The 55,045-nt window shown below is 61.6% G+C and carries 58 protein-coding genes (2 of these 58 only partly in view); 29 read left to right on the forward strand and 29 right to left on the reverse strand.

The window, feature by feature from the left end; genetic code table 11:
- Positions 1 to 1,243, forward strand: the 3' portion of a protein-coding gene (locus tag ACMGF7_RS00515; protein ID WP_049241241.1) for a sensor histidine kinase. The gene continues 266 nt to the left of window position 1, outside the view; the window shows 1,243 of its 1,509 coding nt (coding positions 267-1,509); its start codon lies beyond the left edge, outside the window; it ends in the stop codon at positions 1,241 to 1,243.
- On the opposite strand, the gene ACMGF7_RS00520 is transcribed toward ACMGF7_RS00515, so the two are convergent.
- Both ACMGF7_RS00520 and ACMGF7_RS00525 read right to left on the reverse strand, forming a co-directional pair.
- The gene (locus tag ACMGF7_RS00520; protein WP_197763641.1) at positions 1,215 to 2,633 is read right to left on the reverse strand and encodes a heavy metal sensor histidine kinase; all 1,419 of its coding nucleotides are present in this window, start codon (positions 2,631 to 2,633) and stop codon (positions 1,215 to 1,217) included. The genes ACMGF7_RS00515 and ACMGF7_RS00520 overlap by 29 nt on opposite strands.
- Positions 2,630 to 3,301, reverse strand: coding sequence for a heavy metal response regulator transcription factor (locus tag ACMGF7_RS00525; RefSeq protein WP_021504273.1), 672 nt, complete (start codon positions 3,299 to 3,301; stop codon positions 2,630 to 2,632). Before ACMGF7_RS00525 ends, ACMGF7_RS00520 begins: the two co-directional genes overlap by 4 nt.
- 140 nt (positions 3,302 to 3,441) lie before the next feature.
- On the opposite strand from ACMGF7_RS00525, the gene ACMGF7_RS00530 reads away from it, so the two are divergent.
- The 4 genes from ACMGF7_RS00530 to ACMGF7_RS00545 all read left to right on the forward strand — a co-directional run bounded on the left by ACMGF7_RS00530 (position 3,442) and on the right by ACMGF7_RS00545 (position 6,145).
- Positions 3,442 to 4,068: a hypothetical protein gene (locus ACMGF7_RS00530; protein ID WP_033633745.1), complete on the forward strand. Its 627-nt coding sequence runs from the start codon at positions 3,442 to 3,444 to the stop codon at positions 4,066 to 4,068.
- Between the two features lie 13 nt (positions 4,069 to 4,081).
- Positions 4,082 to 4,687 (forward strand): cytochrome b/b6 domain-containing protein, encoded by a 606-nt coding sequence (locus tag ACMGF7_RS00535; RefSeq protein ID WP_033633746.1) that lies wholly within the window; start codon positions 4,082 to 4,084, stop codon positions 4,685 to 4,687.
- Positions 4,680 to 5,447: a molybdopterin-dependent oxidoreductase gene (locus tag ACMGF7_RS00540; RefSeq protein ID WP_004939173.1), complete on the forward strand. Its 768-nt coding sequence runs from the start codon at positions 4,680 to 4,682 to the stop codon at positions 5,445 to 5,447. The genes ACMGF7_RS00535 and ACMGF7_RS00540 overlap by 8 nt, the downstream gene beginning before the upstream one ends.
- Positions 5,448 to 5,569: 122 nt before the next feature.
- On the forward strand, positions 5,570 to 6,145 hold the full coding sequence (locus ACMGF7_RS00545) for a hypothetical protein (protein WP_420286330.1): 576 nt from the start codon (positions 5,570 to 5,572) through the stop codon (positions 6,143 to 6,145).
- 101 nt (positions 6,146 to 6,246) lie between these two features.
- Here the strand turns inward: ACMGF7_RS00545 and ygbI are convergent, their stop codons facing one another.
- A complete protein-coding gene (gene ygbI / locus ACMGF7_RS00550; RefSeq protein ID WP_049241232.1) occupies positions 6,247 to 7,017 on the reverse strand; it encodes a DNA-binding transcriptional repressor YgbI in 771 nt (256 codons plus the stop codon).
- A gap of 283 nt (positions 7,018 to 7,300) precedes the next feature.
- On the opposite strand from ygbI, the gene ltnD reads away from it, so the two are divergent.
- From ltnD to ACMGF7_RS00580, 6 genes are all read left to right on the forward strand, one after another.
- Entirely contained in the window at positions 7,301 to 8,215 is a 915-nt protein-coding gene (gene ltnD, locus ACMGF7_RS00555; protein WP_164095316.1) for an L-threonate dehydrogenase, read from the forward strand.
- Positions 8,215 to 9,474, forward strand: a complete 1,260-nt coding sequence (gene otnK, locus ACMGF7_RS00560) for a 3-oxo-tetronate kinase (RefSeq protein ID WP_420286331.1) — start codon at positions 8,215 to 8,217, stop codon at positions 9,472 to 9,474. Before ltnD ends, otnK begins: the two co-directional genes overlap by 1 nt.
- Positions 9,471 to 10,103, forward strand: coding sequence for an aldolase (locus ACMGF7_RS00565; protein WP_015377162.1), 633 nt, complete (start codon positions 9,471 to 9,473; stop codon positions 10,101 to 10,103). The genes otnK and ACMGF7_RS00565 overlap by 4 nt, the downstream gene beginning before the upstream one ends.
- Positions 10,104 to 10,106: 3 nt before the next feature.
- Positions 10,107 to 10,883: a 2-oxo-tetronate isomerase gene (gene otnI, locus ACMGF7_RS00570; protein ID WP_197800347.1), complete on the forward strand. Its 777-nt coding sequence runs from the start codon at positions 10,107 to 10,109 to the stop codon at positions 10,881 to 10,883.
- A 106-nt stretch (positions 10,884 to 10,989) separates the two neighbouring features.
- Positions 10,990 to 12,360 carry a GntP family transporter gene (locus ACMGF7_RS00575; protein ID WP_049241225.1) on the forward strand — a complete coding sequence of 457 codons (1,371 nt, stop codon included), beginning with the start codon at positions 10,990 to 10,992 and terminating at the stop codon, positions 12,358 to 12,360.
- Positions 12,361 to 12,423: 63 nt separating this feature from the next.
- A complete protein-coding gene (locus ACMGF7_RS00580) occupies positions 12,424 to 12,954 on the forward strand; it encodes a GNAT family N-acetyltransferase (protein WP_004939196.1) in 531 nt (176 codons plus the stop codon).
- A 4-nt stretch (positions 12,955 to 12,958) separates the two neighbouring features.
- Here ACMGF7_RS00580 and ACMGF7_RS00585 read toward each other — a convergent pair whose 3' ends face one another.
- The gene (locus ACMGF7_RS00585; RefSeq protein ID WP_164095314.1) at positions 12,959 to 13,831 is read right to left on the reverse strand and encodes a LysR family transcriptional regulator; all 873 of its coding nucleotides are present in this window, start codon (positions 13,829 to 13,831) and stop codon (positions 12,959 to 12,961) included.
- A gap of 91 nt (positions 13,832 to 13,922) precedes the next feature.
- Between ACMGF7_RS00585 and ACMGF7_RS00590 the strand changes: the two genes are divergently transcribed.
- Entirely contained in the window at positions 13,923 to 14,903 is a 981-nt protein-coding gene (locus ACMGF7_RS00590) for a nitrilase family protein (RefSeq protein WP_164095313.1), read from the forward strand.
- A 90-nt stretch (positions 14,904 to 14,993) separates the two neighbouring features.
- On the opposite strand, the gene ompX is transcribed toward ACMGF7_RS00590, so the two are convergent.
- Entirely contained in the window at positions 14,994 to 15,512 is a 519-nt protein-coding gene (ompX, locus tag ACMGF7_RS00595) for an outer membrane protein OmpX (protein WP_004939201.1), read from the reverse strand.
- Positions 15,513 to 15,912: 400 nt separating this feature from the next.
- Here ompX and rhtA point away from each other — a divergent pair, with 400 nt between their 5' ends.
- Both rhtA and nanQ read left to right on the forward strand, forming a co-directional pair.
- Positions 15,913 to 16,800, forward strand: coding sequence for a threonine/homoserine exporter RhtA (gene rhtA / locus ACMGF7_RS00600; protein ID WP_004939202.1), 888 nt, complete (start codon positions 15,913 to 15,915; stop codon positions 16,798 to 16,800).
- Positions 16,801 to 16,932: 132 nt separating this feature from the next.
- Entirely contained in the window at positions 16,933 to 17,400 is a 468-nt protein-coding gene (nanQ, locus tag ACMGF7_RS00605; protein ID WP_049241221.1) for an N-acetylneuraminate anomerase, read from the forward strand.
- Here the strand turns inward: nanQ and ACMGF7_RS00610 are convergent.
- A complete protein-coding gene (locus ACMGF7_RS00610) occupies positions 17,382 to 17,933 on the reverse strand; it encodes a shikimate kinase (RefSeq protein WP_160125253.1) in 552 nt (183 codons plus the stop codon). The two genes, nanQ and ACMGF7_RS00610, sit on opposite strands and share 19 nt — an antisense overlap.
- 355 nt (positions 17,934 to 18,288) lie before the next feature.
- Between ACMGF7_RS00610 and dps the strand changes: the two genes are divergently transcribed.
- The 6 genes from dps to ybiO all read left to right on the forward strand — a co-directional run bounded on the left by dps (position 18,289) and on the right by ybiO (position 24,142).
- Complete coding sequence (dps, locus tag ACMGF7_RS00615) at positions 18,289 to 18,792, forward strand: DNA starvation/stationary phase protection protein Dps (RefSeq protein ID WP_004939215.1); 504 nt, start codon at positions 18,289 to 18,291, stop codon at positions 18,790 to 18,792.
- Positions 18,793 to 18,932: 140 nt separating this feature from the next.
- A complete protein-coding gene (locus ACMGF7_RS00620) occupies positions 18,933 to 19,199 on the forward strand; it encodes a DksA/TraR family C4-type zinc finger protein (RefSeq protein WP_015377155.1) in 267 nt (88 codons plus the stop codon).
- A 338-nt stretch (positions 19,200 to 19,537) separates the two neighbouring features.
- A complete protein-coding gene (gene glnH / locus ACMGF7_RS00625) occupies positions 19,538 to 20,281 on the forward strand; it encodes a glutamine ABC transporter substrate-binding protein GlnH (RefSeq protein ID WP_004939223.1) in 744 nt (247 codons plus the stop codon).
- Between the two features lie 102 nt (positions 20,282 to 20,383).
- On the forward strand, positions 20,384 to 21,043 hold the full coding sequence (gene glnP / locus ACMGF7_RS00630; RefSeq protein ID WP_004939229.1) for a glutamine ABC transporter permease GlnP: 660 nt from the start codon (positions 20,384 to 20,386) through the stop codon (positions 21,041 to 21,043).
- Positions 21,040 to 21,762: a glutamine ABC transporter ATP-binding protein GlnQ gene (gene glnQ, locus ACMGF7_RS00635; RefSeq protein WP_004939230.1), complete on the forward strand. Its 723-nt coding sequence runs from the start codon at positions 21,040 to 21,042 to the stop codon at positions 21,760 to 21,762. The genes glnP and glnQ overlap by 4 nt, the downstream gene beginning before the upstream one ends.
- Positions 21,763 to 21,916: 154 nt before the next feature.
- On the forward strand, positions 21,917 to 24,142 hold the full coding sequence (gene ybiO / locus ACMGF7_RS00640) for a mechanosensitive channel protein (protein WP_197800341.1): 2,226 nt from the start codon (positions 21,917 to 21,919) through the stop codon (positions 24,140 to 24,142).
- Here the strand turns inward: ybiO and ACMGF7_RS00645 are convergent.
- From ACMGF7_RS00645 to rlmF, 5 genes are all read right to left on the reverse strand, one after another.
- A complete protein-coding gene (locus tag ACMGF7_RS00645) occupies positions 24,139 to 25,146 on the reverse strand; it encodes an alpha/beta hydrolase family protein (RefSeq protein ID WP_100396093.1) in 1,008 nt (335 codons plus the stop codon). The two genes, ybiO and ACMGF7_RS00645, sit on opposite strands and share 4 nt — an antisense overlap.
- Positions 25,134 to 25,772: a GNAT family N-acetyltransferase gene (locus ACMGF7_RS00650; protein ID WP_049241217.1), complete on the reverse strand. Its 639-nt coding sequence runs from the start codon at positions 25,770 to 25,772 to the stop codon at positions 25,134 to 25,136. The genes ACMGF7_RS00645 and ACMGF7_RS00650 overlap by 13 nt, the downstream gene beginning before the upstream one ends.
- Before the next feature lie 11 nt (positions 25,773 to 25,783).
- Entirely contained in the window at positions 25,784 to 26,353 is a 570-nt protein-coding gene (locus ACMGF7_RS00655; RefSeq protein WP_306377283.1) for a TetR/AcrR family transcriptional regulator, read from the reverse strand.
- A 178-nt stretch (positions 26,354 to 26,531) separates the two neighbouring features.
- Positions 26,532 to 27,836, reverse strand: a complete 1,305-nt coding sequence (locus ACMGF7_RS00660; protein WP_306377282.1) for a methyl-accepting chemotaxis protein — start codon at positions 27,834 to 27,836, stop codon at positions 26,532 to 26,534.
- 295 nt (positions 27,837 to 28,131) lie between these two features.
- The gene (gene rlmF / locus ACMGF7_RS00665) at positions 28,132 to 29,097 is read right to left on the reverse strand and encodes a 23S rRNA (adenine(1618)-N(6))-methyltransferase RlmF (protein ID WP_170310338.1); all 966 of its coding nucleotides are present in this window, start codon (positions 29,095 to 29,097) and stop codon (positions 28,132 to 28,134) included.
- Positions 29,098 to 29,215: 118 nt separating this feature from the next.
- On the opposite strand from rlmF, the gene ACMGF7_RS00670 reads away from it, so the two are divergent.
- A complete protein-coding gene (locus ACMGF7_RS00670) occupies positions 29,216 to 29,845 on the forward strand; it encodes a flavin reductase family protein (protein ID WP_049200915.1) in 630 nt (209 codons plus the stop codon).
- A gap of 168 nt (positions 29,846 to 30,013) precedes the next feature.
- On the forward strand, positions 30,014 to 30,274 hold the full coding sequence (bhsA, locus tag ACMGF7_RS00675; protein WP_015377148.1) for a multiple stress resistance protein BhsA: 261 nt from the start codon (positions 30,014 to 30,016) through the stop codon (positions 30,272 to 30,274).
- A 68-nt stretch (positions 30,275 to 30,342) separates the two neighbouring features.
- On the opposite strand, the gene ACMGF7_RS00680 is transcribed toward bhsA, so the two are convergent.
- Positions 30,343 to 30,759 (reverse strand): putative T6SS immunity periplasmic lipoprotein, encoded by a 417-nt coding sequence (locus ACMGF7_RS00680; protein WP_048795879.1) that lies wholly within the window; start codon positions 30,757 to 30,759, stop codon positions 30,343 to 30,345.
- Entirely contained in the window at positions 30,756 to 31,196 is a 441-nt protein-coding gene (locus tag ACMGF7_RS00685; RefSeq protein WP_420286332.1) for a hypothetical protein, read from the reverse strand. Before ACMGF7_RS00685 ends, ACMGF7_RS00680 begins: the two co-directional genes overlap by 4 nt.
- Before the next feature lie 480 nt (positions 31,197 to 31,676).
- Here ACMGF7_RS00685 and ACMGF7_RS00690 point away from each other — a divergent pair, with 480 nt between their 5' ends.
- A complete protein-coding gene (locus ACMGF7_RS00690; protein ID WP_004939270.1) occupies positions 31,677 to 32,312 on the forward strand; it encodes a carbonic anhydrase in 636 nt (211 codons plus the stop codon).
- Between the two features lie 63 nt (positions 32,313 to 32,375).
- On the opposite strand, the gene ACMGF7_RS00695 is transcribed toward ACMGF7_RS00690, so the two are convergent.
- From ACMGF7_RS00695 to ACMGF7_RS00710, 4 genes are read right to left on the reverse strand one after another with little or no spacing between them, the layout of a single operon-like run.
- A complete protein-coding gene (locus ACMGF7_RS00695; RefSeq protein ID WP_164095307.1) occupies positions 32,376 to 34,232 on the reverse strand; it encodes a M3 family metallopeptidase in 1,857 nt (618 codons plus the stop codon).
- 46 nt (positions 34,233 to 34,278) lie between these two features.
- Positions 34,279 to 35,238 carry a DNA-binding protein YbiB gene (gene ybiB / locus ACMGF7_RS00700; RefSeq protein ID WP_049239870.1) on the reverse strand — a complete coding sequence of 320 codons (960 nt, stop codon included), beginning with the start codon at positions 35,236 to 35,238 and terminating at the stop codon, positions 34,279 to 34,281.
- Between the two features lie 38 nt (positions 35,239 to 35,276).
- Positions 35,277 to 35,906 carry an FMN-binding negative transcriptional regulator gene (locus ACMGF7_RS00705; RefSeq protein WP_164095306.1) on the reverse strand — a complete coding sequence of 210 codons (630 nt, stop codon included), beginning with the start codon at positions 35,904 to 35,906 and terminating at the stop codon, positions 35,277 to 35,279.
- A 57-nt stretch (positions 35,907 to 35,963) separates the two neighbouring features.
- On the reverse strand, positions 35,964 to 37,388 hold the full coding sequence (locus ACMGF7_RS00710) for an MFS transporter (protein WP_049239868.1): 1,425 nt from the start codon (positions 37,386 to 37,388) through the stop codon (positions 35,964 to 35,966).
- Between the two features lie 99 nt (positions 37,389 to 37,487).
- Between ACMGF7_RS00710 and ACMGF7_RS00715 the strand changes: the two genes are divergently transcribed.
- Complete coding sequence (locus ACMGF7_RS00715; RefSeq protein WP_004939285.1) at positions 37,488 to 38,327, forward strand: helix-turn-helix transcriptional regulator; 840 nt, start codon at positions 37,488 to 37,490, stop codon at positions 38,325 to 38,327.
- On the opposite strand, the gene ACMGF7_RS00720 is transcribed toward ACMGF7_RS00715, so the two are convergent.
- From ACMGF7_RS00720 to prpB, 4 genes are all read right to left on the reverse strand, one after another.
- The gene (locus tag ACMGF7_RS00720) at positions 38,324 to 38,953 is read right to left on the reverse strand and encodes a LysE family translocator (protein ID WP_025302070.1); all 630 of its coding nucleotides are present in this window, start codon (positions 38,951 to 38,953) and stop codon (positions 38,324 to 38,326) included. The genes ACMGF7_RS00715 and ACMGF7_RS00720 overlap by 4 nt on opposite strands.
- Before the next feature lie 79 nt (positions 38,954 to 39,032).
- Positions 39,033 to 40,484 carry a bifunctional 2-methylcitrate dehydratase/aconitate hydratase gene (locus ACMGF7_RS00725; RefSeq protein WP_197763674.1) on the reverse strand — a complete coding sequence of 484 codons (1,452 nt, stop codon included), beginning with the start codon at positions 40,482 to 40,484 and terminating at the stop codon, positions 39,033 to 39,035.
- A gap of 50 nt (positions 40,485 to 40,534) precedes the next feature.
- Entirely contained in the window at positions 40,535 to 41,698 is a 1,164-nt protein-coding gene (gene prpC, locus ACMGF7_RS00730) for a bifunctional 2-methylcitrate synthase/citrate synthase (RefSeq protein WP_004939298.1), read from the reverse strand.
- Positions 41,699 to 41,731: 33 nt separating this feature from the next.
- Complete coding sequence (prpB, locus tag ACMGF7_RS00735; protein WP_164095305.1) at positions 41,732 to 42,622, reverse strand: methylisocitrate lyase; 891 nt, start codon at positions 42,620 to 42,622, stop codon at positions 41,732 to 41,734.
- A gap of 244 nt (positions 42,623 to 42,866) precedes the next feature.
- Here prpB and prpR point away from each other — a divergent pair, with 244 nt between their 5' ends.
- The gene (prpR, locus tag ACMGF7_RS00740; RefSeq protein ID WP_164095304.1) at positions 42,867 to 44,453 is read left to right on the forward strand and encodes a propionate catabolism operon regulatory protein PrpR; all 1,587 of its coding nucleotides are present in this window, start codon (positions 42,867 to 42,869) and stop codon (positions 44,451 to 44,453) included.
- 3 nt (positions 44,454 to 44,456) lie between these two features.
- On the opposite strand, the gene ACMGF7_RS00745 is transcribed toward prpR, so the two are convergent.
- The gene (locus ACMGF7_RS00745; RefSeq protein ID WP_004939309.1) at positions 44,457 to 45,365 is read right to left on the reverse strand and encodes a DMT family transporter; all 909 of its coding nucleotides are present in this window, start codon (positions 45,363 to 45,365) and stop codon (positions 44,457 to 44,459) included.
- Positions 45,366 to 45,501: 136 nt separating this feature from the next.
- Between ACMGF7_RS00745 and ACMGF7_RS00750 the strand changes: the two genes are divergently transcribed.
- Positions 45,502 to 45,936: an Lrp/AsnC family transcriptional regulator gene (locus ACMGF7_RS00750; RefSeq protein WP_033633772.1), complete on the forward strand. Its 435-nt coding sequence runs from the start codon at positions 45,502 to 45,504 to the stop codon at positions 45,934 to 45,936.
- On the opposite strand, the gene dinG is transcribed toward ACMGF7_RS00750, so the two are convergent.
- The 4 genes from dinG to ACMGF7_RS00770 form a co-directional block, all read right to left on the reverse strand.
- Positions 45,937 to 48,135, reverse strand: a complete 2,199-nt coding sequence (gene dinG / locus ACMGF7_RS00755; protein ID WP_015377137.1) for an ATP-dependent DNA helicase DinG — start codon at positions 48,133 to 48,135, stop codon at positions 45,937 to 45,939.
- 66 nt (positions 48,136 to 48,201) lie between these two features.
- The gene (locus tag ACMGF7_RS00760) at positions 48,202 to 48,594 is read right to left on the reverse strand and encodes a tautomerase family protein (protein ID WP_021503923.1); all 393 of its coding nucleotides are present in this window, start codon (positions 48,592 to 48,594) and stop codon (positions 48,202 to 48,204) included.
- The gene (locus tag ACMGF7_RS00765) at positions 48,584 to 48,916 is read right to left on the reverse strand and encodes a carboxymuconolactone decarboxylase family protein (RefSeq protein WP_273890312.1); all 333 of its coding nucleotides are present in this window, start codon (positions 48,914 to 48,916) and stop codon (positions 48,584 to 48,586) included. Before ACMGF7_RS00765 ends, ACMGF7_RS00760 begins: the two co-directional genes overlap by 11 nt.
- Before the next feature lie 124 nt (positions 48,917 to 49,040).
- Positions 49,041 to 49,697 carry a glutathione S-transferase family protein gene (locus ACMGF7_RS00770; RefSeq protein WP_015377134.1) on the reverse strand — a complete coding sequence of 219 codons (657 nt, stop codon included), beginning with the start codon at positions 49,695 to 49,697 and terminating at the stop codon, positions 49,041 to 49,043.
- A gap of 241 nt (positions 49,698 to 49,938) precedes the next feature.
- On the opposite strand from ACMGF7_RS00770, the gene ompC reads away from it, so the two are divergent.
- The 3 genes from ompC to ACMGF7_RS00785 all read left to right on the forward strand — a co-directional run bounded on the left by ompC (position 49,939) and on the right by ACMGF7_RS00785 (position 52,915).
- Entirely contained in the window at positions 49,939 to 51,036 is a 1,098-nt protein-coding gene (ompC, locus tag ACMGF7_RS00775) for a porin OmpC (protein ID WP_004939326.1), read from the forward strand.
- Positions 51,037 to 51,215: 179 nt separating this feature from the next.
- Positions 51,216 to 52,067 carry a GNAT family N-acetyltransferase gene (locus ACMGF7_RS00780; RefSeq protein ID WP_171453596.1) on the forward strand — a complete coding sequence of 284 codons (852 nt, stop codon included), beginning with the start codon at positions 51,216 to 51,218 and terminating at the stop codon, positions 52,065 to 52,067.
- A 17-nt stretch (positions 52,068 to 52,084) separates the two neighbouring features.
- A complete protein-coding gene (locus tag ACMGF7_RS00785) occupies positions 52,085 to 52,915 on the forward strand; it encodes a 5'-nucleotidase, lipoprotein e(P4) family (protein WP_197843045.1) in 831 nt (276 codons plus the stop codon).
- Between the two features lie 3 nt (positions 52,916 to 52,918).
- Here the strand turns inward: ACMGF7_RS00785 and ACMGF7_RS00790 are convergent, their stop codons facing one another.
- From ACMGF7_RS00790 to ACMGF7_RS00800, 3 genes are all read right to left on the reverse strand, one after another.
- Complete coding sequence (locus ACMGF7_RS00790; RefSeq protein ID WP_164095300.1) at positions 52,919 to 53,437, reverse strand: GNAT family N-acetyltransferase; 519 nt, start codon at positions 53,435 to 53,437, stop codon at positions 52,919 to 52,921.
- Between the two features lie 2 nt (positions 53,438 to 53,439).
- Entirely contained in the window at positions 53,440 to 54,009 is a 570-nt protein-coding gene (locus ACMGF7_RS00795) for a helix-turn-helix domain-containing protein (RefSeq protein ID WP_015377131.1), read from the reverse strand.
- Between the two features lie 135 nt (positions 54,010 to 54,144).
- Positions 54,145 to 55,045, reverse strand: partial view of an MFS transporter gene (locus ACMGF7_RS00800; RefSeq protein WP_015377130.1) — the 3' portion only. 554 nt of this gene lie beyond the right edge of the window; 901 of the gene's 1,455 nt are visible here — the last part of the coding sequence; its start codon lies beyond the right edge, outside the window — the gene reads right to left on this strand; its stop codon occupies positions 54,145 to 54,147.

Genomic DNA, 55,045 nt, shown 5'->3' on the forward strand with positions numbered 1-55,045 from the left:
CAAACAGGGCGCAATCATCGGCAACGCCGCGCCGGCCGGGCATCTGAAACGGCAGCGGGTCGCGCTGCCGCCGCTGCAGGCGCTGCTCGATGGCGCGCAGATGCCGGTGTATGGCGACGATCCGCGCAGCGCGGACGGGCGCAAGGTGTTCAGCGTTGCGCCGCTGAAGGTCGACGGCCGGGTCGAGGGCTATCTGTATGTGGTCTTGCTCGGTGAGGAGTACACGGCGCTGGCCAGCAACGCCCAGTTCAATTCGGCAGCCAGGATGGCGCTGTGGACCTCCGGGGTGATGGTGCTGTTCAGTCTGCTGGCCGGCGGTTTCGCGTTTTACTGGGTCACTCGCCCCATCCGGCGCCTGACCCGCCAGGTCAATGCGCTGGACAGCGGCGGCATCGAGGCGGTGCAGGCCTACGCGGCGCTGCCGGCGGTGCCGGCCGGGCGCGACGAGGTCAGCCAGCTGCAACAGGCCTTCCACCGCATGGCGCAGCGCCTCGCCGAACAGTGGCAAACGCTGGCGCAGCAGGATCGGCTGCGGCGCGAATTCATCGCCAACGTCTCGCACGATCTGCGCACCCCGCTCACCTCGCTGCACGGCTATCTGGAAACGCTGTCGGTCAAGGCCGCCACCCTGAGCGACGCCGATCGGCGCCGCTATCTGGAGATCGCCCTGGCGCAGAGCCGCAAAGTGGGCAAGCTGGCGCAGGAGCTGTTCGAGCTGGCGCGGCTGGAGTACGGCGTGGTGAAACCGCAGAAAGAGCCCTTCTCCCTCAGCGAGCTGTTGCAGGACGTGTTCCAAAAGTTCGAGCTGGCGGCGGAGGCGCGTAATCAGCGGCTGCACGCCGATATTGCTCCCGGCGTGCCGCCGGTGTTCGCCGATCTCAGCATGATTGAGCGGGTGCTGACCAATCTGCTGGACAACGCCATTCGCCATACGCCGCCCGGCGGCGATATCGGCGTGCGGCTGTGGCGGCAGGAAGATAGGGTGATGGTGCAGGTCAGCGACAGCGGCCCCGGCATTCCGCAGACGCTGCGCGCCGATCTGTTCGTGCGGCCGTCGGTCCTGAGCGGCGCCCGGCGCCCTGCGGGCGGGCTGGGGTTAATGATCGTGCGGCGCATTCTGCAACTGCACGACAGCGATATTCAGCTGATCGAACAACCGCAAAGCGGTGCCTGCTTCCGCTTTGCCATTCCGCCGCGTGAGTCCGGCACAACGGTTATTGCGCGAGCGGGAAGCGCAGGCTGAAAATGAGGCTGGCGGCAGACGCGCGCCCGGTACATTCGGCGCGCACCTCACCGCCGTGCAGCGTCATGATGGCGCGTACGATAGACAGCCCGAGGCCGCTGGCATGGCTGCCGGCGCTACGCGCGGGATCGGCGCGGTAGAAACGATCGAACAGTTTTTCCAGCTGTGCCGGCGCGATCGGCGGCCCCTGATTGATGACCTGCACCCACCAGGCATCGGCGCGCCGTTCAGCCCGCAATACGATCAGGCTGTTTTCATCGGCATAGCGCACCGCGTTGGCCACCAGATTGCTCAGCGCCCGCTGGAACAACATCGCGTCCGCCTTCAGCTCGCCTTCCCCTTCGCAGCTCAGCGCGATGCCGCGTTCTTCCGCCAGCCCTTCGAAGTAATCCGCCACCCGCCGCAGCTCGGCCGCCACATCCAGACGACTGTAGTTCAGCGCAGACTGCGCCTCACCGGCGCGCGCCAGAAACAGGATGTTTTCCACCATGCGCGAAATACGCTCCAGCTCATCCATATTGTTCGACAATAGGGTTTCGTACTCCTCCACGCTGCGGGGTTGATACAGCGCCACCTGACACTGGCCCATCAACGCGCCCACCGGGGTGCGGATCTCATGGGCCAGATCGGCGGAAAACTGCGTCAGCCGCTGATAGCCTTCATTCAACCGATCGAGCATCGCATTAAACGCCCGGATCAATTGCTGTAACTCCTTCGGTGCCCCCTGTTCGCTGAGGCGCGTCGACAATGTATTGGGCGCGATCTCCGACGCCTGCGCCGCCATGCGCCATAGCGGCCGCAATCCGCGGCGCATGACCCCATAGCCCAGCAGCGCAATCAGCAGGAAAGCCACAACGACCGCCGCGACAATGCGCCACAGGTAACGCGCCAGCATTTTCTGTTCGTTGACCATCACGTGCGCGGCGGAAATCTGCAGCAAACTGCCGTCTTCCAGGCGCACCATTGCCGACGCCGCGCGCAGCGGCACCCCCTGCGCCGTTTCCCCGCCGCGCACGGCGGCCAGCGTCTGCGCCTGTTCGGGCAGCGTCGGCGCGATCGGCGGCAGGGCCACCCTGGCCGGATTCACATTGATGAGCGGTTTTTGCCCCGGAATTTGGAAAATCAACACATCCTGTTCATTGCCCAGCATATTTTCGAACAGGCCGTTATTAGCCGTCAGACGCGCCAAAGGAAAGCGCTGCCCCAATAAATGGCGGAAATACTCTACGCGCCCGGTCACCTGCAGATCGCTGCGGAGCGTCATTTCCTGACGCATGGCGCCGAACAGATACCAGCCCGCCCCGCTCACCACGCAGGCGGCCACCAGCGCGAACAGCATGGCGGTGCGCAGCGTCAGCGACACCGGCCGACGTGAAGCGCGGGCGTTCACGAGCGCGGCTCGCAAACATAGCCGATGCCGCGCACGCTGTGGATCAGCTTGACGTCGAACGGCCGGTCGATTTTGGCGCGCAGGCGTTTGATCGCCACATCAACCACATTAGTGTCGCTGTCGAAATTCATGTCCCACACCTGGGAGGCGATCTGCGTGCGCGACAGCACTTCGCCTTCGCGCCGCACCAGCAGATGCAGCAGCATGAACTCCTTGTTGGTCAACGGGATCACCTGATCCTGGCGCACCGCCCGGCGGCGCAGCACGTCCAACTGCAGATCGGCGATGGCGTAATGATCGGCTTCGCGCGCCGGCCCGCGGCGCAGCAAGGTGCGCAAACGCAGCACCAGCTCGGTAAAGGAAAAGGGTTTGATAAGATAGTCGTCCGCGCCCAGCTCCAGACCGTGGATGCGATCCTGTACGCCGTCGCGGGCGGTGAGAAACAAGATCGGCACGTCGCTTTTCTTGCGCAATACCTCGATGATCTGCCAGCCGTCCAGCCCCGGCAGCATCACGTCGAGCACGATCGCATCGTAATCCTGCTCCAACGCGCGAAACAGCCCGTCGGTGCCGGTGCGCGCCAAATCGACGCCGTAGCCCGCTTCCCCGAGCCCTTTCTTCAGGTAATCCCCTGTGCCGATATCGTCTTCAACTACCAGTATTCGCATGCTCGCCACCTCGTTACGTCTGCAAAAATACTAGCAGCTTCGGCGGACAAACTTGATGACATTAATGTCATCAAACGGCCATGGCGCTGACCCAGTAGGTCAACCATGCTTAACCGGCAAACTCATTTCAGGAGAACGTTATGATTACCCGCCATCGTATAGCCGGTTTACTGTTATCCACCTTGCTGCTGTCCAGCGGCTTGGCCGCCGCCGCCCAACCGCCGGGCAAGGTGATTGCGCCGCTGCGCGGCACCATCAGCCAGGTTGCCGACGGCAATTTGCAGCTGACCGATCGCAAAGGCGAGACCCTCAGCGTCAAGCTGAACGATCAGACCAAAGTGCTCAGCGTCTCCAAAGCCACGCTGGACGACATCAAACCGGACAGCTTTATCGGCACCGCCGCCGTGCCGCAACCGGACGGCACGCTCAAAGCGCTGGAGGTGCATGTGTTCGCCGCCAGCCTGCGCGGCACCGGCGAAGGGCACTCGGCCTGGGAATCCGCCGACGGCAAAGTGGACACCATGACCAACGGCACCGTCGGCAAACTGGTGAAATCCAACGGCCGTACCCTGACCGTCACCTACGGCAACCAGCAGAAAACCGTCGTCGTGCCGGAAGACGTGCCGATCGTGACGCTGGATCCGGGCGATCTGAGCCTGCTGAAACCGGGCGTGCACATCGTGCTGTTCTCCGCCGCCAACGAAAAGGGCGAGCGCATCGCCACCCGCATTTCCGCCGGCAAAGACGGCACCGTGCCGCCGATGTAACCGGAGGAATGTCATGAAGACCAACGCGTCGCCGCCGGTGCATCGCTGGCCTGTTCGCATCACTCATTGGATCAACCTGTTCGCCATGGTGTGCATGTTCATGAGCGGTTGGGAAATCTACAACGCCTCGCCGCTGTTCGATTTCCGCTTTCCGCCGCAGATGACGCTGGGCGGTTGGCTGGGCGGCGCGATTGGTTGGCATTTGGCGGTGATGTGGCTATTGGCGCTCAACGCCGTCTGCTATCTGCTGTGGAGCCTGTTCAGCGGTCATTTTCGCCGCGATCTGTTGCCGCTTCGCATCGGCGCGCTGCGGCAGGATATCTGGCTGGCGTTGACGCTGCGCCTGCGCCACCGGCATGGCCACTATAACGCCATTCAGAAACTGATGTACCTCGGCGTACTGGCGCTGGGGCTATTACTGGTGCTGTCCGGCCTGGCGATTTGGAAACCGGTTCAGCTGCAGGGATTGGTCGCGCTGTTTGGCGGCTTCGACTTCGCGCGCTACGTGCATTTCTTCGCCATGGCCGGCATCGGCCTGTTCGTGGCGATCCACGTCTTCATGGTGATCGTCGTGCCCAAAACGCTGTGGGCGATGATAACGGGTGGCAAACATGAATGAGAAAAAACCGCGGGCAACCGCGCCAAAACTGGAACCGGACCAAAAAAAGCAGTTGGTCAATCTGCAGCGCCGCCTGATGCTGCGTTCCGGCCTGACGCTGGGCGGCATCGCCATGCTTACCGGTTGCAACCTGCAAGACGGCGATCGGGTGGATAAAGTGCTGTGGGCCATGTCGCGCTGGAACGACCGGGTGCAGGCCTGGCTGTTCAGCGGCCAACGGCTGGCGCAAACTTATCGGCCGGATCAGATTACCCACCCTTTCCCCTTCAACGCGTTTTACCCGGAATATAACGTCCCCGAGATCGATCTCGCCGGCTATCGGCTTGAGGTCGCGGGGAAAGTGGAGAAAAAAGCGCCCTGGACGCTGGAACAGCTGCAGCGGCTGCCGCAGCAAAGCCAAATCACGCGCCTGATCTGCATTGAGGGGTGGAGCGCCATTGGCCAATGGGGCGGCGTGCCGCTGCGCACCTTTCTGCAGCATGTCGGCGCGGATCTGAATGCCGGTTATGTCGGCTTCAAATGCGCCGATCGTTACTACTCCAGCCTCGACATGGCCACCGCGCTGCACCCGCAGACCATCCTGGCGCTGGACTTCGGCGGCAAGGCGCTGCCGGCGGACTATGGCTACCCGCTGCGGCTGCGCGTGCCAACCAAGTTGGGGTTCAAAAACGCCAAACATATCGCCGCGATCTTCGTCAGCGACGTCAATCCGGGCGGCTACTGGGAAGATCAGGGCTACAACTGGTTCAGCGGCATTTAGTTTTGCGCGGCGCTGCGCATAAGCCTCATCGGCGGCTGGAGGAGCCTCTCCGTCGCGGTTAATAATCTGTTTGTCACAAAGGGGATAACTATAGGAAAGATAATAGTAAAAAGGATTTTATAATGGAGATTGATGTGAGGGAGGTCAATGCACGACCTGTCACGGAGTATAGGTATCGAATAACGGTTTATAAAAAAGCCAGCAGCGTTGCTGCGTATTACCTTGATTTTAAAAAAGCGACGTTAAGGATGCGTCAATGGCTTATTGGGGCTTATCCTGCCTCGGAAGTATTGGACAATGCTTACGTCATGGAACTGTACGATGTAAGAGCATTGGAAAATCGCGCCGAAGTAACGAGATCCTTATTTGATACCTATACCAGGATGGCGTACACCCGGTATGAACGAGAACAACTCTTCATTAATGGCATCGGCCTGGCGATCGTCACTTTTGTGACGCAATACCAAGCAAGATTAGTTTTCAGCGTACCGCTCAGGCCAGCGTTAGCCAGAATTTATGACTCGCTCTTGAAAAAACACGCGCATCGCGTACATTATTTGTACAACCAAGCGCTTATTGAGGACGGATTATATGTCATCAAAATCCCGCCTGTTAACGGCAGAATCCCACCCAACCCCTATGAGCATGAAGGAACGGCACCAAAAAGAGATGCAAGCCTTCCACGAAGAATGGGCTGAACAAAGGCGCCGCGAATGGCGTGAACGCGGCGGCGTTGAAGCCAGTGAACCGCCCGCACGTGGCATCGATACCGAACTTTCATCCTGATCCCGCTTCGTTCTTATTCCTCTTCTCCCGCCGTCAGCAATGCAATCCCCGCGTGCTCAATGGCCTCCCGCGCGGCGGCGGGCAACCCCTCGTCGGTAATGACGGCGTCAAAGGCGGCGATCGGCAGCGCCAGGTAAGTCGCGACCTTGCCGTATTTGGACGTATCGCTGAGCAGAATGCGGCGGCGGCTGGCCTCGACGATGGCCTTCTTCACCATCACCTTGTCTTCGTTCGGCGTCGACAGGCCGCGCATGCTCCACGAAGAGGCGGAGATGAACGCCAGATCGATAAACAGACCGCGCAGCGCCTGCGCCGCCGCTTCGCCGACGCAGGAGCGGTTTTCCCGGCACACGGTGCCGCCGGTGTGGATGATTCGGCACTGGCTGTGTTCGATCAGGAAGCCGGCGATGACAAAGTCGTTGGTCACTACCGTCAAATCGTCACGTTCACCGATCTGTTTCGCCAGCGCCAGCGTGGTGGTGCCGGCATCCAGATAGATACAGCTGTTGGCGGGAATTTGTCGCGCCGCCAGCCGGCCAATGGCGATTTTCTGCCGGCTGAACATCCCCTCTTTGGCCTGGTGCGAAGGTTCGCTCGCCACCCGCTCGGGCGCCTGTACGCCGCCCGAGACCGACTGCACCGCGCCCTGTTCCTCCAGTTTTTGCAAATCACGGCGGATCGTCATGTGCGACACCCCCAGCCGTTCGGTCAGCTCGGCAATGCTGACGACGCCGCGTTCGGATACCAGCGCAAGAATTTGTTGATGGCGTTCTACAGGTATCACGGTTCCCTCTCGTTGCTGCGGTGATAATAATTGTGATTTTACGTCAATTTTCGTTCGCCGATAGCCCTAAATTTTCGCGGCGTGACGGCGCACGCAGTTAGGCCAGGTAAACATAAACTTATTTAAAAACATAATAGTAATGTTGATTCAGGCCAGAAATCAGACGAAAAATCCGTTTCACACATTGTTAATTATTGTGATATCGATCGCGGATAAACCGTCGCCAAGCGCTTACATTTAACACAACAAAACAAATTATCACTAAAATTAACAGGAGTGCAGTATGACACACCCAGGGAATTATGCCGTCTGCATCATCGGACTGGGCGCGATGGGCATGGGCGCGGCGCGTTCGTGCCTTCGCGCCGGATTGACCACCTACGGGGCGGACCTGAATCCGCAGGCGCTGGCGACGCTGCAACAGGCCGGCGCGCAACAAGCGTCTACCAGCGCGTGCGACTTCGCGGCCAAGTTGGACGCCGTGCTGCTGCTGGTGGTGAACGCCGCCCAAGTGAAGCAAATCTTGTTCGGCGAACAAGGCCTGGCGCCAAAGCTCAAGCCAGGCACTGCGGTGATGGTCTCTTCGACCATTTCCGCCGATGACGCCAAACAGATCGAGCAACGGCTGCTGGACTACGGGCTACCAATGTTGGACGCGCCGGTTTCCGGCGGAGCGGCCAAGGCGGAGGAAGGCCAGATAACGGTGATGGCCGCCGGCGCCGACGCTACCTTCGAGCGTCTGCAACCCGTGCTGAACGCCATCGCCGGCAAGGTTTACCGCATCGGCGAGACCATCGGTCTGGGCGCGACGGTAAAAATCATCCACCAGCTGTTGGCCGGCGTGCACATCGCCGCCGGAGCCGAAGCCATGGCGCTGGCCGCCCGCGCCGGCATCCCGCTGGACGTGATGTACGACGTGGTCACCCACGCCGCCGGCAACTCCTGGATGTTCGAAAATCGCATGCGCCACGTGGTCGACGGCGACTATACGCCCAAATCGGCGGTGGATATCTTCGTCAAGGATCTGGGGCTGGTGGCGGATACCGCCAGGGCGCTGCACTTCCCGCTGCCGCTGGCCTCCACCGCTTTCACCATGTTTACCGCCGCCAGCAACGCCGGTTACGGTAAAGAAGACGACAGTGCGGTAATCAAAATCTTTGCCGGCATCGATCTGCCGCAAAAAAAGGAGGCGCTCTGATGCTGCTTGGCGTAATCGCGGATGACTTTACCGGCGCGACCGACATCGCCAGTTTTCTGGTGCAAAACGGCCTGCCGACGGTGCAGCTGAACGGCGTGCCGCAGGACGAAACGCAGGTAAACGCACAGGCGGCGGTCATCAGCCTGAAATCGCGTTCCTGCCCGGCAGAGCAGGCGGTCGAACAGGCGTTGCAGGCGCTGGCCTGGTTGCAAAAACAGGGCTGCCGCCAGTTCTACTTCAAATACTGCTCCACTTTCGACAGCACCGCACAAGGCAATATCGGCCCGGTGACCGACGCCCTGCTCGCCGCGCTGGGGGAAAATTTCACGGTTGTTTCCCCGGCGCTTCCGGTAAACGGCCGCACGGTCTATCAGGGCTACCTGTTCGTCGGGGAGCAGCTGCTGTCTGAGTCCGGCATGCGTCATCACCCGGTCACGCCAATGACCGACAGCAACCTGCTGCGCCTGATGGAGTCCCAGGCCGCCGGGCGCTGTGGGCTGGTGACGGCGGCGGAAATGGATCGCGGCGCCGAGGCAGTCAGCGAGAAACTGCAGCAATTGGCGCAGGAAGGCGTGCGCTACGCGGTGCTGGACACGCTCAACGAACGGCATCTGCTTACCCAGGGTGAAGCGTTGAAAACGATGAAGCTGGTGACCGGCGGTTCGGGCCTGGCGATCGGCCTGGCGCGGCAATGGGCGCAAAGCGGCGCTCGTTCGGCAGAGGCAGCCGGCGCGCCGCAGGGGGAAAAGGCAGCAGTGCTGTCGGGCTCGTGTTCTGTGATGACTAACCGGCAGGTGGCGCACTACCGCGAGCGCGCTTCGGCGCAGGCCATCGATATCGGCCGTTGCCTCGAACCACAGGCACGCGCCGCCTACGCCGCCGAGTTGGCGCACTGGGCGCAGCATCACGCCGGGGAGGCGCTTGCCCCGCTAATCTACGCCACTGCGCCGCCGGAAGCGCTGCAGCAAACGCAACGGCAGCACGGCGCCGCCGCCAGCGAGGCGGTGGAAGCGCTGTTCGCCGAATTGGTGGTGCAACTGCGCCGGTTGGGATTCAACCGCTTTATCGTCGCCGGCGGCGAAACCTCCGGCGTGGTCACGCAGGCGCTGGGCATTCGCGGCTTTCATATTGGCCCCGGCATTTCTCCCGGCGTTCCCTGGGTGCGCGCCAGCGATCGGGCGATTTCCCTGGCGCTGAAATCAGGCAATTTTGGCGATGAAGCCTTCTTCTCGCGCGCGCAAACGGAGTTTCCAGTATGAGCATGACGACCGAACAGCAAGCGCGCGAAGAGATGGTGCGTCTCGGCGCCTCGTTTTTTCAACGCGGTTACGCCACTGGTTCCGCCGGCAACCTCTCGCTGTTGCTGCCGGACGGCGCGCTGCTGGCGACGCCGACCGGCTCTTGCCTGGGCGAACTGCAGGCCGATCGCCTGTCTAAAGTGAGCCTGAACGGCGATTGGCTGTCCGGCGACAAGCCGTCGAAAGAGATCAGCTTTCACCGAGCGCTGTATCTGAACAATCCGGAATGCAAAGCTGTGGTGCACCTGCATTGCACCTACCTCACGGCGCTCTCTTGCCTGCAAGGGCTGGACGTCGACAACGCCATCAAACCGTTCACCCCCTATGTGGTGATGCGCGTCGGCAAGGTGCCGGTGGTGCCCTACTATCGTCCTGGCGACGAAAGGCTGGCGCAGGATCTGGCGCGCCTGGCGCCGGCCCACCGCGCCTTTTTACTGGCCAACCACGGGCCGGTGGTGACCGGTAAAGACCTGCGAGCGGCGGCGGACAATACCGAAGAGATGGAAGATGCGGCGCGGCTGATCTTCACCCTCGGCGATCGTCCGATCCGCTATTTGACCGATGATGAAATTGCCGAATTACGGAGCTGACTCATGCCTAAATTTGCCGCCAATTTATCGATGATGTTTAACGAAGTGCCGTTCCTCGAGCGCTTCGCTGCCGCTGCCGAACAAGACTTCAGCGCGGTGGAATTCCTGTTCCCTTACGAGCATCCCGCTGAGCTGTTGGCCGAAAAGCTGCGCGAACACGGCCTGCAACAGGTGCTGTTCAATACCGCGCCCGGCGATGTCGCCGCCGGCGAATGGGGGTTGGCGGCGCTGCCGGGCCGCGAGCAAGATGCGCGCGCTGATATCGATCGCGCGCTGGCCTACGCCATCGCCCTCGCCTGTCCCTGCGTGCACCTGATGGCCGGCGTGGTGCCCGCGGGCGCGGATCGGCAACGTTATCTCGACACCTTTATCGCCAATGCGCGCTATGCCGCCGACGCCTTCGCCCCGCACGGCGTCAAGGTGCTGATCGAAGCGCTCAGCCCACCGGTCAAGCCCGACTACCTGTTCGCCAGTCAACATCAGGCGGCGGAGGTGGTGGCGGCGATCGAGAGACCGAACGTGTTCATTCAGTTCGACTTTTTCCACGCGCAGTTAGTGGACGGCAATATCAGCGGGCTGCTGGAGACGCTGGCCGGGCGCTACGCGCATATCCAGATAGCCTCAGTGCCGGATCGTCACGAACCGGACGAGGGCGAACTGAATTACCCATGGCTGTTCGACAGGCTGGATGCGCTCGGCTATCAGGGCTGGATCGGTTGCGAATATCGGCCGCGCGGCGACACCGCCGCCGGGCTCGGCTGGCTGAAGCCTTACCGCTAACGTCGCACGCCGACACCAGGAAAACGATTTTATAACAATGAAACGCACCCGTATCGCCACGCGGCGATCGCGGTGCCCAACGCTTACCCAACGAAAGGCTTTTTTCATGTCTACCTCTCTGCTGTTGCTGATTGCCGTACTCGGCGTGGTGCTGCTGTTATTGATGGTGATTAAGGCGAAGGTGCAACCCTTTGTCGCGCTGTTGGTGGTCAGTCTGCTGGTGGCGTTGGCCAGCGGCATTCCGACCGGTGAAGTGATGAAAGTGATGACCGCCGGGATGGGCGGCGTGCTCGGCTCGGTAACCATCATCATCGGTCTGGGGGCGATGCTCGGGCGCATGATCGAACACTCGGGCGGCGCCGAGTCGCTGGCGCAACGTTTCAGCCAGGGGCTGGGGCCGAAACATACCGTCGCCGCGCTGACCCTCGCCGCATTTATCCTCGGCATTCCGGTATTCTTCGATGTCGGCTTTATCATTCTGGCGCCGATTATTTACGGCTTCGCCAAGGTCGCCAAAGTGTCGCCGCTGAAGTTCGGCCTGCCGATGGCCGGCGTGATGTTAACGGTACACGTCGCGCTGCCGCCGCACCCTGGCCCGGTCGCCGCCGCCGGCCTGCTCAACGCCGACATCGGTTGGCTGACCATCATCGGCCTCGCGATCTGTATTCCGGTCGGCGCGATCGGCTATTTCGCCGCCAACTACCTCAACCGCAAAACCTATCCGTTATCGATAGAGGTGCTGGAACAGCTGCAGCTGGCGGCGCCGGAGCCGCGGCCGGAAGGGCGAGCGCCGCTCAGCGATCGCATCAACCCGCCCGGCGCTGGCCTGGTGGCGGCGCTGATCGTCATCCCGATCGCCATCATCATGCTCGGCACCGTCTCCGCCACGCTGTTGCCGGCAGGCTCGGCGCTGCGCGATGCGCTGTCGCTGCTGGGGTCGCCGGCGGTGGCGCTGATGATAGCCCTGCTGCTGGCCTTCTATTTCCTGGCGCTGCGCCGCGGCTGGAGCCTGCAACACGCCGGTGACGTGATGGGCGCCGCGCTGCCGACCGCCGCGGTGGTGATCCTGGTGACCGGCGCGGGCGGCGTGTTCGGCAAGGTGCTGGTGGAATCCGGCGTCGGCAAGGCGCTGGCCGAAGTGCTGACGGCCATTGGCCTGCCGCTGGTGCCCGCCGCGTTTATCATTTCGCTGGCGCTGCGCGCTTCGCAAGGTTCCGCCACCGTGGCGATCCTGACCACCGGCGGCCTGTTGTCGGAAGCGGTCAGCGGGTTGAATCAGCTGCAGCTGGTGCTGGTGACGCTGGCGACCTGTTTTGGCGGGCTGGGGCTTTCCCACGTCAACGACTCCGGTTTTTGGATCGTCACGCGCTATCTGGGGCTGTCGGTGGCCGATGGCCTGAGGACCTGGACGGTGCTGACCACCCTGCTCGGCCTGAGCGGCTTTCTGTTCACCTGGCTGTTGTGGCTGGCGGTGTGATTTCTCTGGCATACTGAACGCCGTTGTTTTTCATCGCCTTTCACCCTGTGCAGGAGCAGCAACATGACCGTAATCAACACCGCGCCAACGCTTATCACCGAACGCCTGCGGCTGGACGCGCACACGCTGGACGACTTCGACTCGCTGGCCGCTCTGTGGGCCGATCCGCTGGTGGTGCGCTATATCGGCGGCACGCCGCGCGACCGGGAAGACTCCTGGGGGCGCCTGATGCGCTACGTCGGCCACTGGGCGCTGTTGGGATACGGGTATTGGGCGGTGCGTGACAAACAGAGCGGCGAGTATCTCGGCAGCATCGGCTTCTCCAACTTCCTGCGCGACATCACCCCGGCGCTCGACGCGCCGGAAATGGGCTGGACGCTGGTGAGCTCGGCGCACGGCAAAGGCTACGCCACCGAGGCGCTGCGGGCGGCGCTGGCCTGGGGTAAAACGCACCTGCCCGGCAAGCAAACCGTCTGCATCATCTCACCGGAAAACCAGGCTTCGCTGGCGCTGGCGAAAAAAGTCGGCTTTAGCGAAAGCCACCGCAGCGAGTATCACCAGAGCCCGATCGTCGTGATGCATTGCCCGCTTTGAATGCCTAAGCGCGTTGCGCCGCCAACGCCGTCTGAATGAAGTTGTCCCGCAGCGCATCGGCGCGCTGCGGATCCCAGGCGATACCGACCTGCCACTCCGTCTCCTCGCCGCTCAGCGGTAAAATGTCGATGCCGGCCGGCGCGATATGCGTGATGCTGTGCGGCAGCAGCGCGACACCGACGCCGGCGGCAACCAGCGCCAGCAACGTCTGGATATCGCCGGCCTGCTGCACCACGTTCGGCGTCAACCGGTGGGCGGCGATAAACCGCAGCGACTGATCGCTCAGCCCGCGCCCGCGTTTGGGAGTCAACTGCAACAGCGGCAGCTGATTGAAACGCGCCATCAGATCGTCGGCGCGCAGCGCCAGCGCGCCCGGCGCGGCCAGCACCAACCGATCGCTCAGCAATGCCACGCCGCACAGCGGCGTATTGACCGGCAAGCGCACGAACCCCGCCTGCAACTCTCCCTGCAGCAACAGCTGATACTGGCGTTCCGACGGCAAGTCCTCCAGGCCGATCGCCACCTCGGGAAACCGTTGGCGAAAGGCCGCCACCAGCTGCGGCGCCAGATGAAAGCTGGAAAGGCCAAATCCCAGCGTCAGCCGCCCCGCTTCCCCGAGCGCCACCCGCCGCGCGCGCCGCTGAAACTGCTGGTACTGCTCCACCAGCGCCTGCGCTTCCGGGTAGAGCCGCTGCCCGCCGGCGGTGAGCACCGCCCCCTGTCGGCCACGCTCGAACACTCGAACGCCGAGCTGGGTTTCCAGCGCCTGAATTTGCTTGCTCAGCGCCGGTTGGCTGATGCATAGCCGGCTCGCCGCCTGCCGATAGTTGCCCTGCTCAGCCAGCGCCACCAGGGCGCGCAGTTGTTTTATATCCATTCCATTAGGTTATCGAATAGGGAATTTAATTGATTATACAGTAATCAAACCACCTGCTGTAATCAACGCAGACCCTCATCGGAGAAACACCATGACCATCTCATTACGCGCCGCCACGGTGCAATTCCAGCATCGCGCCAACGATAAGAATTACAACCTGTCGACCATCGAGCGCTTTATCGCTCAGGCGGCCGAGCAGCAGGTACAGCTGCTGGCCTTCCCGGAAATGTGTATCACCGGCTATTGGCACGTGCGCCATCTGTCCGACGCCGAAGTGCGGGCGCTGGCGGAACCGATCGCGTCCAGCCCTTCGCTGGCGCGCATTCGCCCGCTGGCTGAGCGTTACAACATGGCGATCGGCGTCGGGCTGATCGAGCTGGGCGACGACGGCCGTTGCTACAACGCCTACGCCGTATGCCTGCCGGACGGCGCGCTGCATGTGCACCGTAAACTGCACGCCTTCGAACACCCGGCTATCGCCAGCGGCGATCGCTATACGGTGTTCGACACTCCCTGGGGCGTGCGCGTGGGCGTATTGATCTGTTGGGACAACAATCTGGTGGAGAATGTGCGCGCGACGGCGCTGCTGGGCGCGGAGGTGTTGATGGCCCCACACCAGACCGGCGGCACCCATTCGCGCAGCCCGCACGGCATGAAGCCGATCCCACAGGCGCTGTGGCAGCGGCGAGCGGAAGATCCGCAGGCGATAGAAGCCGCCTTTCGCGGCGAACACGGCCGCGGCTGGCTGATGCGCTGGCTGCCCTCGCGCGCTCATGACAACGGGCTGTTTTTGTTATTCAGCAACGGCGTGGGCCGCGATGACGATGAGGTACGCACCGGCAATGCGATGATCCTCGATCCCTACGGCCGCATCGTAGCGGAGACCTGGGCGGCGGAAGACCGGCTGGTCAGTGCCGATCTCGATCTGACGCTGATCCCGCTCAGTACCGGACGCCGCTGGATTTACGGACGCCGCCCCGAGCTGTACGGTTTACTGACCGAACCGCAAGGCTATGAGCGCGATGCCCGCAGCGCGCGCTTTTCGACGCAGCCTACGGGGCGCAGCGACTAATGACAGATAAAAAAAATCCGCCCGAAGGCGGATTTTTTATCCGCGCGGCAACCTGTGCCGCGCATTCACGCCCGCAGGCATGAAGAAATCTTAGAAGCGGTAGCCTACGCCAACGTTCCAGCTGCCAACGTCCACGCTGCGGATGCGGCTCTGCTCGTAGCCAACGTCCAGGGCAACGTTTTCGATTGGGTTGAACTGCAGACCTGCACCGTAGGTGAAGCCGTAGTCGCTGTTGCCACCTTTGTTACCGCCAGCCTGGGCGTTGTCGATGTTTTTGCCGTAGCCAACACCGATCACACCGTAGATGCTCGCCCAGTCGTTGAAGCGGTAAGCTGGACCTGCGGTGATGGAATCGTACTGAGATTTCTTGTAGAAACCGCTTTCAGAACGATTTTTTTCCAGGTGGGTGAAGGAGCCGATCACACCCAGTGGGTTGTTGTCGAACTCGTAACGGTATTTCAGGTTGAAACCGTTGGCCTTGTTAGCAACGCCTTGGAGATCACCCTGCGCATAGCCAGCGGATACGGTGCTCTGACCAGCGAATGCGGTACCTGCGCTAACTGCTAATACGCAAGCTGCTACTGCGGAAAGACATGCAATTTTTTTCATAACCACCTCAAACGCGTTTTATTATTAAGTACATCCATTTGTTCATGCTTTGAAAATATAACAAAAATTAGCGTGAAACTCTGCCTTGAAATGAGTGTCTAATGCTTTATATCGTGTAACAGAAGATTTCAAGAACAGTGTATCTACTTCTTTTCGCTCTATTTTCGGCCGTATTCTACGGCTTTCTGTGACAAAAATCACCAATTTAATATCCAGATAATTCTTAAGAAAAAGCGCACTTTTTGACCAAATTCGCCACATCTCATCCGAGGATCGGCGGATTTCACCGCGATGCGCGCTTTTCTCAGACAGATTTTCGCCATTTCATTTACACTGCTCGCATCCCCGTTTCGACCGTTTTCTCAAGGCTGAGGAACGGCGCAAAAAAGGCCCATTAAGGATGTCGTTATCTACTTCCGGCAGAGCGCCCTCCGCGCTGCTGCCCATCTGTCTGTTAATCATCGCCATGGTGTCTATCCAAAGCGGTGCCTCGTTGGCCAAAAGCCTGTTCCCGATCGTGGGCGCGGAAGGCATTACGACGCTGCGTCTTTTCATCGGCACCCTGATTCTGTTCATTATCTTCCGCCCGTGGCGTATGCGCATCGTCGCCGGCAGCCGCTTGCCGCTGCTGATTTACGGCCTGTCGCTCGGCGCGATGAACTACCTGTTCTACCTTTCGCTGCGCACCGTGCCGCTCGGCATCGCCGTGGCGCTGGAGTTTACCGGCCCGTTGGCGGTAGCCATGTTCTCGTCGCGGCGGCCGATCGACTTTCTCTGGGTGGCGCTGGCGATCGCCGGGTTGTGGTTCCTGTTGCCGCTCGGCCACGGCGTAGGCGGGATCGATCCGTTCGGCGCCGCCTGTGCGCTCGGCGCTGGCGCCTGCTGGGCGGTCTATATCATTTTCGGCCAAAAGGCCGGCGGCGATCACGGACCCGGCACGGTGGCGCTCGGTTCGTTGATCGCTGCGCTGGTGTTCTGCCCGATCGGCGCCTGGCAAACCGGCAGCGTGCTGTTCAACCTCGATATTCTCCCGGTGGCGCTGGCGGTGGCGATCCTCTCCACCGCGCTGCCTTATTCGCTGGAGATCATCGCGCTGCCCAAAATTCCGGCGCGCACTTTCGGCACCTTAATGAGCCTGGAGCCGGCGATGGCGGCTCTGTCCGGCATGCTGTTCCTCGGCGAACACCTAAGCGGCGTGCAATGGTTGGCGCTGGCGGCGATTATCGCCGCCTCCATGGGTTCCGCCCTGACCATTCGCCCCAAACCGCGCCTCGAAAGCCTTTCCTGATCGCCTGACTCGCCTGCCGTCCGCAACGCCGGAATGCAGGCGGGTTAACTGTTTTCCTCGTGACAAATCGGCATACTTCCCCTTAGCCTGTATCGCAGGCTCTTTGGACTTTCGCTCACATGGAGAATAACAGTGATTCACAACAGCCTGTTCAACCCACGCTTCGGCCGCGGACTCGCGCCGGCGCTGGTTTCAACCCTGACCGAGTTGCGCCGATGCGACCTGCCCGAACTGGCGCTGGGCCATCACCCGATCGACGGCGACAACATCTTTATGGACGTGATGACGCTGACCACCGCGCCGGCGGCGGAGAAGCGCGCCGAAATGCATCAGGAGTACATCGCGCTGCATCTGCTGATCAGCGGCGAAGAACGCATCGAATACGGCCTGGCGGGCGACTGGCATCGCGAACATCCGCATGCAGAAAATAGCGATCTGCTGCTGCTGGACATCAAACGCCACCCGCAAACCCTTCACATGACGCACGGCATGTTCGCGATCTTTTTCCAGATGGAACCGCATAAGACCGGCTGCCTGTGGCAGCGGCCGCAGCACATCAAGAAAGCGGTGGTGAGGATCCATCACCGCCTGCTGCTGTGAGCCTGCGGCAGCGTCCGTAGAAAATCGGCGGCCTGGCGGGGAGAGCGCAAGCGCTTGAAACGGCCCCCTATATCGGTACGGGCCATCTCCGCCAGGTATTTTCGCCGGTTCTTCGAGTAAGTGCGGATCGTCCACAGCACGATCGACTCGCGGCTAAAGAAAGAACGGCGGAAACTTTCCCGATTGCCGGTGCCCGGCCACAGCTCGCTTTTGCCGGCCGCGCGTCGGCATGCGCGGCGCACGGCCTGCCACAGCGTGCGGCAGAAACCGTAGTCCAGCCACAGGATATAATCGACCTCGCGCCACTTGATAGGTTGCGTGCGGCTGTAGTTGCCGTCCAGCACCCAACCTCCTCCCGCTTCGGCCAACGTCTGCTCAAGCCGCGCCAGAAACGCGCCATCGGGCGTCCCCTGCCACTCGGGCCGCCAATAGAGTCTGTCCATCTCGATATAGGGAACGTCAAGACGTTCCGCCAGTTGACGCGCCAGGGTGCTTTTACCGCTGCCGCTGGTGCCGACGACGTTAATTTTCATCACTCGCCAATAAAGACTGGGGATAATTTCCATACTTTAGCCGTATCAATTACGTCTATCAATCTGAATAGGCTTGGCATTAACACCACGATAACAAAGTGGATATTTAACCAAACCTGCGCGCCCGCAGAAAATAAGATAACGGGGATAAATTGTCACTGACAAAAATAATAATAAAAAACAAAATAACAATAAAATTCATAAAATTACACAATAGAAAAAACCAAATAAAAATATTGCCATTAGGCCCCCCCTATTTGTGCAATAGCCATTTTCGTGCGGCAAAAATAAACATCCCTGCTATAATTAATCCCGTAACGAAATAGGACAACGACTAATCAAGAGGATATCTGATATGAGTACCGCTAAACTGGTGAAAACGAAATCTTCTGATCTGCTGTATACCCGTAACGATCTGGACGAAAAAGTTAAACTGGCCGCCATCAAGGCGCTGAACCATCAGGTCGTGCAATTCATCGATCTTTCGTTGATCACCAAACAGGCGCACTGGAACATGCGCGGCGCGAACTTCATCGCGGTCCATGAAATGCTGGACGGCTTCCGCACCGCCATCATCGAGCATCAGGACACCTTCGCCGAGCGCGTGGTGCAGCTGGGTGGCGTGGCGCTGGGCACCGTACAGGTGGTCAACGATCGCACGCCGCTGAAAAGCTACCCAACCAATATCCACAGCGTGCAAGAGCACCTGAAAGCGCTGGCCGATCGCTACGGCGCGGTCGCGAATGACATCCGCAAAGCCATTACCGAAGTGGAAGACGAAGACACCGCCGATATGTTCACCGCCGCCTCGCGCGATCTGGACAAATTCCTGTGGTTCATCGAATCCAATATCGAATAACGCGAAAGCGTTGCAGATCGCCCGTCGTTCCGGGCAGCGCAGGCTGGGCTTTGCCCGGCCTGTTTTCTTTTGCGCGACCGTTGCATTGTACAAAAAACGGCCCATATTAAACGGTAGGGTTTCCTTGTCAGGAGGTGATTATGGCCAGCGGCTGGGCGGCGGACGGCGCCGTACAAGATCAGATTGATTCCACCGTCGACGATGCGGTGCAGCGCGCGCGTGAAGCGCTCGGGCACGGCGAGAGCGAACGCTATTGCCAGGAATGCGGAGAACCGATCCCCGAGGCGCGCCGCAAGGCGCTGAAGGGCGTGCGTTTTTGCGTCGCCTGCCAGGCCGAACAAGACAAAAAACACGCGGCCACCAGCCTGTACAACCGGCGCGGCAGCAAAGACAGCCAGTTGCGTTAGCATTATCTGCTCCCCTTTTGCCCCTCTCGCAGTCACCCTTGCACCGTCAATGGATCATGAAAGTTAGAGTTAGTTATCAATATTGAAGCAAAAACGTTAAAGAACGGTTGTTTCACAGCCAAAATTTGGTTAATGATAGCCCCGTGCACCAAGATAATTCTTACGCACCATTTCGGTGCCTCATTGTGGTGCATAACCATAACTATTCGCCGTCACGGCACAACATCACGCAGTAACTCTTTGTTTTTATATTAGTTGAAAACATGGCACGATTTTTTCATGGCACCAACTGCAATATAAAAAATGGGTAATCCGCAACCTGTACAGGAATTCCTCTCATGAAGTCGATTTTTAAAGTCTCCCTGGCCGCACTCTCTCTGGCCTTTGCCGTAAGTTCCCACGCAGCAGACAAACTGGTGGTCGCCACCGACACCGCTTTCGTTCCTTTTGAGTTCAAGCAAGGCGACAAATACGTCGGCTTCGACATCGACCTGTGGGCCGCGGTCGCCAAAGAGCTGAAGTTGGACTACACCCTGAAACCGATGGACTTCGGCGGCATCATTCCGGCGCTGCAGACCAAAAACGTCGATCTGGCGCTGGCCGGCATCACCATCACCGATGAGCGCAAGAAAGCCATCGATTTCTCCGACGGCTACTACAAGAGCGGCCTGCTGGTGATGGTCAACGCCGACAACAACAGCGTGAAAAGCATCGACGATCTGAACGGCAAAGTGGTGGCGGTGAAGAGCGGCACCGGCTCGGTGGATTACGCCAAGCAGCACATCAAAACCAAGGATCTGCGTCAGTTCCCTAACATCGACAACGCCTACATGGAACTGGGCACCAAGCGCGCCGACGCGGTGCTGCACGACACGCCAAACATCCTATACTTCATTAAGACGGCCGGCGCCGGCAAGTTCAAAACCGTCGGCGATTCGCTGGAAGCGCAGCAGTATGGCATCGCCTTCCCTAAAGGCAGCGACGAGCTGCGCGAGAAGGTGAACGGCGCGCTGAAAACGCTGCGCGAGAACGGCACCTATAACGAGATTTACAAGAAGTGGTTCGGCACCGAACCTAAGTAAGCTGTGAATTTGGCAAGCGATTAACTTAAGCACAGGGGGCGCTTAACCCCCTGCGCTTTGTTGTATCTGATACCCACGTTTGGGATCACCGGGAGAAATATCATGCAGTTCGACTGGAGCGCCATCTGGCCCGCCATTCCTATCTTGTTAGAGGGCGCCAAAATGACCCTGTGGATTTCGGTCCTCGGTCTGATTGGCGGCCTGATCATCGGCCTCGTCGCCGGCTTTGCCCGCACCTACGGCGGTTGGATCGCCAACCACATCGCGTTGGTGTTTATCGAAGTGATCCGCGGCACGCCGATCGTGGTGCAGGTGATGTTCATCTACTTCGCCTTGCCGATGGCGTTCACCGATTTGCGCATCGATCCTTTCACCGCGGCGGTGGTGACCATCATGATCAACTCCGGCGCCTACATCGCGGAAATCACCCGCGGCGCGGTGCTGTCTATCCATAACGGTTTCCGCGAAGCCGGCCTGGCGCTCGGCCTGTCGCGCCGCGAAACCATCCGCTACGTCATTATGCCGCTGGCGCTGCGCCGCATGCTGCCGCCGCTGGGCAACCAGTGGATCATCAGCATCAAAGACACCTCGCTGTTCATCGTGATCGGCGTGGCGGAGCTGACCCGTCAGGGTCAGGAAATTATTGCCGGTAACTTCCGCGCGCTGGAAATCTGGAGCGCCGTGGCGGTTATCTATCTGATTATTACCCTGGTGCTGAGCTTCGTGCTGCGTCGTCTGGAAAGAAGGATGAAAATCCTGTGATTGAATTTAAAAACGTCTCCAAGCATTTTGGCCAAACCCAGGTGCTGCACAACATCGATTTGAAGATCGACAAAGGCGAAGTGGTGGTGATCATCGGGCCGTCCGGCTCCGGCAAATCCACCCTGCTGCGCTGCATCAACAAGCTGGAAGAAGTCACCAGCGGCGATCTGATCGTCGACGGCCTGAAAGCCAACGATCCGAAAGTGGACGATCGGCTGATCCGCCAGGAAGCCGGCATGGTGTTCCAGCAGTTCTATCTGTTCCCGCACCTGACGGCGCTGGAAAACGTCGCCTTCGGCCCGATCCGCGTGCGCGGCGCGAAGAAGTCCGATGCGGAAAAGCTGGCGCGCGAACTGCTGGCCAAGGTCGGTCTGGCGGAGCGTGCCCACCATTACCCGTCCGAACTGTCGGGGGGCCAGCAGCAGCGCGTGGCGATCGCGCGCGCGCTGGCGGTGAAGCCGAAAATGATGCTGTTCGACGAGCCGACCTCCGCGCTCGATCCGGAGCTGCGCCATGAAGTGCTGAAGGTGATGCAGGATCTGGCCGAGGAAGGCATGACGATGGTCATCGTTACCCATGAAGTCGGCTTTGCCGAAAAAGTGGCGTCGCGCCTGATCTTTATCGACAAGGGCCGGATTGCCGAAGACGGCAACCCGCACGATCTGATCAATCATCCGCCAAGCCCGCGTCTGCAGGAGTTCCTGCAGCACGTGTCCTGATCCTGGCGGTTTAACGGCGGGCGCACCACGCGCCCGCCGCTTTCATTCCGCACGCTCTCCCACGCCCCGTCGCGCCACCTTTCCTACTATATTCATTGTTTTTCATCGTATTGCTTTTACATCCGCCGATCAAAGAACGCCAAAGAGAGGAACCATGCCGCCAAACGCAGACTCCCGACGAGGTTCTCATCTGCGAGAACACCTGCTTTTCCTGCTGCTGTTACTGACCCTGAACGTCTTCGCACCACCGGCGCTGGCGCAAAATGCGCCGCCCGCGCCCGCCGACAAGAGCGAGCAGCAGAAAGCCGCCTACGCCGCGCTGGCCGATCTGCTGCAAGACGACAAAGCGCGCGCGGAACTCATCAACCACCTGAAACAGACCGCCGGCGACGCCCCCGCCGCCGCGCCGGCAACGCCGGAGGAATCGACGCCCGCTACGCTGAGCGACAGCCTGAACTCGCTGGCGCAGGAAGGCATCGGCACCTTTAACCAAAAGCTCGGCGCGCTGCAAAAGCTGATCGACTCCGGCCCGAAGCGCGTTTTCAATCCCGCCGGCTTTTTCCGCGCGCTGGGCTACTTTCTGCTGACGGTGGCGGTCACCTTTGCGCTGTTCCACCTGATCCGGCGGCTGATCGCGCCGCTGTACAAACGCATGGGCAGTTGGGGACACAATGCGCGGCTACAGCGCGGCCCGTGGTATAAACGCCCCGCCGCCATTCTCGGCGCTTTCGCCATCGATCTGCTGGTGCTGCTGCTGGCGCTGGCGGCGGGCAATCTGTTCGCCCGCCACGTCCACGCCGACAGCGCCACCATTCTGCGGCTGCAGACCCTGTTTCTCAGCGCCTTCGCGGTGATTGAATTTTTCAAGGCGGTGCTGCGGCTGATTTTCGCCCCCCGCTTCGACTATCTGCGCCCCTTCCCCTTCAGCGACCGGAGCGCGCACTACTGGAACACCCGCCTCGCCTGGCTCAGCGGCCTGATCGGCTACGGCCTGATGGTGGTGGTGCCGGTGGTGGCGGTACAGATAAGCTACCCGGCCGCCGCCACCGTCAACCTGGTGGTGATGCTGGCGCTGACGCTGTACGCCATTTGGCTGATCCTGCACAACCGCAAGCCGATACAGCAACAGATCAACCTGCTGGCCGAGCGGTCGATGGCGTTTTTCAGCGTGATCCTGCGCGGGCTGGGGCATATCTGGCATCTGTTGGCGATCGCCTATTTTCTGGTGTTGTTCGTGCTGTCCCAGTTCGACATCGGCAACAGCCTGCGCTTTATGATGAGCGCCACGGTGAAAAGCCTGTTGGTGGTCGGCGTCGGCGCGCTGCTGTCCGGCATGCTGACCCGCTGGATTTTCCGCCGCATTTCACTGCCGACCGACGTCAATCTGCGCTACCCGATGCTCGAGCGGCGCATCAACTCCTACATCCCCAACGGGCTGAAGATACTGCGGGTGATGGTGGTGCTGGCGGTGACGCTGTTCCTGCTCGATGCCTGGCACCTGATCAACCTGTACCAGTGGGCGGGCAGCGAAAATGGCCAGCGGACGCTCGGCGGGCTGGTGCATATCCTGCTGATCCTGTTGATCGCCGTGTTCAGCTGGACGCTGATGGCCAGCATCATCGAGCACCGTCTGGCGCTGGAGCTGAGCAACGGCGTGCGGCCGAGCGCGCGCGAACGCACGCTGCTGACGCTGTTTCGCAACGTGCTGGCTATCGTTATCAGCACCATTACCGTGATGATCGTGCTGTCGCAGGTGGGATTGAACATCGCGCCGCTGCTGGCGGGCGCCGGCGCGCTGGGGCTGGCCATCAGCTTCGGCGCCCAGACGCTGGTGAAAGACGTGATTACCGGCGTGTTCATCCAGTTCGAAAACGGCATGAACACCGGCGAGTACGTCACCGTCAGCGGCATCACCGGCACCGTGGAGCGCATGACCATCCGCTCGATCGGCCTGCGCGACGACTACGGCGTCTACCACATCGTGCCGTACTCCTCGATCACCACGCTGGCCAACTATGCGCGTGAGTTCGGGGTATACCGCGCCAACTACACCGTCAGCCGCGACGAGGACATCGATCGGGTCAATGAGGTGCTGCATCAGGCCGTCGCGGCGCTGAAGCAAGATGAACAGGTGAAGCATTTCCTGATTGGCGAGCCGGTCTTCAACGGCGTGGTGGCGCTGGGAGACCGCTCGTTCACCACCCGCGTGACGGTGCGCACACAGGCGCTGAAACAGTGGGTGGTGCAATACGCCCTCGATCGGCTGGTGAAAATCCATTTCGATCGGGCCGGCATCGGCATGCCGCAGCAGGCGATGCAGATCTCCCGCGCGCCGCAGCCGCACGAAGAACAGGCACCGCCCGCGGCTCCCGGCGGTTAGCGCCCGCGCCCGCAGGGCTGAGCGGCCAGGAAGGCCGCAACGTCCTGTCGGTAGGCGTCGTATTGCACCGAGCGCGGCGCAAACAGGCCTACCACGTTGATCAGCCACGGATGGCGGGCGAACAGCGGTTTGATCATCACGTGGTCGGCTTCGTCGATGCGCGTCACCGTCAGCAGCGAGGCCGGGATCGTTTGCCGATACACGCGCTCGGTTTCGTCCGCGTCCACGTTGACGTCGCGCCCGCCCAGGATCAGGTGCACCGGCGTGTTGAAATTCCGCAATCCCGCCGTCGCGTCGCTGGCCATGTTGGCGCGGATAAAGCGCCAGCGGTCGGCGCTCAATGCGGCGGAGCCATACTCGCGGCGGTACTGCGCGTAGCCGTCCGGTTGCTCGAGCAGCGTCTGGATATGGCGCCAGTGCGCTTCGCGCGCCTGGATTTTCGCTTCATCTTCCCCCGCCGCCGCCATCGCCGCGCGGGTGTTGTAACGCCCCTGCCGCAGCCAGTTGATCGCCGGCGCCAGCGCCAGCGTGAAGGCGATATCGGGGCGTAAACGCGCCACCTCCGGCATCACCCACCCCGCCTGGCTGGTGCCCCATAGCCCCACGCAGCGCGCATCGAAGCGCCCGTCTCGCCGGGCCCAGTCGATGATATCGGCGGTTTCCCGCGCACGATCCGCCATGGTCTGATGCAGCCAGTTGCCGCCCGAGCCGCCAACGCCCGGCTTATCGAAGGATAAAACCGCATAGCCCTGCTGCGCCATCGCCTCCCAAATGCCGAAATAGCCTTCGTCGCGGCTGGCGTTAGCCGGCCCATCGCCGTGCACGAACACCACAACGCCGGGCTTGACCGGCGCATGCTGCGGCAACACCAGCGTGCCGGTCAGCCGGTTGCCGCCGGCGATCACCGTGATCGGTTCGGTGACGAAGCGAAAGTCGTTGACGAAAATGACCCACCCGAGCGCCAGCAGAAACAGCACCACACTGCACAGTCCTATTTTGCGCACGTCGCCTCCCCGCATAGTCTCTCCATCAACACCCAGTCGGCCTGACCGAACAGCCATCCCAACGCAGCGTAATGCTCTTCTCGCCGCACCTGAAAACCACAGCGCCGATACAGGCGCAGCGCATCGACGTTGCGCCGGCTGACGTGCAGGCTCAGGCGCCGCCCAGAACCCTGCCCGGCAGCGTAGTCGTTCATCCACTGCAGCAGCCGCTTGCCCACCCCTTTGCCGCGCTGATTCTCGGCCACCGCCAGGTAAGAGAGATACAGTTCATCGGCCGCCGGGGTGTGCCGCAACACCGCCATTTGCAGATACATGCGCCAAACGTTCAGCCAACCATAGCGGCGGCACAGCCGCCAAATCGGCAAGGCATGCGGACGCCGCCCGGCGTTGTTCTCGCCAGCGGCCGCATTGAGGGCAAAGGCCGCCACCACCTGTTCATCCTGCTTCACCACGAAGCTGCGCTCCCGGCTGCCGCCTTGCTTCCAACACCACAGCCGATAGAACAGACGCCACTGAAGGCGGGGGCTCAGACGGCGCGCGCGCTGAAACTTGTCGCAGAACGCGGCGTAGATCAGCGCCGCCGTTTGCAGGCGGTCAGCATCGCGGTACGGCTCAATGTGCAGCATATCCACCTCGACTAGGGATGCCGGTAGAGCAGCTGTTCCAACAGCCGCACCGGCGTGGTCTCCTCCGGCGCGGACGACGCAAAGATTGCCTGCCGCCAGGCCTGACTTTCGATCACGTCCAGCACCAGCTGCGCGAGCGGTAACGGCGCTATCGTCGGTGCAATCTCACCGGTTTGCTGAGCCTCGGCGATAACCGTCGCCAGCGCCTCAATCAGCTGCCGCTGGTTGGCGCCGAACGGCTCGGCCAACGCCGGGTTGCGCGCCACCTCCGCCACGATCTCCGCCGACAGCTGCACATTGGCCGGCTCAGCGACAAAAGCGTGATAGGCGGTAAAAAAGGCCGACAGCGCCTGCTTCGGCCGCTTTCTGTCGGCCAATAATCCGGCGGCGAACTCGGCGAATACGCCGTTTTCCAGCAGCGCGATCTCGCCGATCAGCGCCTCCTTGCCGGAAAAATGGTTATAGAGGTTGCCCACGCTGACGCCCGCCGCCTGCGCGATATCCCGCATGCTGGTCTGGTGAAATCCCTGATGGGTAAAGCTGTGCAGCGCGGCCTCGACAATCTTTTCTCGGTTTCCCATCGTCAGTTCCCGAAACGGTGAAGGGGGCGCCTGGCGCCATAAATTGACATTAATGAACGAACGTTCATTCACATCAAGTCTAGCATAGACCGGTAAAATTGAACCGCAGCTCAACGGCTCAGGAATCGGTGGGGGAAGGCAAACGCCGCCTCGTTTTCAGAGGCGGCGTCCGGCAGACTCAGTGCAGCGCATCGCCCTGCTTCACCGAGGTAAAGGCCTGCATCAGCTTCACGACGTCATGCATGCCGATATTGACCTGGTTGATCACTTCCCCGGCGTCATGGGTCAATGCCACACCGCCGCCGGCCTGTTCCACGCAGGTCGCCATGCCGGCGATCGCCGCCGCCACGCCTTGCTGGATAGACTTGGTCATGCGTTCGATCTCGGTCGCCGCCTTGCGCGACTGTTCCGCCAGCGTGCGCACCTCGTTGGCCACCACCGCAAAACCGCGCCCGTGCTCACCGGCGTGGGCAGCTTCGATGGAGGCGTTAATCGCCAGCAGGTTGGTTTGGGAGGCGATTTTACGAATGGCTTCGACGATGGTGCCGATCTGCTGAGAGCACTTGCCGAGCTCGGTGACCACGTCCGAGGTTTCGCGCGCCGCCGCTTCGACCTGCTGCATGCCCTTCACCGCCTGCTGCACGATGACCGCGCCCTGCGCCGCCTGCCGGTCAGTATCCAGCGACAGATGATGCGCGTTGCGCACCATCTCTTCTTCGTGCTGCTGCTGTTGCATCAATCGGGTGATGTCCTGGGCAATTTTCACCACTTTCACCACCTGGCCTTCATTGTCGAGGATCGGGTTGTAACTGGCCTCCAGCCATACCCGTTCGCCGCGCCGGTTGACGCGCTCAAAACGCCCGGTGATAAACTCGCCGCGCGCCAGGCGCTGCCAGTGCCGCCGATAGTCGTCGGAAGCGGCGAACGCCGGCGGGCACAGCACCGCATGCGACTGCCCGCACGCCTCATCCAGCCGATAGCCCATCAGCGCCAGCATATTGTCGTTGGCGCTGACAATGTCGCCCTGCGGCGTGAAAGAAATCATCGCCATCGATCGATTCAGCGCCGCCAGCAGGCTGCGGTGTTCCTGCGCCTGGGTCACTCGCTCGGTCACTTCGCTGGCGATCTTGACGATTTCCACCACCTTACCCTGTTTATTCAGCACCGGCGCGTAGGTGCCCTGCAGCCATACCGTCTCGCCGTTTTTCGCGATGCGTTTTAGGGTGTCCGTGATGGGTTGCCCCTTATTCAGCGTCTCCCAATGCTTGCGGTACAACGGGCTGGCGACATAGTTCGGATCGCAGAAAATACGGTGATGCCGGCCAATCACGTCATCGCGTTGAAATCCCAGCGTGCTGAGGAAAAGATCGTTGGCGCGCAATACCGTGCCGTCGGGCGAGAAGACGATCATCGGAACGGCGTGTTCTATCGCGCCCAGCTCGGCGCCTTTGTGGGTAGTTAACTGACTGAATCGTAACAGCATAAGGTGTAGTCCTTGTGGCAGAAGATGGCGCTTTTCTTATTTTTGCCTGGCCACATGCCGCGCCCACACGCAGACGTGCCATCGCGGAAGGAACGGGCAGCGCCGTTCCTTCTGGTTATTGCTATTAACCGGATTAAATTTATTTATTCAGTAAAGTAATTATTAGAATTTAAATAAACTAACAGCCTAAGATTTTTATTAATAAACCCGTATTGAGAATAACGTAAGTGATGAAAATTGAAAGGTAAAATGCGGATTTTTGTCGGCGCCGGCAGGATAACCGGCGCCGGAAGGGTTAGCGCCAGCGTTCGGCTGCCCAGGCGGCCTGTTGCTCGGCGTCGTGGAAGGTCCAGGCGACGAAGCGGCTGATCTTCTGCCCTTGCGCCATCTCGATGGTGCGTACCTCGGCCGCGCCCGCCACGTTCAACGCATGGTAGATGGCCGGCAGCGTGGTGTTTTTCGAGATGAGTGAGGTAAACCACAGGCAGTGGTTGGCCTTGCCGACGCTCTCTGCCACCATCTTGCGCACAAAGGCTTCTTCGCCGCCTTCACACCACAGCTCATTGTTCTTGCCGCCGAAGTTTTGCACCGGCTTGGCGGCCACTTCCCCTTTGCCCAATTTGTGCAGCTTGCGGCGGGTGCTGGCGCGCGCTTCCTGCTCGGACGCATGGAACGGCGGGTTGCACAGGGTGGCGTCGAATTTCTCGGCCGCGCCGATGATGCCGCTAAAAATCAGCTCAGGCTGTTTTTGCAGCCGCAGACGCACACTGTTACGCAGCGTCGGGTTCATCTCGACGATCATCTTGGCCGAGTTGAGCGACACCGGATCGATTTCAGACCCGGTGAAACGCCAGCCGTATTCGCGCAGGCCGACGATCGGGTAGATGCAGTTGGCGCCGACGCCGACGTCGAGGATCGCCACACCCTTGCCGCGCGGGATCTCGCCGCCGTTGCTGGTCGCCAGCAGATCCGCCAGGTGGTGCAGATAATCGGCGCGGCCGGGGATCGGCGGGCACAGGTAGTCCGCCGGAATATCCCAGTGTTCAATGCCGTAAAAGTGTTGCAGCAACGCACGGTTGAGCATTTTCACCGCCGCCGGATCGGCGAAGTCCACCGAGACATCGCCCCAGGCGTTCGGCTTCACGAACGGCGCCAGCGCCGGGCAGCTGGCGATCAGCGCCGGGAAGTCGTAGCGCGAACGATGACGGTTGCGCGGATGCAGGCCGCTTTTCTGCTGCGGGAAGGTTTTCTTTTTTTCCACCGTGACGGGCTCTCTTGAAGGTATTTCCGACGCGTAAGATAACACATCCGGCCCGCAATGGCGCAGCGGCGGGAAACCCGGCACAATGAAAGCTTCATCGATTGCCACAGGGTCCCCCATGAGCCGTGAATCTCGTTATTATTATGAACCCGCCGCCGGCCACGGCCTGCCGCACGATCCGCTGAACGCCATCGTCGGCCCGCGCCCCATCGGCTGGATCTCTTCCCGCAGCGCCGCCGGCTTGCGCAATCTGGCGCCCTACAGCTTTTTCAACTGCTTCAACTATCGCCCGCCGATCATCGGTTTCGCCAGCACCGGCTGGAAAGACAGCGTGGCGAATATCGTGGAAACCGGCGAGTTCGTTTGGAATCTGGCGACGCGCCCGCTGGCGGAAGCGATGAACAACAGCGCCATCAACCTGCCGCGCGGCGAGGATGAATTCGCCTTCGCCGGCGTCACGCCACTGCCCGGACGCCGGGTCAAAGCCGAGCGCGTGGCCGAAAGCCCGGTGAACTTCGAATGCCGCCTGACCCAGTGCATTCAGCTGCAAACCGCCGCCGGTGAACAGGTGGAAACCTGGCTGGTATTGGGCGAGGTGGTGGCGGTGCACCTCGATCCGGCGCTGCTGGACGAACACGGCGTCTACCAGACCGCCGCCGCCGAACCGATCCTGCGCGCCGGCGGCCCGACCGCCTACTATGGCATTTCCGAACAGCACCGTTTCGATCTGGCGCGCCCGACGCGCTGATCGTCTCCCCCCGTTTAGGCAGAAGATGAACGGGGGAGTAAACAATCAAAAAATATGAACAAAACAATCAACACTCTCCGATTTCATCCCGCCTGTCACTGCGCAATAATCTTTCCATCGAAAGGCAACCCCCTTTCTCCCTAATTCACTTTGACAGGAATGACGAACATGAAAACCATCAAAACTTTTGCTGCTGCTATCGCCCTGGCTACCGTTTCTTTCACTACTTTCGCCGCTGAGCACGTCAGCGCCCAGGATGCCGCCCAATTCGAAAAAGCCGGCGTGATCGTCGCCAGCGGTGCGACCGACCTGAGCAGCCTGAAGTCTCAGCTGGCCGCCAAAGCCGATGCGGCAGGTGCCAAGGCCTTCACCATCACCTCCACCAGCGGTAACAACCTGATGCACGCCACCGCGGTTATCTACAAATAATCACCGCCCCAGACGTCAAAAAGCCCGCCGGCTATCACCCCGGCGGGTTTTTTTTATGTTCGCGTACGTCAGCGCTGAATGGGTACGACAGCGAGTTTATTACCATCCGCTTTATCAGCAACCACTGTAAATTCAGTCCAATATTTGCGCGGCGCCTCATTTGACGCATTGCCGACCGTCGCAATCTCAACCGAATAGCTATGCCCAATCTGGAACCCGCCGAAAGCCTCCGTCAGGCATTCGCCTGGCATGACCGCTATCGGTTGCTGACCTGGCGCAACCGAAGTGGACCATTCCGCCTTCCCGCCGGCCCCCGGTTGATAAATTCCGATGCCCACCAGCTCGCGTTTTCCGGCAATATCGTCCGGCACGCTAACGCATACGCGATTATTTTTAACGCTGACGTTTGCCGGATAGAACCAGGGACGCTCCTGCACACAGCCGCTCAGTAATACCAGCGCCAATAAAAAAGTCAGTTTTTTCATTTCATTGCCTTAGGGTTACGCGGCTCTCGTAGGAACAACCGTAACACGGTTTCATAGCGAGTTTTAAGATCTGGCCCTTCCAAGCCAGTCATCCGTTTGTTACGACGCCACTCTTCTCTACTAAAACGAATAAGTAAAAAGTAATCGGCAAGGATGGAGGCCTGTTGCTCCATTCCGTAGTCAGCGAGAGTGTTATAGTTGGGAAGAGAGTATTCATAAGTTGCCGCCCAGCTCATGGTACCTCTGAGCAACACATTCATCTTCATTTGATACTGCCAAACATGCGCCATTTCATGGATAAACCAATGTTGAAAACCCGCGCTCTCTCTTGAATAATCTTCACGAAAATTCTTTGGAGTGAAATAAATTTCGCCGTTCGGTGTAACGGCCGTATTGTCATTTTGCAAACCTAAAGGGAAATAACCCGCGTTATGCACACTCACTCTCGAGTAATCGATAGCATTCTTAAAAATGATCTAGGCTATTCCTATCTCACCGACGGTGAGCTTTCGCGCCATTCCTTTAGCCGTAGTCATATCGTCAGTTCCATTAACAAGTGAAAGAATACCCTAGCATAAATAGCCACCTTGTGCGGGAATGCCCTGATAGTTTGGGATAATTCTCCCGGAAAAATTGATGGTCTCCCCTCGTTATTGCGGAACAAATTTTTATTTATGATGGACTAAATAAAATATATTTATTCTTTGAATAAGTAAGGTAACTGGTTTCTTACCGTCTGCTTCTTCAGCACCCCACGCGTAAACGAACCGGACAATGCTGCCGAAAACGGGTAGAAACCCCGTATTTAATGGGGTTTGCAGGGGGGATGAGCACACATTTTTTTACCACCCCATGGCTGGACTAACGGGAGAGGATGATTATCATGTTACGCAGACTACAGATGCAGAGAGCGTTGTATGCAACATATCATTGAAGGTTTCCTCAGTTTCCAGAAAGAGATTTTCCCACAGCGTAAGGAACTGTTTCGCAGCCTTGCCTCCAGCCAAAATCCTAAAGCGCTTTTCATCTCCTGTTCTGACAGCCGTCTGGTGCCCGAGCTGGTGACGCAGCAAGAACCTGGGCAACTGTTCGTTATCCGCAACGCCGGCAACATCGTTCCTTCCTTTGGCCCGGAGCCGGGCGGGGTTTCTGCGACCATCGAGTATGCGGTGGTGGCATTGGGTGTTACTGATATCGTGATTTGTGGCCACTCGAACTGTGGCGCCATGAAGGCTATCGCGTCCTGCCAGTGCCTCGACCCCATGCCTGCGGTAGCTCACTGGCTGCACTATGCGGATGCGGCCAAAGCAGTGGTCGAGAAGAAAACCTGGAATAGCGAAACAGACAAAGTTAACGCTATGGTGGAAGAGAACGTTATTGCTCAGCTAAATAATATCAAAACCCATCCTTCTGTGGCGGTGGGTCTGCGCAACAGCGGGCTGCGCCTGCACGGCTGGGTGTACGACATCGAAAGCGGCGAAATTCGCACGCTGGATAGAAACACCAAGAGCTTCGTGTCTCTGGCCGATAATCCCGACGTCTATTTCGAATAAAATCACGCCTGGTTTTAACCATTAAATAAAATCCACGCTTCCGCGTGGATTTTATTGTCAGCCTTAAACCAAACGCGCCTCTATCGCTGCGGCGAAGTCGCGGCACATCCGTTCGTCACCGTCGGCGTTGTCTGCCAATACCGTCTCGCCATCCACCACCCGAATATGCGCCTGCAAATCGAAATCCGCCGGCGGCTGCGGGCGGGCGGCGGCGGCGGCCATCGTCTGCTGCGCCTCATGCCACGCCTGCGCCACCGTCTGGTTGCAGGCCTGCGCCAGATAGTCCGGATTAAACCCTTCGCCGGTCAGGCTGCGCAGCGTGTCGTCGTGGCTGACGCTGTTGCCCGGCAACCAGTAGTGTTGCGCCAGATCCGGGCCGATGGCCGGGTTGTCCGTCAGATAACCGTCGCGCTGCAGGAAGAAGTGGCGGGTTTGTTCCACCGCCATCATCGCCAGCAGGTAGCCCTGATAAGAACAGGCGGACTCCAGCGACAGCAGATGCGGGATCGCCAGCGTCGGGCGCGGGCTGCCGCTGATGCCGAGGATCTTCTGCTCAACCTCGCGCGCCAGCGCGGTGATGGCTTCCGGCGTGTGCTGCTCGTCATCCCACTGATACAGCGCCCACTCGAAGTACGGCACCAGCAGGATATGGCGTTCGTTGAACGCGCGCATCGGCTGACGCGCCGCGATGCCGGCTTCGATCAGCGCATCCGGCACTGCCTCACCGGCGGCGTTTTTCGCATAGCGTTTCAGCCAATCGGCGTCGTCCAGCAGACTGTCGCAGAACATCGACTGGGTTTCGGCATAGGCCATCGAAGTCGGCGGGAACTCCTGCGAGAAGCACGGCGCATTCTGGCGAATGTTGGCGAAGTGCGCCGCGTGGCCGCCCTCGTGGAACAGCGTGTTGAGCCCGTAAGCGCCGCTGCCCACCTGCCCCGGCTGCGCCAGGCTAGTGAAGTTGATGCGCGCCGGCACCCACTCCCCTTGGCGCACAAACGGCGGCACCGGGCCGTGCATGAAGCCGTTCTCATACTTGCCTTTACGCACCAGCAGATCGAGGTTCATCTCCGCGCCGCCAAAACCGATGTGCAGGCGTTTGAAGCTGTCGACCCAGCGTTCCAGCGAACGGGAAAACGGGAAGTAAGGATCCAGTTGGCGGGTGACGTCGCCGGCGCTGGCGAAGCGCACGTTCCACGGCTCCAGCGCCTGGCTGCCCTTCTCGGCCGCCAGCTGTTGCAGACTGCGCGCGTTGGCCTCGCGGGTTTCCCGCTCGAAACGATCCAGAATGGCGAACAACTGCTCCGGCGTCATGCGCTCAGTCTTGTTCACCTTGTAGTCGAAATAGTTGCGATAACCCATCTGGCGCGCAAAGCGGTTGCGCAGGCCGATCAGCTCCGGCAGGCCGTTATGCAGCAGCCATTGCTCCAGATCGCGCAGCGCCTGCTGCGAGCTGCGGCGATAGTCTTCGTTCGGGTTGGTCGCCTGGTTGGTCAACAGCTCGCCGAGCGAAGCCGCCACGCGCTGGCCGCCGGCGTTCAGATGGGTGACCTGATAGCCCTTGCGGCGCGAGTAGAGATCGGATTCGGCGTGGATGATCTGATCCAACAGCGCCTGCGCCTGCGGATCTTCGATGGCGTTGCAGTCGAAAAAGCGCAGCCAACCTTGCAGGCCGTGGATCAGCGCATCGCGCTGCGCCTCCTGCGGCAACGCTTCCAATCCGGCCAGCAGAGTGCGGATCTCCGCCAGCCGGCGCGGTTCGGCGATAAAGCGCTTATAGGCGCTTTCGGCGGCGGAAAAGCGCGCCGAGACGTCTTCACCGCCGGTGCCCATGTAGTTTTGCCAGAACAGCTCTTCTTTGGCGCGGTGTACGTCGAGGTAATCCTGGTTCAATTGATTGAAGTAATCGAGAGCCTGTTGCATAACCGTCCTTCTCAGCCGATGAGGAAATATCCCAGTATAGTCGCGCTCAGGCCTGATGCAGGCGCTGCAGCCCCTGCTCCAGCGTCTCGCTCTCGCCGGCGGCCACCAGACAACAGGCGATCTGCCGCTGAATGGCCAGCGGGATCGCCACCTCGCCGGCCAGGCAGCGCTCGGTCCAGCGCGCGGTGGTTTCCGCGTCTTTCGCCGCCGGCAAGAGCGGCGTTTCATCCTGCAAGGTGCGTTCCAGCAAGATGCGCTGTTCGCCGCCGACGATATGGTGAATCTGCGGGCAGCGCAACGGGTTGGCGTAGGCTTCGCCTTCCGTGCCGTGCATCAACAGCCCGCGGGCGCCGATCTGACGGAAAAACGACGCCACCCGGCCGACATACTCCGGGTGTGAGACACTGGCGAGGCGCAGCGCATCCTGTTCGCCGAACGGCGTCGCCAGCTTGGCCAACGTATGGGCGCTGTTGCGCACCCCCATGCGCCAACGCAGCCCGAGCTGCCGCGCCAGCGGCGCCGACAGCGTGGAAACCGGCATGAATACCGCCTCGCCGTTATCGAGACGCTGTTGGGCGTGAGCGGTCTGTTCCGACCATGGCAGCCCAAGCGCGCGGAAAATCTCGGCGCTGGTCACGCGGGTGCTGTCGTCCAGTACGCCATGCACCACCACCGGCAGGCCCACTTTCGCCAGCAGCAGCGCCAGCAGCGGCGTCAGGTTGGCCTGCTTGCGCGCGCCGTTGTAGCTCGGCAGCACCACCGGCAATGGCCTCCCCTGCGGCGCCTGCAACGGCAAGACCTGCTGTTGCATCGCCTGGTAAAAACCCAGCATCTCTTCTTCGGCTTCGCCCTTGATACGCAGCGCGATCAGAATGCCGCCCAACTCCAGCTCGGGGACCTCCCCGGCCAGCATCGCCTGATACAGCTCAAAGGCGGTCTGTCGATCCAGATCGCGCGCATGGTTTTTGCCGCGGCCTATTTCTTTGATAATTTTGGTGTAATCCATCCGAAGGTTCCCTCAGCCCACTCTTCGGTTAGCATACCCTATCCGCGCCGCCGCTCAACCTCCGCCGCCAGTCGCCGCTGCGCTTCATCGCCATCGCGCAGCCCGGCGATCACCCCGCCGGCATCCTCGGTGCTGCGGTTTTGGCTCATTTTCCATTTGCCTTCGCGCCGGGTGACGGCGATCTCAATACCGACGATGCCTTTAAGCTGTGCGGCGATGTAGTTGGCCGGCGCATCCTCGAGCCGCCAGGGTTCAGGACGCCGCCCTTCCTGCTGCGCGGTGAGATCGATCAGTTGGCGGCGCAGCCAGGCCGGGTCGTCCGTCACCGTCGGCACGCCATGCAGTTGCACCACGCTGTAATTCCAGGTCGGCACCACCTTGCCGGTCTGGCGCTTGCTCGGGTACCAGCCGGGCGACACATAGCCCTCCTGGCCCTGAAAAATCACCAGACATTCCGCCGCCTGTTGCAAACGTCGCCAGTGCTCGTTGGCGCGCGACAGGTGCGCCCGCAGCCGGATCTGCCCCTGTTCGACATCGGCCACAAACGGCAGCGGATCGGCCGTCAATCCCTGCTTGCCGTGGCTGACCAACAGCCCCAGCGGGTGGGCGCGCACCAACGCCAGTTGGGCATCCAGATCGTCTTCGCGAAATGCGGCGGGTTGAAACATCAGTGTGGCTCCTTATCGCGCTCTCATGATGACGACAGTAAAGCACCCGCCGGCGGCCTACTTAAGATCCGCTTTCTGAGTATTTCGAGTGATCCGGTTTAACAAGATCAGGGCGACGCCCATCGCCACCAAATTACAGAGCATCGCACCGGCAAAGGCCTGGGCATAGCGTTCCGCCGCGCCGCCGCTCGCCAACAGCGGCACAAAACCGACGCCGCTGACCACGATACCCAGCGCGCCCCCCACCTGCTGCACGGTGGCCACCAGACCCGCCGCCATGCCCGCCTGCCGCTCCTGCGCCAAACCCAGCACCAGATTCAGCAGCGGCGTCATGCTCAGCGCCTGGCCGAATCCCAACACCACCAACCCCGGCAGCAGCCGCAGCGGATGCGCCAGCGCCGCCCCCCACAGCGCCTGCGCCATCAATAGCGCCAACCCGGCGGCGTAAATCGCCACGCCCACGCTCAGCACGCCGTTGCCCCAACGCAGCGTCAGCCGGGGCGCCAGCATCGAGGCCAGCATAAAGGCCGCGCTGGCCGGGGCGAACAGGCTGCCCGCCTGAAAAGGCGTCAGCCCCGCCCCCGCCTGCAGCAGCAGCGCGAAGCACAAGAAAAACGAGGAAGCGGTGGCATAAATCGCCAGCACCACCGCCATACCCGGCGCGAAGCCCGCCTGGCGGAACAGCGCCGGATCGAGCACCGCATCATCACCGCGCTGCGCCAGGCGGCGTTCCCAACGCAGGAAGCCCCACAGCGTCAGCAGCGCCAATGCCAACATCGGCGCGATCCACCACGGCCAACCGCGCGCCGGGCCTTCCAGCAACGGCAGCAGCAACAGCGACAGGCCGGCCGCCGCCAGCCACAGGCCGACGCCGTCCAGCCGCTGCGCCTGCGCCACCCGCGATTCGGGAATGCGCCGCGCCGCCCACAGCGCCAGCGCGCCGATAGGCAAATTGATCAAAAAGATCATGCGCCAGCCGCTGCCGAACAGGTTGGCCTCGATGATAAACCCGCCGAGGATCTGGCCGAAGATTGCCGCCAACCCCAGTGTCATGCCCAGCCAGGCGAAAGCACGCCGCCGCTGTTGCGGCGCGTACAGCACCCGCATCAAGGCGTAAATTTGCGGGAACAACAGCGCCGCCGCCGCCCCCTGAAGGATACGCGCGGCGATCAGCAGGCTGAGCGATCCCGCCAGTCCGCACAACAGGGAACTCAGCGTGAATCCCAGCATGCCGAGGCTGAACAGACGCCGACGCCCGAAGCGATCGCCCAGACGCCCACCGGCGATCAACAGCACCCCAAACGCCAGTTCATAACCGGCGACGATCAAACCGATACCGGCGAAATCGGCGGCGAACTGTTGCTGGATCACCGGCGCCGCCACGTTGACCACAAACAGATCGAACACCGTGACGAAGCCGCCCAACAGCAGCACCGGCAGGCCGGGCAATCCCCGCCGTTCAACAGATAATGAATGTTCCATACCACCTCCAGAGATTATGATGGTCGCAGTATGGAATAGAGTTTAAACTGTTACTATATAGCCATTTATACTATTACTAACAGCAACAGGACGGCCGACATGCCCCCACGCACCCTCGAACGCACCCGCCACGAACTGGGGGATTTTCTGCGGCAAAAGCGAGAACAACTGTCGCCGGAGGCAGTCGGCTTGCCGAGCGGCAGCCGCCGCCGCACGCCGGGCTTGCGGCGCGAGGAGGTGGCGGCGCTGGCCGGCGTCGGCCTCACCTGGTACACCTGGCTGGAGCAAGGCAGGGAAATCAATGCGTCGGTGACGTTTTTGGAAAATCTGGCGCGGGTGCTGCAGCTCGACGCCGCCGGCCGCTACCACCTGTTTTTATTGGCGCATCAGCGCCCGCCGGTGCCGGTCGGCCATCAGTGGTGCCAGGTTTCGCCGTTGGTGCGGCGCCTGCTGGACGACCTGACGCTGCGGCCGGCCTACGTCATGAACCTCAGTTGGGACATCATCGCCTGGAATCCGGCGGCGCAGCGGCTGTTCGCCATCGGCGAGCGCCCGGCGCAAGAGCGCAACATGTTGTGGATGCTGTTTGCCGATCCGCAGCTCAATGCGCGCCTGCTGGAGTGGCGGGCGCAGGCGCCGCAAATCCTGGCCAGCTTCCGCCGCGACTACGCCCGTGCGCCGGAGGATGAGGTGATGCGCCAACGGGTACAGGCGCTGGAGCAGGTATCGCCGCAGTTCCGCCAGCTCTGGCGGCAGCATGATATTCACGGACGTTGCCAGGGGCGGCGCAGCTTCACCCTCCCGGAGATCGGCCCGGTCACCTTTGACCACGCCTCTTTCATCGTCGACGAAGAGAACCACCTGCGGCTGGTGATGTACAGCGCGCTGCCGGACGAACCGGCCAGCGCGGCGTTTGAAGCGCTGCTGCGCGAAGATTAACGACGGCTGTCGAAAATGAGTTTGCAGGCCAGCCCGGCGAACACGCCGCTCAGCAGATAGTTCGGCCAACGGGCGCTGAAGCGGCGGCCGGCGAAACGGCTTTTCATGCCGCTGACCGCCAGGATCACCCCGCCGTTAATCAGCAAGCCGACCAGATTCAGCACCGTCGCCAGCGCCAGCATCTGCACCACCACCGAGCCGGCGCGCGGATCGATAAACTGCGGGAACAGCGCCAGCACGAACAGCGCCATCTTCGGGTTGAGGATGTTGGTGAACAATCCCTGACGGAAAATGCGCGCGGTCGGCACCGCCTGCAAGCCGGCGGAAGCCTGCAGACTGCTGCCGGATCGCAGCGTTTTCCACGCCAGATAGAGCAGATAGGCCGCGCCCAACATTCTCACCGCGTCGTAAGCCAGCGGCACGGCGACGAACAGTTGCGACAACCCCAGCGCCGCCGCCAGCGCGTGGCAGTAAGTGCCGAGCTGGATGCCCGCCAGCGAAGCGAAACCGGCGCGCCGCCCCTGGCTGACGCTGCGCGAAGCGATCAGCAGCATATCCGGGCCGGGGGTCAGCGCCAGCGCCACGCAGGCGCCGGAAAACAACAACAGCGTTGCGGCATCAATCATGAATCACCTGATAAGAAGACGGACGGGGATGGAGCCTCCATCATAGCGACGCCGACGTGGCTTGTCAGCGCCGCTCGCGTCAGATCACCCACAAATCGAGGTACTCGTTGACCGGCATCTGCGCCAGCCGCTGCCGATCCAGCGACACCTCGAGAATGCGCTGCTGCTGCAGGGCCGGGAACTGGCGCGCCAGGTTGGTTTTGAACTTCTCGATCAGCAGCGGGATGCCCGCTTCGCGCCGCCGCGCATGGCCGATAGGGTACTCCACCGCCACCTCATCCAGACGGCTGCCGTCAGTGAACTCCACCGTCAGCGCATTGGCGATCGAGCGTTTTTCCGGATCGTGATAATCGCGCGTGAAGGCGGGATCTTCATGGCAGTGGATCTTGCCGCGCAATGCGTCGATACGCGGATCCTCGGCCACCCGATCCTCGTAATCGGCCGCCGTCAGCCGGCCGAACAGCAGCGGGATCGCCACCATATACTGAATGCAGTGATCGCGATCCGCCGGGTTATCCAGCGGCCCTTGCTTGTCGATAATGCGCAGGCAGGCCTCGTGGGTGCGGATGCTCACCCTGGCGATATCGGCGGCGGTTTTGCCGGCGGCCTGCATCTGGCGGTGCAGCGTCATGGCCGCCTCCACGGCGGTCTGGGCATGGAACTCCGCCGGGAACGAAATTTTAAACAGCACGTTCTCCATCACATACGCGCCGTACGGCCGCTGGAAGCGGAAAGGTTCGCCGTTGAACGAGACGTCGTAGAACCCCCAGGTCGGCGCCGTGAGCGCCGAGGGATAGCCCATCTCGCCGGTGGCGGCCATCAGCGCCAGCCGCACCGCGCGCGCGGTCGCATCCCCCGCCGCCCAGGATTTGCGGGTGCCGGCGTTCGGCGCGTGGCGGTAGGTGCGCAGCGACTGCCCGTCCACCCACGCCAGCGACACCGCGTTCAGGATCGCCTCGCGGCTCAGGCCGAGCAGCTGCGCCACCACCGCGGTGGACGCCACCTTCACCAGCAGCACGTGATCCAACCCCACTCGGTTGAAGGCGTTTTCCAGCGCCAGGCAGCCCTGGATCTCGTGCGCCTTGATCATGGCGATCAGCACCTGCCGCATGGTCAGCGGCGCTTTGCCCGCCGCCACCGCCTGACGCGAGAGCCAGTCGGCCACCGCCAGGATCCCGCCCAGGTTGTCCGACGGGTGGCCCCACTCCGCCGCCAGCCAGGTGTCGTTGAAATCGAGCCAGCGGATCATGGCGCCGATATTGAACGCCGCCTGCACCGGATCCAGCTGGAAGCGGGTGCCCGGCACCCGGCTGCCGTTCAGCACCTCGGCGCCCAGCACCACCGGCCCCATCAGTTTCTTGCAGGCCGGGTAGCTCAGCGCCTCCAGCCCGCAGCCGAGGGTATCGAGCAGGCAATAATGGGCGGTGCGGTACGCCGCCGGGGTATCGACGGCCTCTTTCATCACATAATCGACGATATCGACCATCTCGCGATCGAACGGCGGACGGCCGGTGTTGGCAGACTCAAGCATCATGATCCCCAAAGGCTCCATAGTGAAAACGACACGATAACGATCGGCGCTCAGCGCTGATCCAGCGGTACGAACGCCCGCGCTTCCGGCCCGGTATAGTTGGCGGACGGGCGAATGATTTTGTTGTCCTGCCGTTGCTCGATGATGTGCGCCGACCAGCCGCTCACCCGCGCCATGACAAACAGCGGCGTGAACATTTCGGTAGGCACCCCCAGCTGGTGGTAAGACACCGCCGAGAACCAGTCGAGGTTGGGGAACATGTTTTTGGTGTCGCGCATCACGCTTTCCAGCCGGTCGGCGATGTCATACAGCTTCATCGCGCCCGCTTCCTGCGACAGGCGCAGCGCGATCTCTTTGATCACCTGATGGCGCGGATCGGAGACGGTGTACACCGGGTGCCCGAAGCCGATCACCACCTCTTTGTTGTCGATGCGGCGGCGAATGTCGGCTTCCGCTTCGTCCGGCGTTTCATAGCGCTGTTGGATCTCCAGCGATACCTCGTTGGCGCCGCCGTGCTTCGGCCCGCGCAGCGCGCCAATGGCGCCGACGATCGCCGAATAGACGTCGGATCCGGTGCCGGCGATCACCCGGCCGGCGAAGGTCGAGGCGTTGAACTCATGCTCGGCGTACAGGATCAGTGACGCATGCATTGCCTGTTCCCAGCTGGCGGAAGGCGCTGCGCCGTGCAGCAGGTGCAGGAAGTGGCCGCCGATGGAATCGTCGTCGGTCTCCGGCTGAATGCGCTCGCCGTTGTGACTGTAGTGATACCAATAGAGCAGCATCGATCCCAACGACGCCAGCAGCCGATCGGCGATGTCGCGTGCGCCGGCCGCGCCGTGCTGTTCTTTTTCCGGCAGGGTGCAGCCGAGGGCCGAAACGCCGGTGCGCATCACGTCCATCGGGTGAGACGCCGCCGGCAGCGCCTCCAGCACCGTGCGCACGCTGGCGGGCAGGCCGCGCAGCGCTTTGAGACGGTGTTTATAGGCCTGCAGCTCGTCGCGGTTGGGCAACTTGCCGTGGATCAGCAGATGGGCGACCTCTTCAAACTCGCAGTGGCGCGCGAGATCGAGAATGTCGTAACCGCGATAGTGCAGATCGTTGCCGCTGCGTCCTACGGAACACAGCGCGGTATTCCCGGCGGGCACGCCGGATAACGCCACGGATTTTTTCGGCTTAACGCCAGTCGGGCTTTGCGGGGGGATCGCTTGGCTCATACTGTCCTCATTTGACTTCTGCGTGAATGGCGCTTATTCGTCGCGTTTGCGAGCGAACAAAGCGTCGAGTTTCTCTTCGAACAAATAGTAGTTGATGCTTTCGTACAGCTCGTTGCGGGTCTGCATGGTGTCGATGACGCTTTTCTGCGTGCCCTCCTCGCGCAGGGCGCGGTACACCCGCTCCGCCGCCCGGTTCATCGCCCGGAAGGCCGACAGCGGATACAGCGCCATATCCACCCGGGCGCTGCGCAGCTCGTCGGTGGTGAACAGCGGCGTCGCGCCGAATTCGGTGATGTTGGCGAGGATCGGCACCTGCGTCGCTTCGGCGAAGCGGCGGTACATGCCCAGCTCGGTGATCGCCTCCGGGAACAGCATGTCGGCCCCGGCCGCCACGTAAGCCTGAGCACGCTCGATGGCCGCCTCCAGCCCCTCCACCGCCAGCGCGTCGGTGCGCGCCATGATCACGAAGTCCGGATCGCTGCGCGCATCCACCGCCGCCTTGATGCGATCCACCATCTCTTCGGTGGAAACGATGGCCTTATTGGGCCGATGGCCGCAGCGCTTGGCGCCGACCTGATCTTCGATATGCAGCGCCGCCGCCCCGGCCTTGCTCACCGCGCGCACCGTGCGGGCGACGTTGAACGCCGATGCGCCGAAACCGCTGTCGACATCCACCAGCAGCGGCAGCGGGCAGACGTCGGTGATGCGGCGAATATCGGTCAACACATCGTCCAGCGTCGAAATGCCCAGGTCCGGCAGCCCCAGCGAACCGGCCGCCACGCCGCCGCCGGAAAGATAGATGGCCTGGAACCCCGCCCGCTGGGCCAGCAGGGCATGGTTGGCGTTGATCGCGCCGGCGATTTGCAGGGGTTTCTCTTTACTCAGGGCCTGACGAAAGGCGAGCCCGGGTGAGCGCAGCGTCATGACGTTCTCTCCGATTAGCTAGATGGAACAGACAGAGCAAGGGGCGGGCCAGGTTGCACTTTGGCGGGGAAAAAATTAAAAGCGATAAAAATAAGTGAGTTATAAAATTCGCGTCGCCATTGGGCAGACCAAGCGATAAAAAACGTTTCAGTTAACGTTTCAATCGCGGTTTCACTCGGCATATTTGAAACATGAATGAAACAAGGCTACACCTAATGCAGCCACTTTCATTCGGTAACCCACCATGAGCGATCACATCACGCCGTCCCGCACGCCGGACAAACCGGTGATCTGGACCGTCTCCATCACTCGCCTGTTCGACCTGTTCAGGGATATCAGCCTCGAGTTCGACCATCTGGCGGTCATCACCCCGATCCGCCTCGGCTTTGAGGAGGCGGTGCAGCATATCCGCGCTCGCCTGGCGACCGAGCCTTGCGACGCCATTATCGCCGCCGGCTCCAACGGCGCCTACCTGAAAAGCCGCCTGTCGGTGCCGGTCATTTTGGTCAAACCCGGCGGCTTCGACCTGCTGCAGGCGCTGAGCAAGGCGCGCAGAACCGCCGATCGAATCGGCGTCATCACCTACAAAACGCCGCTGCCCGCGCTGCTGGAGTTCCAGCAAACCTTCGATCTGCCGCTGGAGCAACGCAGCTACGTCACCGAAGAGGACGCGCGCGGCCAGATCGCCGAGCTGAAAGCCGCCGGCATTCAGGCCGTGGTCGGCGCCGGCCTCATCAGCGATCTGGCGGAAGAGGCCGGGCTCACCGCCATTTTTCTCTATTCCGCCGCCACCCTGCGCGCCGCCTTCAGCGACGCGCTGGACGTGACGCGCCTGATGCTGGGCGGCGCCAAACGCGGCGGCGACTACGCCGCGCGCAATACCCTGCAGCCGCGCTATGGGCTGAGCGATTTACAGGGCGATTCCCCGCAGATGGAGCAGACGCGGCGCACCATCATGCTGTACGCCCGATCGCCGGCGGCGGTGTTGATCGAAGGCGAAACCGGCACCGGCAAAGAGCTGGCGGCGCAGGCGATCCACCGCGAATACTTTTCCCGGCGCGGCGCGACGCCGCCGTTCGTCGCCATCAACTGCGGCGCCATCGCCGAATCGCTGCTGGAGGCGGAACTGTTCGGCTATGAGGAAGGCGCCTTCACCGGCTCACGGCGCGGCGGCCGACGCGGGCTGCTGGAAACCGCCAACGGCGGCACCCTGTTTCTGGATGAGATCGGCGAAATGCCGCTGCACCTGCAAACCCGGCTGCTGCGGGCGCTGGAAGAGAAAACCATCACCCGAGTCGGCGGGCAACAGCCGGTGGCGGTCGATTTTCGCGTTATCAGCGCCACCCACAATCGCCTGGAGCAGGCGATTCAACAGGGCGATTTTCGCGCCGATCTGTTTTACCGTCTGAGCGCCCTGCGGCTGCAGCTGCCGCCGTTGCGGGCGCGTGGCGACGATATTGCGATGCTGGCGGAACACTTTCTGAAACAGTCGCTGGCGGCGCTCGACGTGCCGCTGACGGAGCCGCTGCGCACCGCCCTGGCCGGCTGTTACGCCGCGCTCAGTCATTACGCCTGGCCCGGCAACCTGCGCGAGCTGCGCAACATGATGGAGCGGGTGGCGCTGATGCTGAGCACCGGCGTCGCGCCGAGCGGCGAGACCCTGCAGTGGCTGCTGCCGGAGCTGGCGGTGGCGCCGCCGCCCGAGACGCCGGCGGCGCCCGTCTCCGCCCACGAAGCCCTGGCGCAGTGCGGAGGCGACCACGCCGCTGCCGCCCGGTTGCTCGGGATCAGCCGCACCACTTTATGGCGCCGGCTGAAAAAACCGCGCTGAGCATCAGCCGGCGCGCCGGCCGTCCGAGGCCGGCAGCAGCCGCGCTCGCCGCTCGCCCAGCAGGTTCATGCCCGCCGCCGCCAGCAGGATGATCGCCGCGCCCAGCAGCTGCCACACAGACAGCCGGTGGCCAAACGCCAGGCGATCCACCAGCATAGCGGCGATCGGGTAGATGAACGACAGCGAGCCGATCAGATTGGTGGGCAGCTTCTGCAGGGCGCCGTACATCAACACGTACATCAGGCCGGTGTGCAGCACGCCGAGCGTCGCCAGCATCCCCCACTGCCCCACGCTGGCCGAAACGTGGAAATCCACCAGCGGCAACAGCATCACCGCCCCCACCGTCACCTGGATCAGCGCAATAAGATGCGGCGGCGTGCCCTTCAGCCGCTTGGCCGCCAGCGCCATCAGGGCGTAGAAAAACGCCGCGCCGAGTGCCAGCGCGATGCCCGCCAGATAATGACTCTGCTCCCCCGCCTGCCGCGGCTGCGCCAGCACCACCAGCATCATGCCGCCGAACGCCAGCCCCAGCCACAGCAGCTTGCGAGCGGTCAGCCGTTCCCCCAGAAACAGCGCCCCCAGCCCCACCAACATAAACGGCTGGGTGTTGTACACCGCGGTGGCGATGGAGATAGACGCGTAGGAATAGGCGGCGAACAGCAGCAGCCAGTTGATCACCAGCGCGACGCCGCCGGCGATCGCCAGCAGCAGCGTGGCGCGCGTCAGCGCATCGCGCCGCAGCTGCCCCAATACGCCGCACACCGCCAGCAGCACCAGCGCGCCTACCGCGCAGCGCCAAAACACCACGTTGATAACCGGCTGGCCGGACATCAACACAAACCAGCCGATGGAGCCGGAAATCAACATCGCCGCCGCCATCTCCAGCGATCCGCGTTTTATCTCTGCATTCATTCTGCGTTCCTCGAAGCTTGCCCAGAGATATAGCTTGCGGCTTCGCCGGGCGGCTTTCCATAGCATAAAAAAGGCAGATATGCTTAACTGCCTTTTTCTCGCAGCTATAATAATGAAAACACCTAACGGAGGCGTTATGGATGATATCGATCGCCAAATCCTGACCATTCTGGCGGACGATGCGCGCGCATCGTTGAAGACGCTGAGCGCGCAGGTGGGCCTGTCGTCGCCAAGCACGTCGGAAAGACTGCGGCGGCTGGAGGAAAACGGCGTGATCCAGGGCTATACCCTGAACGTCAATCTGCAGGCGGTGGGCTACGCCTTCGAGTCGCTGGTGCGCATCAAGCCGCTGCCGGGCATGCTGAAGAAGGTCGAGCAGCTGATTCAGGCGATCCCGGAAGTGGTCGAATGCGATAAGGTGACCGGCGAAGACTGCTTTATCGTGCGGCTGGTGGCGCACTCGATGGAACAGCTCGACCACACCCTCGATCGGCTGGCCGAGCATGCGCAGAGCAACACCTCGATCGTGAAAACCACGCCGGTCAAGCGCCGCCTGCCGCCGCTGCTCTGATTAACGCCGCCGCTTGCGGGCGAACGGGTTGCCGCGCTTCTTCTCTTTTTTGGCCGCGTCGGCGGCGGATTTCAGCGCCGCCAGATGCGCCTTGTCGGCCTCCGGCACCGCGCGCTGCTCGATCGGGAACACCGGCAGCGACGCCAACAGCCGCGAACCGTAATTTTTGGTCAGCAACCGGCGATCGTAGATCACGATCTCGCCGTAGCATTGGTTGCTGCGGATCAGACGGCCGACCTGCTGGATCAGGTTGAACGAGGCGCTCGGCAGGCTCTGCACTTCGAACGGATAGCGCTTCAGCGATTTCAGCCACTCGCCTTCGGTGATGATCACCGGGCTGTCGATCGGCGGGAACGCGATTTTGTGAATGTGCACCTGGGTCAGCAGTTCGCCTTTCAAATCCAGCCCTTCGGCGAACGATTGCAGCCCCACCAGCACGCTGGCGACGCCCTTCTCCACCCGCTTGCGGTGCTCTTCCACCAGCCGGTAGCGCGGCTGGTCACCCTGCACCAGCAGCATCAGCCGCAGATCGGTCACGTAGCTGAGGAAAGTCTGCATCGCCCGGTGGCTGCTGAACAGGATCAGCATGCCTTTGTGCTTGCCGCTCGCCTGCTCGGCGCGGAAAAACCGCGCCATTTCCTCGAGGTGCTCCGCCTCGTTGGCGAGCGCCGGTTCGTAGCGCATCTGCGGAATAACAATCTTGCCCTGTTCGACGTGATTGAACGGCGAAGAGAGCGTTTCGAAGCGATCGCCGGCCTTCTCGCTCAGCCCGCTCATCTCCTGCAAACGCGCGAAGCTGTTCAGTGAACGCAGCGTGGCCGAGGTGACCACCACGTGCGGCACCTTGCGCCACAGCAGCTTCTCCAGCTGATCGCTGACGCGGATGCCGACGCAGTGCAAATACAGATGGGTGACGTTATCGCGCAGTTCGCGCGTGACCCATTTGGAGATCGGCGCATTGGACGACTTGTCGAGCGCCGCCAGCCGCCACAGCTTGCTCATCGCTTCCAGATAGCCCAGCGTGCGGCTCATCTGCAGGATGGCGCGGTGCAGGCGCATGATGTCGTGCTTGCCGGTCTGCTCAGTAAGATCGTTAAGCACGAACTCCGCCAGCCCGCGCAGTGCATCGGTCAGTTTAAACAGCCGCGCGCAGCTCTCCACCATCTCCGCCGGCAGCTCGCCCATTTCAAAACGGTGCTCGGCGGCCACGCTGTCGCCGGGCAGGTAGGCGCTGACCTGATGCTCGAAGATCTGCACCAGTTCGCGCAGCTCCTCGCAATGGTTTTTCAGCCGTTCGCTGTTGGCCAGCCCCGGCGGATTCTTCGGCCGGTACTGCGTCATGCACTGTTCGACCTGGCGCACGATCATGTCCAGCTGCAGGTTGGTCGACAGCGCAGTGATTTCGCCGTCGATCTCCAGCGCGTCGCGCGCCACCTCCGGCAAATGGTGGCCTTCGTCCAGCACCAGCAGCAACTCTTTCGGGTTCGGCAGCACCGATTCCGTCTCCAGCGCCGCCATCACCAGCGCGTGGTTGGCCACCACCACGTCGGCGCTCTCGATCTCTTTGCGGGCGATATAGAACGGGCATTCGCGAATGTAGTGACAGTTGCGCCCCAGGCAGTTGGCCTTGTCGGTGCTCAGCTTGGCCCACAGCGGATCGTCGATGCTCTGCTGATAGTGATCGCGCAGCCCATCCCACTCAAAGCGGGCCAGCGCCTTGGTCAGTTTCTGGCACAGCGCCTGCTCTTCGCCGCTGGACGGCGCCAGCTCGTCGTCGAGGAACAGCGTCAGATCGCCCTGTTGACTGACGTCGGTGCTCATCGCCGCCAGGTTGCGCGGGCAGACGTAACGCCCGCGGCCAAAGGCGCCGGTAAATTTCAGATCGGGGATAATCTTCTTCAGCAGCGGCAAATCCTTGCTGTAAATCTGATCCTGCAGCGCCACGTTGGCGGTGCTCACCACCAGCGGCTTGCTCTCCGCCCGCCCGACGGCGATGCCCGGGATCAGGTAAGACAGCGTTTTGCCGACGCCGGTCGGCGCCTCGATCGCCAGATGGCGCGGGTAGTCGCCGGCCAGCGTCTTGGCCACCTCGGCGATCATCTGGCGCTGGGGCGCGCGGGAAATAAAATCCGGTATTTGCTGCTGCAGGGCTTTGTACCACTGGCCAATCTGATCTTTAACTGCGGAGGAGAGCGCCATTCAACTCTTATCTAAACGAAATGATGGCGCTATTGTCCCACAGACCGCCGACGACGTCAGCCCGAGTTACGTCTGCGGATCGATCATTGAGGCGCGCCCGCCGCCGAATGACCACTCGTCCCGCTGGGTGGTGGCGATCACCACCATCACATCCTCGGGGTTCAGCCGCAGGTTTTCCGCCAGCAGCGCCGCCAGCCGCCCGTAGAAGCGCCGCTTGGTGTCGCTGTCGCGCGGCCGCCCGGCGGTGATGTAAAACAGCACGAAATCCGCGCTGCGCGGCCCGCCGAGATAGTCGCGATCGTAGATAAGCTCACCGGGGCGGTATTGATCGATCGCCTGAAACCTGTCCGCCGGCGGCACCTCGAAGGCCTCCACCAGCGCCTGATGCAGGCTGTCGGACAAGGTTTGCAGATAGTCGGCAGACTTGCCCTGATGCAGGGCGATGCGGCTAAACGGCATGGGGCGCCTCCGGTTCCAGCTCACGCAGGCGCGCCACGGCCGACGCCGCCGCGGGCCAGCCGGCGTAAAACGCCAGGTGGGTGATGAGCTCCGCCAATTGCGGGCGATCGACACCGTTGCGCTGCGCCAGCTGCAGATGAAACGGCAGTTGCTCCAGGCGGTTGAGCGCCACCAGCGCGGCGACGGTGATCAGGCTGCGCTCGCGCGGGCTCAGCTCTGGCCGCTGCCAGACATCGTCAAACAAGACGCTGTCGCTGAGCCGCGCCAGCTTGGGGGCGATATCGCCGAACGCCTGTTGCCCGGCCTGGGATTTTGATGGCATCACACTCTCCTGTCAGTTGCGGATAACCTTACGCTACCCGCCGCCGAGGCGAGTGAAAATCGGGATTTTCGGCACTCTCAGTTCAGAAAAACGGGATGGTTCCCCGCCGGGCGGCGGGGCGATTTCACGGTTCCAGCGAGGCAACGCCGTCGAAATGGGCGCTCAGCAGCGCATTCAGCTCCGGCCGCCGCTCCACCCGTTCGGCAATGGCGTAAAGCCGCGGGCAGTGTTGCCGGAACCACGCGCGGCCCGGCCGCCAGTTGCACATTACCGCCACGTACAGATCCAACGCGCTGAAGCTCTTGCCGAGAAACCACGGGCCAGACGCCCCTGCGGCGGCGTTCAACTGCCGCAATAAACGCTCACGATAATCCATTACCGCGTTTTTCAGCTGTTCCGCCCCTGCCGCCTGCGGCTGCCAGCGCTGCGGATGGTCGGCATAGGTGAAGGTGGGGTAAATCTCCGCGTTGATGAACAGCAGCCAGCGCAGAAAACGCGGCAACAGCGGCGAACCGCCGGGCGGCGCCAGCTCGGCATGCGGCGCGCGATCGTGCAGCAGCAGGATAATCGCCGCACTCTCCGTCATCACTTCGTCATTGGGCAACACTAAGGTGGGCACCTGACCCAGCGGGTTCAGCGCCAACAGGCGATCGCGCTCCGGGCCGTCCTGCGTGTAATCCACCTCCTCATAGCCCCAGGGGAAAGCGGTCAACGCCAACGCGGCGGCCACGATGGTCGAACCGCAGCCCTGCGTACCGAACAAAGTATAAGTATCGTGCATGATTCCTCCCGCAGCGGAACAAGGTATCGGTAACTGTAGACCAGCCGCAGACCATCGGCTGAAGAAAAAATTCACCCTTTGCGCGACTTTTTTAATCGTTCGACATGAAAATGAATTTTTTGTCATAAATAGATCACATTACTACGGTAAAAATTCTCCGCCGCCAACAATCAGGCGGCACAGTAAAACAGCAATGCAACTGATGATAAGCGTCTTTCAATCGAATAAAGCAGGGTAACCCATGAAACGTAATCTTCTGGCCGTTATTATTCCGGCACTTTTACTTGCGCAAGCGGCACAGGCAGCAGAAATCTACAATAAAGACGGCAACAAGCTCGATTTTTACGGTCGTGTGAAAGCCCTGCATTATTTCTCCGATGATGCCGGCAACGACGGTGATAAAACTTACGTCCGTATCGGCTTTAAAGGCGCGACTCAGATTAACGATATGCTGACCGGCTATGGCCAGTGGGAATATCAGATCGCCGCCAACCATTCTGAATCCGACGGCACCAAAGACACCAAAACGCGTCTGGGCTTCGCCGGTCTGAAATATAAGGACCTCGGATCCTTCGACTACGGTCGCAACTACGGTATCATTTACGACGTTGGCGCCTGGACGGATATGATCCCTGAATTCGGCGACGATGCTTATATCAAGACCGACAACTTTATGAACGGCCGTACCAATGGCGTCGCCACCTACCGTAATAACAACTTCTTCGGCCTGGTCGACGGCCTGAAATTTGCCGTGCAGTACCAGGGCAAGAACGAAAACGACGGCCGCTCCGCCAGCAAGGCGAACGGCGACGGCTGGGGTCTCTCCTCCAGCTATGAAATCATCGACGGCCTGAGCGTGGGCGCCGCCTATGCCTCTTCCAACCGTACCGCCACGCAAAAGGCGGGCACCTTCGGTAAAGGCGACAAGGCCGATATCTGGGCCGGCGGTCTGAAATACGACAACAACAATGTCTACCTGGCCGCGACTTATTCGCAGAGCCGCAATATCGCGCCTATTTCCGGCACCGCTACCATCAATAATAACTCGACCTCCGTTAGCGGCTTCGCCAATAAAGCGGAAGGGATTGAATTGGTCGCGCAATATCAATTCGACTTCGGCCTGCGCCCATCGCTGGGTTACGTTCAGCAGAAAGGCAAAGATATTGAAGGCATCGGCGATGTCGATCTGGTGAAATATTTCGACGTGGCGGCGACCTATTACTTCAACAAAAACATGTCCACTTATGTCGAATATAAAATCAACCAGCTTGATGACGACAACAAGCTGGGTCTGAAAAACGACGACGTCGTTGTTGTCGCCCTGACCTACCAGTTCTGATGTGATGAATGAATAACCACCACTGCAAACTTTAGCGTCACTTGATACCCAGAGTTTTATTTCGCCGGGCGGCTGCGTCCGGCTTTTTTGTTTTTATTTTCCCCGCCGGCGAATCCCCCCGCTTGCCTTGCAAAACAAACGGGTCTACATGTATAGCTTTCCCCCGAGCGGAATCAGCCATGCATAACGACGGACGCTTCGACTACCACAACGCCTTGCGCTACAGCAGCGACGAACTGGCCAACATCCTCAACCACTGTTTTGAAAACTACATCGTGCGTTTCGTGCTCGACGGTTCAACCTTCGCCGCCCGCTTCGGCGCCGAAGACCTCAGCCTGAACGACAGCCTGATCGTCACCCACCGCCATGAACCGGTGGCGGTGGCGCTGATCGCTCGCCGCGGCCGGCACAGCCGGGTGGCGGCCTTTTCCGTGCGCCCGGAGATGCGCGGCCAGGGGCTGGGCAAGGCGCTGATGCAGCGGCTGGTGGCGGATGCCCGCCAGCGCGGCGATCGGCGGCTGTCGTTGGAGGTGATCGAAGGCAACGACGCCGCGTTGGCGCTGTACCACCGCGCCGGGCTGCGCATCGTGCGCACCCTGACCGGCCATCAGGCGCCGGCGGAAGTGCCGCCAGGCACGGCGGCGCTGCAGGCGGTCGATCCGCTGACCGTCAGCCATCGCCTGACGGCGGAAGGCGCCACCGATCTGCCCTGGTTGATCGCTCCCGAATCGCTGTTCAAGCTGCCAGGCACACCGCAAGCCTATACGCTCAATCGTCAGGCCTACGCCGTGGTGATGCCCGGCGCCGAGCACTGCTGGCTGCGCCTGATCTACGTGCCGCCGCAGCACCGCGGCCAGGGGCATGCCCGCGCCTTGCTGGCCGCCCTGCAAGCGCAGTTCGCCCCTTTGCCGCTGACCGCCAACGTTTTTGTGCCCGAGGTGGCCGCCCCCTTCTTTACGCATCTTGGCTGGCGGCAGGATCCTCTGCGCCAGTTCGAGATGGATATGCTGCTGGACAGCCCACAAAAATAAAACCGAGAGAGATAACGATGGCAGGAAAACAGGCAAGGAAACTCACCCTCGGCGCGGCGATTGGCGTCGCGCTGCTGGCGTTGGCCGGTTGCGCGCAGCCGCCGCACACCGACGCCCAGGCCCAGCAGCGGCTGGCGGATCAGTCGGTGCTGGCGGTGAACTGGTTCCAACAGTCCGGTGAATACCAGGCGCTGGCCCACCAAGCGTTCAACAGCGCGCAACGCGCCTTCGATCGGGCCAGGGCCGCGCCGGGCCGCAAAAAGGCGGTGGTGGTCGATCTGGATGAAACCATGCTGGACAACAGCGCCTACTCCGCCTGGCAGGCGCAGCAGGGCCAGCCGTATGACAGCGCCACCTGGGCCCAATGGACGCAGGCCGAACAGGCCGGCGCGGTGCCGGGGGCAGTGTCGTTCGCCCGCTACGTTAACGCCCACCAGGGGACGATGTTCTACGTCTCGAACCGCAAGCAGAGCGAATACGCCGCCACGGTGGCCAACATGCAGAAGCTCGGTTTCACCGGCATGTCGGAAAAAACCGTCTTGCTCAGTACCGACACGTCCAATAAGCAGGCGCGCTTCGACGCCATCAAACAAGCCGGCTATGACATCGTGGTGTACGCGGGCGACAACCTGAACGACTTCGGCGCCGCGACCTACCACCAGGATAATGCGCAGCGCCGGGCGTTTGTCAGCGAGAACCAGAACAAATTCGGCACCGAATTCATCGTGCTGCCCAACCCGCTGTACGGCGATTGGGAGAGCGGCCTGGCTCGCGACTACAACAAGCTGACGCCGCAACAGAAGCTGCAGGTGCGCCAGCAGGCGATCAAAGCCTGGCGCGGGCGCTAACCCTCACAGCAGTTTGTACATATAGCAGGTGGATTCCAACGCCCCGCCGTCGCTGGCGCGGGCGTATTGCGGGATGTCGCCCGCCGCCTCGAACCCCAATTGGCGGTACAGCCCCTGCGCCGCACTGCCGCTCAGGGTGTCCAGCACCAACAGGCTGCGGCGATGACGCGCCGCCAGCGCCTGCACTTCCTGCATCAACAGCCGGGCGACGCCCTGCCGCCGCGCCTGCGGGTGCACCATCAGCTTGACCACTTCCGCGCGGTGGCGGCCGTTGTCCGGCATCGCCAGCAGCAGTTGCACGGTGCCGACCGGTCGGCCGTTCGCGAGCGCCACCAGCATCGCACGCTCTCCCCGCGCCAGAGCCGGCAGCACCCCCTGCCAAAATGCCTGCGCCTGTTCCTGCGTAAAGGGCATGACAAAACCGATGCTGGCGCCGTGCGCCACGCTGGCGTGCAGCATCTCGGCCAAGTCGGCAATGGCGCTTTGCGCCGCAGCGGCATCCCACTGTTGCAATTCAATCATGGCTATGGCCTGCAAATAACGAGCGTGTAATGAGCCGGCTCATCGCCGGGGACATGGAAACGGGAGGCGCCGAACAGGCGGTAGCGCAGGCAGTCGCCGGCCGACAGCCGGAAAACGCGCCCTTCCAGGGTCAATTCCAACTGCCCGGACAGCAACCAGAGGTGATGTTCCAGCGCCGGAATCGACGGCAGGTCGTAATCGATCTGCGCGCCGGCATCAAGCCGGGCTTCGATAAACTCGGCCTTATACAGCGCGGCGGGCGGGGAAACGGAGCGACGGTGAAAACCGCTGGCGCGATCGACCCACACCGGTTGCTGCTGCGGCCGCAGCAGCTCCGGCGGCTCGTCTTCGATTTCGCTCAACAGGCGCGACATGGTCAACCCGTAAGCGGCGCACAGCCGGTTCAGCAACGACGCCGTCGGGCTGGTCTCGGCGCGCTCCACCCGCGAGAGCGTCGCCCGGCTAAGACCGGTGCGCTGCGCCAATTCCTCCAGCGACCACGCCCGCTGCTGGCGCAAATCCGCCAGCCGCTGCGCCAACCTCAGGTCGGCAGTCTCCAAACCGTTATCCACCGCTCACACTCCGCTTGAAAATCCCATATAAGAGAAATAATCTCAAATTAGAGATATAGCAAGCGGATTTTAAAAAATATCGCGCAGGAAGAACGCCAGGATCACCGCAAACATCGCCGAATGAGGAGAAGCGTTCTAGCACTCGCGCGAGGGCGGAGTTTGTACAAAATTGCCCGTCTCTGCGCCCGGCGGCGCGATCGCCGCGCAGCGCCAGGCGCTGAATACCGCCAGCAGCGGCGCCAGCGCGAACGCCAGGAACAGCCAACGCGCCGCCGATGCCGCGCCCGCCGCGCCGCCCGGATCGTTCAGCCCCGCCAGATTGGCGATCATCCCGGCCAGCGCCGCACCGAATGCGGTGGCGAACAGCTGCACCGTGGTAATTGAAGCGCCGGCGATATCTTTGTCCGCTTCAGGCGCCACCTGCAAAATGCGCGTCAGCAGATGCGGCCAACCGAAGCCGATGCCGAACCCTACCAGCGACAATGCGATAACGATCGGCGTCAGCGCCTGCCAGTCACCGCCGGAGGGCGTCGGCATCAGGATCGCCAGCGCCAGCAGGCCCACCAGCACGAACAGCGGCCCGCTGACGATCGCCCGGCGAATGCCCGCCCCGCGCCAGCCGGAGCTGAGGATTTCGGACAACGTCCAACCGGCGGCCATGGTGGCGGCGATATAGCCGGAGATCAGTGGCGACTGGCCGTGCAACAGCTGCAGGAAATAGGGCACGAAGATTTCGCTGGTCATGCCGATCACCAGCAACGAGACCGTAATATAGAGCGCCGCCAGCGATGAGCCGCGCCGCAGCGAGCCATGCGGCAACAGGCGCGCGCGTGCGTGCGCCTCGCGCTTCATCAGCCAGGCCATCAGCACCAGCGAAAGCGCGATGCCCGCCAGATTGATCCAGACGCTGTGCGCCAGGCTGCCGGCGGACACCACCAGCACCGCCACGGTCAGCAACAGCAGTTGCGCAGTCGGCAACGGCGCGGCCGCCTGCTGCGCCTTGCCCTTGGGCAGGATCAGGAAGGTAAACGCAGCG

The sequence above is a fragment of the Serratia sp. BNK-17 genome (assembly GCF_048684935.1).
Lineage (GTDB): Bacteria > Pseudomonadota > Gammaproteobacteria > Enterobacterales > Enterobacteriaceae > Serratia > Serratia nematodiphila.

Bases quoted from the DNA above. Each gene is read 5' to 3' on its own strand.
- ACMGF7_RS00650 (WP_049241217.1), bottom strand. From the start codon at position 25,772: ATGCTGCACATTGAGCCGTACCGCGATGCTGACCGCCTGCAAACGGCG.
- ACMGF7_RS00655 (WP_306377283.1), bottom strand. From the start codon at position 26,353: ATGGGAAACCGAGAAAAGATTGTCGAGGCCGCGCTGCACAGCTTTACC.
- prpC (WP_004939298.1), bottom strand. From the start codon at position 41,698: ATGAGCCAAGCGATCCCCCCGCAAAGCCCGACTGGCGTTAAGCCGAAA.
- glnH (WP_004939223.1), top strand. From the start codon at position 19,538: ATGAAGTCGATTTTTAAAGTCTCCCTGGCCGCACTCTCTCTGGCCTTT.
- ACMGF7_RS00530 (WP_033633745.1), top strand. From the start codon at position 3,442: ATGATTACCCGCCATCGTATAGCCGGTTTACTGTTATCCACCTTGCTG.
- ACMGF7_RS00760 (WP_021503923.1), bottom strand. From the start codon at position 48,594: ATGCCGTTTAGCCGCATCGCCCTGCATCAGGGCAAGTCTGCCGACTAT.
- bhsA (WP_015377148.1), top strand. From the start codon at position 30,014: ATGAAAACCATCAAAACTTTTGCTGCTGCTATCGCCCTGGCTACCGTT.
- ACMGF7_RS00690 (WP_004939270.1), top strand. From the start codon at position 31,677: ATGCAACATATCATTGAAGGTTTCCTCAGTTTCCAGAAAGAGATTTTC.
- ACMGF7_RS00745 (WP_004939309.1), bottom strand. From the start codon at position 45,365: ATGAATGCAGAGATAAAACGCGGATCGCTGGAGATGGCGGCGGCGATG.
- ACMGF7_RS00620 (WP_015377155.1), top strand. From the start codon at position 18,933: ATGGCCAGCGGCTGGGCGGCGGACGGCGCCGTACAAGATCAGATTGAT.
- ACMGF7_RS00590 (WP_164095313.1), top strand. From the start codon at position 13,923: ATGACCATCTCATTACGCGCCGCCACGGTGCAATTCCAGCATCGCGCC.
- ompC (WP_004939326.1), top strand. From the start codon at position 49,939: ATGAAACGTAATCTTCTGGCCGTTATTATTCCGGCACTTTTACTTGCG.
- ACMGF7_RS00660 (WP_306377282.1), bottom strand. From the start codon at position 27,836: ATGCTGTTACGATTCAGTCAGTTAACTACCCACAAAGGCGCCGAGCTG.
- ACMGF7_RS00535 (WP_033633746.1), top strand. From the start codon at position 4,082: ATGAAGACCAACGCGTCGCCGCCGGTGCATCGCTGGCCTGTTCGCATC.
- ACMGF7_RS00610 (WP_160125253.1), bottom strand. From the start codon at position 17,933: ATGAAAATTAACGTCGTCGGCACCAGCGGCAGCGGTAAAAGCACCCTG.
- ACMGF7_RS00720 (WP_025302070.1), bottom strand. From the start codon at position 38,953: ATGATTGATGCCGCAACGCTGTTGTTGTTTTCCGGCGCCTGCGTGGCG.
- glnP (WP_004939229.1), top strand. From the start codon at position 20,384: ATGCAGTTCGACTGGAGCGCCATCTGGCCCGCCATTCCTATCTTGTTA.
- ACMGF7_RS00585 (WP_164095314.1), bottom strand. From the start codon at position 13,831: ATGGATATAAAACAACTGCGCGCCCTGGTGGCGCTGGCTGAGCAGGGC.
- ACMGF7_RS00580 (WP_004939196.1), top strand. From the start codon at position 12,424: ATGACCGTAATCAACACCGCGCCAACGCTTATCACCGAACGCCTGCGG.
- ompX (WP_004939201.1), bottom strand. From the start codon at position 15,512: ATGAAAAAAATTGCATGTCTTTCCGCAGTAGCAGCTTGCGTATTAGCA.
- ACMGF7_RS00710 (WP_049239868.1), bottom strand. From the start codon at position 37,388: ATGGAACATTCATTATCTGTTGAACGGCGGGGATTGCCCGGCCTGCCG.
- ACMGF7_RS00545 (WP_420286330.1), top strand. From the start codon at position 5,570: ATGGAGATTGATGTGAGGGAGGTCAATGCACGACCTGTCACGGAGTAT.
- dinG (WP_015377137.1), bottom strand. From the start codon at position 48,135: ATGGCGCTCTCCTCCGCAGTTAAAGATCAGATTGGCCAGTGGTACAAA.
- dps (WP_004939215.1), top strand. From the start codon at position 18,289: ATGAGTACCGCTAAACTGGTGAAAACGAAATCTTCTGATCTGCTGTAT.
- ACMGF7_RS00725 (WP_197763674.1), bottom strand. From the start codon at position 40,484: ATGCTTGAGTCTGCCAACACCGGCCGTCCGCCGTTCGATCGCGAGATG.
- ACMGF7_RS00705 (WP_164095306.1), bottom strand. From the start codon at position 35,906: ATGTTTCAACCCGCCGCATTTCGCGAAGACGATCTGGATGCCCAACTG.
- ACMGF7_RS00750 (WP_033633772.1), top strand. From the start codon at position 45,502: ATGGATGATATCGATCGCCAAATCCTGACCATTCTGGCGGACGATGCG.
- ACMGF7_RS00670 (WP_049200915.1), top strand. From the start codon at position 29,216: ATGAGCCGTGAATCTCGTTATTATTATGAACCCGCCGCCGGCCACGGC.
- ACMGF7_RS00790 (WP_164095300.1), bottom strand. From the start codon at position 53,437: ATGATTGAATTGCAACAGTGGGATGCCGCTGCGGCGCAAAGCGCCATT.
- ybiO (WP_197800341.1), top strand. From the start codon at position 21,917: ATGCCGCCAAACGCAGACTCCCGACGAGGTTCTCATCTGCGAGAACAC.
- ACMGF7_RS00575 (WP_049241225.1), top strand. From the start codon at position 10,990: ATGTCTACCTCTCTGCTGTTGCTGATTGCCGTACTCGGCGTGGTGCTG.
- otnK (WP_420286331.1), top strand. From the start codon at position 8,215: ATGCTGCTTGGCGTAATCGCGGATGACTTTACCGGCGCGACCGACATC.
- ACMGF7_RS00765 (WP_273890312.1), bottom strand. From the start codon at position 48,916: ATGCCATCAAAATCCCAGGCCGGGCAACAGGCGTTCGGCGATATCGCC.
- rhtA (WP_004939202.1), top strand. From the start codon at position 15,913: ATGTCGTTATCTACTTCCGGCAGAGCGCCCTCCGCGCTGCTGCCCATC.
- ACMGF7_RS00780 (WP_171453596.1), top strand. From the start codon at position 51,216: ATGCATAACGACGGACGCTTCGACTACCACAACGCCTTGCGCTACAGC.
- ACMGF7_RS00565 (WP_015377162.1), top strand. From the start codon at position 9,471: ATGAGCATGACGACCGAACAGCAAGCGCGCGAAGAGATGGTGCGTCTC.
- ybiB (WP_049239870.1), bottom strand. From the start codon at position 35,238: ATGGATTACACCAAAATTATCAAAGAAATAGGCCGCGGCAAAAACCAT.
- prpR (WP_164095304.1), top strand. From the start codon at position 42,867: ATGAGCGATCACATCACGCCGTCCCGCACGCCGGACAAACCGGTGATC.
- ACMGF7_RS00540 (WP_004939173.1), top strand. From the start codon at position 4,680: ATGAATGAGAAAAAACCGCGGGCAACCGCGCCAAAACTGGAACCGGAC.
- ltnD (WP_164095316.1), top strand. From the start codon at position 7,301: ATGACACACCCAGGGAATTATGCCGTCTGCATCATCGGACTGGGCGCG.
- ACMGF7_RS00695 (WP_164095307.1), bottom strand. From the start codon at position 34,232: ATGCAACAGGCTCTCGATTACTTCAATCAATTGAACCAGGATTACCTC.
- prpB (WP_164095305.1), bottom strand. From the start codon at position 42,622: ATGACGCTGCGCTCACCCGGGCTCGCCTTTCGTCAGGCCCTGAGTAAA.
- ACMGF7_RS00525 (WP_021504273.1), bottom strand. From the start codon at position 3,301: ATGCGAATACTGGTAGTTGAAGACGATATCGGCACAGGGGATTACCTG.
- otnI (WP_197800347.1), top strand. From the start codon at position 10,107: ATGCCTAAATTTGCCGCCAATTTATCGATGATGTTTAACGAAGTGCCG.
- ACMGF7_RS00680 (WP_048795879.1), bottom strand. From the start codon at position 30,759: ATGAAAAAACTGACTTTTTTATTGGCGCTGGTATTACTGAGCGGCTGT.
- ACMGF7_RS00770 (WP_015377134.1), bottom strand. From the start codon at position 49,697: ATGCACGATACTTATACTTTGTTCGGTACGCAGGGCTGCGGTTCGACC.
- ACMGF7_RS00715 (WP_004939285.1), top strand. From the start codon at position 37,488: ATGCCCCCACGCACCCTCGAACGCACCCGCCACGAACTGGGGGATTTT.
- ACMGF7_RS00785 (WP_197843045.1), top strand. From the start codon at position 52,085: ATGGCAGGAAAACAGGCAAGGAAACTCACCCTCGGCGCGGCGATTGGC.